This is a genomic window from Pseudarthrobacter sp. R1 (genome assembly GCF_024494415.1).
GTDB lineage: Bacteria > Actinomycetota > Actinomycetes > Actinomycetales > Micrococcaceae > Arthrobacter.
On record NZ_JAMKFI010000002.1, the window covers coordinates 118,132 to 174,385 of the forward strand.

Annotated in this window: 53 protein-coding genes and 7 pseudogenes (1 of these 60 cut by a window edge); 26 read left to right on the forward strand and 34 right to left on the reverse strand. The window is 63.4% G+C overall.

Going from position 1 to position 56,254, the window contains the following annotated elements; translation table 11 throughout:
* The 5 genes and pseudogenes from M8J71_RS02450 to M8J71_RS02470 all read left to right on the forward strand — a co-directional run.
* A pseudogene (locus tag M8J71_RS02450) lies at positions 1-234 on the forward strand (hypothetical protein); the annotation flags it as partial.
* 572 nt (positions 235-806) lie between these two features.
* A complete protein-coding gene (locus M8J71_RS02455; RefSeq protein ID WP_256246432.1) occupies positions 807-3,584 on the forward strand; it encodes a heavy metal translocating P-type ATPase in 2,778 nt (925 codons plus the stop codon).
* 64 nt (positions 3,585-3,648) lie between these two features.
* Entirely contained in the window at positions 3,649-3,918 is a 270-nt protein-coding gene (locus tag M8J71_RS02460) for a hypothetical protein (protein ID WP_256246433.1), read from the forward strand.
* 217 nt (positions 3,919-4,135) lie between these two features.
* On the forward strand, positions 4,136-4,303 hold the full coding sequence (locus M8J71_RS02465; protein ID WP_256246434.1) for a YHS domain-containing protein: 168 nt from the start codon (positions 4,136-4,138) through the stop codon (positions 4,301-4,303).
* Positions 4,304-4,582: 279 nt separating this feature from the next.
* Positions 4,583-5,905, forward strand: a complete 1,323-nt coding sequence (locus M8J71_RS02470; RefSeq protein ID WP_256246435.1) for an APC family permease — start codon at positions 4,583-4,585, stop codon at positions 5,903-5,905.
* A 113-nt stretch (positions 5,906-6,018) separates the two neighbouring features.
* Here M8J71_RS02470 and M8J71_RS02475 read toward each other — a convergent pair whose 3' ends face one another.
* Positions 6,019-6,408, reverse strand: coding sequence for a heavy metal-responsive transcriptional regulator (locus tag M8J71_RS02475; RefSeq protein ID WP_256246547.1), 390 nt, complete (start codon positions 6,406-6,408; stop codon positions 6,019-6,021).
* Between the two features lie 192 nt (positions 6,409-6,600).
* On the opposite strand from M8J71_RS02475, the gene merA reads away from it, so the two are divergent.
* Entirely contained in the window at positions 6,601-8,046 is a 1,446-nt protein-coding gene (merA, locus tag M8J71_RS02480; RefSeq protein ID WP_256246436.1) for a mercury(II) reductase, read from the forward strand.
* Between the two features lie 69 nt (positions 8,047-8,115).
* Positions 8,116-8,637 (forward strand): DinB family protein, encoded by a 522-nt coding sequence (locus M8J71_RS02485; protein WP_256246437.1) that lies wholly within the window; start codon positions 8,116-8,118, stop codon positions 8,635-8,637.
* Between the two features lie 230 nt (positions 8,638-8,867).
* Here the strand turns inward: M8J71_RS02485 and M8J71_RS02490 are convergent, their stop codons facing one another.
* Both M8J71_RS02490 and M8J71_RS02495 read right to left on the reverse strand, forming a co-directional pair.
* Complete coding sequence (locus M8J71_RS02490; RefSeq protein WP_256246438.1) at positions 8,868-9,416, reverse strand: DUF2269 domain-containing protein; 549 nt, start codon at positions 9,414-9,416, stop codon at positions 8,868-8,870.
* Positions 9,413-9,580: a hypothetical protein gene (locus M8J71_RS02495; RefSeq protein WP_256246439.1), complete on the reverse strand. Its 168-nt coding sequence runs from the start codon at positions 9,578-9,580 to the stop codon at positions 9,413-9,415. Before M8J71_RS02495 ends, M8J71_RS02490 begins: the two co-directional genes overlap by 4 nt.
* Before the next feature lie 84 nt (positions 9,581-9,664).
* Between M8J71_RS02495 and M8J71_RS02500 the strand changes: the two genes are divergently transcribed.
* On the forward strand, positions 9,665-10,243 hold the full coding sequence (locus tag M8J71_RS02500) for a TetR/AcrR family transcriptional regulator (RefSeq protein WP_256246440.1): 579 nt from the start codon (positions 9,665-9,667) through the stop codon (positions 10,241-10,243).
* Positions 10,244-10,311: 68 nt separating this feature from the next.
* Here M8J71_RS02500 and M8J71_RS02505 read toward each other — a convergent pair whose 3' ends face one another.
* The 5 genes from M8J71_RS02505 to M8J71_RS02525 all read right to left on the reverse strand — a co-directional run bounded on the left by M8J71_RS02505 (position 10,312) and on the right by M8J71_RS02525 (position 13,831).
* Positions 10,312-10,719, reverse strand: a complete 408-nt coding sequence (locus tag M8J71_RS02505; RefSeq protein ID WP_256246441.1) for a four-helix bundle copper-binding protein — start codon at positions 10,717-10,719, stop codon at positions 10,312-10,314.
* A gap of 100 nt (positions 10,720-10,819) precedes the next feature.
* Positions 10,820-11,692 carry a F510_1955 family glycosylhydrolase gene (locus M8J71_RS02510; RefSeq protein ID WP_256246442.1) on the reverse strand — a complete coding sequence of 291 codons (873 nt, stop codon included), beginning with the start codon at positions 11,690-11,692 and terminating at the stop codon, positions 10,820-10,822.
* 117 nt (positions 11,693-11,809) lie between these two features.
* Complete coding sequence (locus tag M8J71_RS02515) at positions 11,810-12,451, reverse strand: DUF305 domain-containing protein (RefSeq protein ID WP_256246548.1); 642 nt, start codon at positions 12,449-12,451, stop codon at positions 11,810-11,812.
* 144 nt (positions 12,452-12,595) lie between these two features.
* Positions 12,596-13,078 (reverse strand): hypothetical protein, encoded by a 483-nt coding sequence (locus M8J71_RS02520; protein ID WP_256246443.1) that lies wholly within the window; start codon positions 13,076-13,078, stop codon positions 12,596-12,598.
* A gap of 435 nt (positions 13,079-13,513) precedes the next feature.
* Positions 13,514-13,831: a heavy-metal-associated domain-containing protein gene (locus M8J71_RS02525; RefSeq protein WP_256246444.1), complete on the reverse strand. Its 318-nt coding sequence runs from the start codon at positions 13,829-13,831 to the stop codon at positions 13,514-13,516.
* A gap of 385 nt (positions 13,832-14,216) precedes the next feature.
* Between M8J71_RS02525 and M8J71_RS02530 the strand changes: the two are divergent.
* Positions 14,217-15,012 (forward strand): annotated as a pseudogene (locus M8J71_RS02530) (NlpC/P60 family protein).
* A 574-nt stretch (positions 15,013-15,586) separates the two neighbouring features.
* Complete coding sequence (locus M8J71_RS02535) at positions 15,587-15,760, forward strand: hypothetical protein (RefSeq protein ID WP_256246445.1); 174 nt, start codon at positions 15,587-15,589, stop codon at positions 15,758-15,760.
* 157 nt (positions 15,761-15,917) lie between these two features.
* Here M8J71_RS02535 and M8J71_RS02540 read toward each other — a convergent pair whose 3' ends face one another.
* The 4 genes from M8J71_RS02540 to M8J71_RS02555 form a co-directional block, all read right to left on the reverse strand.
* Positions 15,918-16,433 carry a hypothetical protein gene (locus tag M8J71_RS02540; RefSeq protein WP_256246446.1) on the reverse strand — a complete coding sequence of 172 codons (516 nt, stop codon included), beginning with the start codon at positions 16,431-16,433 and terminating at the stop codon, positions 15,918-15,920.
* A 177-nt stretch (positions 16,434-16,610) separates the two neighbouring features.
* The gene (locus M8J71_RS02545; RefSeq protein ID WP_256246447.1) at positions 16,611-17,927 is read right to left on the reverse strand and encodes an MFS transporter; all 1,317 of its coding nucleotides are present in this window, start codon (positions 17,925-17,927) and stop codon (positions 16,611-16,613) included.
* 36 nt (positions 17,928-17,963) lie between these two features.
* Positions 17,964-18,224, reverse strand: a complete 261-nt coding sequence (locus tag M8J71_RS02550; RefSeq protein WP_256246448.1) for a hypothetical protein — start codon at positions 18,222-18,224, stop codon at positions 17,964-17,966.
* Between the two features lie 41 nt (positions 18,225-18,265).
* Positions 18,266-19,093, reverse strand: a complete 828-nt coding sequence (locus M8J71_RS02555; protein ID WP_256246449.1) for a hypothetical protein — start codon at positions 19,091-19,093, stop codon at positions 18,266-18,268.
* A 457-nt stretch (positions 19,094-19,550) separates the two neighbouring features.
* Between M8J71_RS02555 and M8J71_RS02560 the strand changes: the two genes are divergently transcribed.
* The 3 genes from M8J71_RS02560 to M8J71_RS23570 all read left to right on the forward strand — a co-directional run bounded on the left by M8J71_RS02560 (position 19,551) and on the right by M8J71_RS23570 (position 22,757).
* Positions 19,551-21,047 (forward strand): MFS transporter, encoded by a 1,497-nt coding sequence (locus M8J71_RS02560; protein ID WP_256246450.1) that lies wholly within the window; start codon positions 19,551-19,553, stop codon positions 21,045-21,047.
* Between the two features lie 328 nt (positions 21,048-21,375).
* Positions 21,376-21,888: a hypothetical protein gene (locus M8J71_RS02565; RefSeq protein WP_256246451.1), complete on the forward strand. Its 513-nt coding sequence runs from the start codon at positions 21,376-21,378 to the stop codon at positions 21,886-21,888.
* Positions 21,889-22,466: 578 nt separating this feature from the next.
* Positions 22,467-22,757: a ComEC/Rec2 family competence protein gene (locus M8J71_RS23570; protein WP_374114799.1), complete on the forward strand. Its 291-nt coding sequence runs from the start codon at positions 22,467-22,469 to the stop codon at positions 22,755-22,757.
* A 188-nt stretch (positions 22,758-22,945) separates the two neighbouring features.
* On the opposite strand, the gene M8J71_RS02570 is transcribed toward M8J71_RS23570, so the two are convergent.
* The 6 genes and pseudogenes from M8J71_RS02570 to M8J71_RS02595 all read right to left on the reverse strand — a co-directional run bounded on the left by M8J71_RS02570 (position 22,946) and on the right by M8J71_RS02595 (position 29,388).
* The gene (locus M8J71_RS02570; RefSeq protein WP_256246453.1) at positions 22,946-25,249 is read right to left on the reverse strand and encodes a SulP family inorganic anion transporter; all 2,304 of its coding nucleotides are present in this window, start codon (positions 25,247-25,249) and stop codon (positions 22,946-22,948) included.
* 165 nt (positions 25,250-25,414) lie between these two features.
* On the reverse strand, positions 25,415-25,738 hold the full coding sequence (locus tag M8J71_RS02575; protein ID WP_256246454.1) for a hypothetical protein: 324 nt from the start codon (positions 25,736-25,738) through the stop codon (positions 25,415-25,417).
* Positions 25,739-25,774: 36 nt separating this feature from the next.
* Positions 25,775-25,928: pseudogene (locus M8J71_RS02580) on the reverse strand (IS110 family transposase); the annotation flags it as partial.
* A 211-nt stretch (positions 25,929-26,139) separates the two neighbouring features.
* Positions 26,140-26,778, reverse strand: a complete 639-nt coding sequence (locus M8J71_RS02585; protein WP_256246455.1) for a hypothetical protein — start codon at positions 26,776-26,778, stop codon at positions 26,140-26,142.
* A 220-nt stretch (positions 26,779-26,998) separates the two neighbouring features.
* A complete protein-coding gene (locus M8J71_RS02590) occupies positions 26,999-28,255 on the reverse strand; it encodes a ZIP family metal transporter (protein ID WP_223883698.1) in 1,257 nt (418 codons plus the stop codon).
* Positions 28,252-29,388, reverse strand: a complete 1,137-nt coding sequence (locus M8J71_RS02595; RefSeq protein WP_256246456.1) for a multicopper oxidase domain-containing protein — start codon at positions 29,386-29,388, stop codon at positions 28,252-28,254. Before M8J71_RS02595 ends, M8J71_RS02590 begins: the two co-directional genes overlap by 4 nt.
* Before the next feature lie 75 nt (positions 29,389-29,463).
* On the opposite strand from M8J71_RS02595, the gene M8J71_RS02600 reads away from it, so the two are divergent.
* The 3 genes from M8J71_RS02600 to M8J71_RS02610 all read left to right on the forward strand — a co-directional run bounded on the left by M8J71_RS02600 (position 29,464) and on the right by M8J71_RS02610 (position 33,582).
* A complete protein-coding gene (locus tag M8J71_RS02600; RefSeq protein ID WP_256246457.1) occupies positions 29,464-30,141 on the forward strand; it encodes a metal-dependent transcriptional regulator in 678 nt (225 codons plus the stop codon).
* A 202-nt stretch (positions 30,142-30,343) separates the two neighbouring features.
* Entirely contained in the window at positions 30,344-31,804 is a 1,461-nt protein-coding gene (locus M8J71_RS02605) for a multicopper oxidase family protein (protein ID WP_256246458.1), read from the forward strand.
* Between the two features lie 1,103 nt (positions 31,805-32,907).
* A complete protein-coding gene (locus M8J71_RS02610; RefSeq protein ID WP_256246459.1) occupies positions 32,908-33,582 on the forward strand; it encodes a fasciclin domain-containing protein in 675 nt (224 codons plus the stop codon).
* A gap of 386 nt (positions 33,583-33,968) precedes the next feature.
* Here M8J71_RS02610 and M8J71_RS02615 read toward each other — a convergent pair.
* Positions 33,969-34,928: pseudogene (locus M8J71_RS02615) on the reverse strand (arsenic resistance protein).
* Positions 34,929-35,200: 272 nt separating this feature from the next.
* Here M8J71_RS02615 and M8J71_RS02620 point away from each other — a divergent pair.
* Positions 35,201-36,449: pseudogene (locus tag M8J71_RS02620) on the forward strand (Nramp family divalent metal transporter).
* A 68-nt stretch (positions 36,450-36,517) separates the two neighbouring features.
* Here M8J71_RS02620 and M8J71_RS02625 read toward each other — a convergent pair.
* The 3 genes from M8J71_RS02625 to M8J71_RS02635 all read right to left on the reverse strand — a co-directional run bounded on the left by M8J71_RS02625 (position 36,518) and on the right by M8J71_RS02635 (position 37,811).
* On the reverse strand, positions 36,518-36,778 hold the full coding sequence (locus tag M8J71_RS02625; protein ID WP_256246460.1) for a helix-turn-helix domain-containing protein: 261 nt from the start codon (positions 36,776-36,778) through the stop codon (positions 36,518-36,520).
* A gap of 245 nt (positions 36,779-37,023) precedes the next feature.
* Complete coding sequence (locus M8J71_RS02630; RefSeq protein WP_256246461.1) at positions 37,024-37,398, reverse strand: FeoA family protein; 375 nt, start codon at positions 37,396-37,398, stop codon at positions 37,024-37,026.
* 8 nt (positions 37,399-37,406) lie between these two features.
* On the reverse strand, positions 37,407-37,811 hold the full coding sequence (locus M8J71_RS02635) for a hypothetical protein (protein WP_256246462.1): 405 nt from the start codon (positions 37,809-37,811) through the stop codon (positions 37,407-37,409).
* Positions 37,812-38,100: 289 nt separating this feature from the next.
* Between M8J71_RS02635 and M8J71_RS02640 the strand changes: the two genes are divergently transcribed.
* Together M8J71_RS02640 and M8J71_RS02645 are read left to right on the forward strand one after the other, a co-directional pair.
* Positions 38,101-38,205 carry a hypothetical protein gene (locus M8J71_RS02640; protein WP_256246463.1) on the forward strand — a complete coding sequence of 35 codons (105 nt, stop codon included), beginning with the start codon at positions 38,101-38,103 and terminating at the stop codon, positions 38,203-38,205.
* 81 nt (positions 38,206-38,286) lie between these two features.
* On the forward strand, positions 38,287-39,060 hold the full coding sequence (locus M8J71_RS02645; protein WP_256246464.1) for a CPBP family intramembrane glutamic endopeptidase: 774 nt from the start codon (positions 38,287-38,289) through the stop codon (positions 39,058-39,060).
* Between the two features lie 216 nt (positions 39,061-39,276).
* On the opposite strand, the gene M8J71_RS02650 is transcribed toward M8J71_RS02645, so the two are convergent.
* Positions 39,277-39,501, reverse strand: coding sequence for a hypothetical protein (locus M8J71_RS02650; RefSeq protein ID WP_256246465.1), 225 nt, complete (start codon positions 39,499-39,501; stop codon positions 39,277-39,279).
* 288 nt (positions 39,502-39,789) lie between these two features.
* Complete coding sequence (locus M8J71_RS02655) at positions 39,790-39,930, reverse strand: hypothetical protein (RefSeq protein ID WP_256246466.1); 141 nt, start codon at positions 39,928-39,930, stop codon at positions 39,790-39,792.
* 773 nt (positions 39,931-40,703) lie between these two features.
* Between M8J71_RS02655 and M8J71_RS02660 the strand changes: the two genes are divergently transcribed.
* A complete protein-coding gene (locus tag M8J71_RS02660) occupies positions 40,704-40,925 on the forward strand; it encodes a DUF3188 domain-containing protein (RefSeq protein ID WP_256246467.1) in 222 nt (73 codons plus the stop codon).
* Between the two features lie 473 nt (positions 40,926-41,398).
* Positions 41,399-41,683, forward strand: coding sequence for a hypothetical protein (locus M8J71_RS02665; RefSeq protein WP_256246468.1), 285 nt, complete (start codon positions 41,399-41,401; stop codon positions 41,681-41,683).
* 76 nt (positions 41,684-41,759) lie between these two features.
* Here M8J71_RS02665 and M8J71_RS02670 read toward each other — a convergent pair whose 3' ends face one another.
* The 5 genes from M8J71_RS02670 to M8J71_RS02690 form a co-directional block, all read right to left on the reverse strand.
* The gene (locus tag M8J71_RS02670; protein ID WP_256246469.1) at positions 41,760-42,305 is read right to left on the reverse strand and encodes an AMIN-like domain-containing (lipo)protein; all 546 of its coding nucleotides are present in this window, start codon (positions 42,303-42,305) and stop codon (positions 41,760-41,762) included.
* Between the two features lie 572 nt (positions 42,306-42,877).
* Entirely contained in the window at positions 42,878-43,156 is a 279-nt protein-coding gene (locus tag M8J71_RS02675; RefSeq protein ID WP_256246470.1) for a hypothetical protein, read from the reverse strand.
* Positions 43,157-43,954: 798 nt separating this feature from the next.
* Positions 43,955-44,542 (reverse strand): RBBP9/YdeN family alpha/beta hydrolase, encoded by a 588-nt coding sequence (locus M8J71_RS02680; protein ID WP_256246471.1) that lies wholly within the window; start codon positions 44,540-44,542, stop codon positions 43,955-43,957.
* A 256-nt stretch (positions 44,543-44,798) separates the two neighbouring features.
* Entirely contained in the window at positions 44,799-45,842 is a 1,044-nt protein-coding gene (locus M8J71_RS02685) for a hypothetical protein (RefSeq protein ID WP_256246472.1), read from the reverse strand.
* Between the two features lie 222 nt (positions 45,843-46,064).
* Positions 46,065-47,702 (reverse strand): GMC family oxidoreductase, encoded by a 1,638-nt coding sequence (locus tag M8J71_RS02690; RefSeq protein WP_256246473.1) that lies wholly within the window; start codon positions 47,700-47,702, stop codon positions 46,065-46,067.
* Between the two features lie 211 nt (positions 47,703-47,913).
* Between M8J71_RS02690 and M8J71_RS02695 the strand changes: the two genes are divergently transcribed.
* Positions 47,914-49,101 (forward strand): integrase catalytic domain-containing protein, encoded by a 1,188-nt coding sequence (locus M8J71_RS02695; RefSeq protein ID WP_256246474.1) that lies wholly within the window; start codon positions 47,914-47,916, stop codon positions 49,099-49,101.
* A gap of 925 nt (positions 49,102-50,026) precedes the next feature.
* Here the strand turns inward: M8J71_RS02695 and M8J71_RS02700 are convergent.
* The 4 genes and pseudogenes from M8J71_RS02700 to M8J71_RS02715 all read right to left on the reverse strand — a co-directional run.
* Positions 50,027-50,986: a ferritin-like domain-containing protein gene (locus M8J71_RS02700; RefSeq protein WP_256246475.1), complete on the reverse strand. Its 960-nt coding sequence runs from the start codon at positions 50,984-50,986 to the stop codon at positions 50,027-50,029.
* 215 nt (positions 50,987-51,201) lie between these two features.
* Entirely contained in the window at positions 51,202-51,549 is a 348-nt protein-coding gene (locus tag M8J71_RS02705) for a hypothetical protein (RefSeq protein WP_256246476.1), read from the reverse strand.
* A 71-nt stretch (positions 51,550-51,620) separates the two neighbouring features.
* Positions 51,621-51,971, reverse strand: a complete 351-nt coding sequence (locus M8J71_RS02710) for a hypothetical protein (protein WP_256246477.1) — start codon at positions 51,969-51,971, stop codon at positions 51,621-51,623.
* A gap of 254 nt (positions 51,972-52,225) precedes the next feature.
* Positions 52,226-52,456 (reverse strand): annotated as a pseudogene (locus tag M8J71_RS02715) (IS1380 family transposase); the annotation flags it as partial.
* A 28-nt stretch (positions 52,457-52,484) separates the two neighbouring features.
* Between M8J71_RS02715 and M8J71_RS02720 the strand changes: the two are divergent.
* The 4 genes and pseudogenes from M8J71_RS02720 to M8J71_RS02735 form a co-directional block, all read left to right on the forward strand.
* Positions 52,485-53,192: pseudogene (locus tag M8J71_RS02720) on the forward strand (HNH endonuclease signature motif containing protein); the annotation flags it as partial.
* A 102-nt stretch (positions 53,193-53,294) separates the two neighbouring features.
* Positions 53,295-54,371 carry a dehydrogenase gene (locus M8J71_RS02725; RefSeq protein ID WP_256246478.1) on the forward strand — a complete coding sequence of 359 codons (1,077 nt, stop codon included), beginning with the start codon at positions 53,295-53,297 and terminating at the stop codon, positions 54,369-54,371.
* A 4-nt stretch (positions 54,372-54,375) separates the two neighbouring features.
* Positions 54,376-54,774 (forward strand): 6-pyruvoyl trahydropterin synthase family protein, encoded by a 399-nt coding sequence (locus tag M8J71_RS02730; RefSeq protein ID WP_256246479.1) that lies wholly within the window; start codon positions 54,376-54,378, stop codon positions 54,772-54,774.
* Between the two features lie 2 nt (positions 54,775-54,776).
* The gene (locus tag M8J71_RS02735; protein ID WP_256246480.1) at positions 54,777-55,853 is read left to right on the forward strand and encodes a glycosyltransferase family 4 protein; all 1,077 of its coding nucleotides are present in this window, start codon (positions 54,777-54,779) and stop codon (positions 55,851-55,853) included.
* Between the two features lie 33 nt (positions 55,854-55,886).
* Here the strand turns inward: M8J71_RS02735 and M8J71_RS02740 are convergent, their stop codons facing one another.
* A protein-coding gene (locus tag M8J71_RS02740) for a nucleoside deaminase (protein ID WP_256246481.1) crosses the window boundary here: on the reverse strand, positions 55,887-56,254 show its 3' portion. 139 nt of this gene lie beyond the right edge of the window; 368 of the gene's 507 nt are visible here — the last part of the coding sequence; its start codon lies beyond the right edge, outside the window; its stop codon occupies positions 55,887-55,889.

Here is a 56,254-nt window from a genome sequence, read left to right on the forward strand (position 1 = left end):
AAACTCGGCGGCATCCGGCAATGGATTGAATCCGTCTTCGACCCCCTCAAGGGCCAACTCGGCCTCGAAGAACACGGCGGGCGGACCATGGCTGGCGTCTACGCCCGGGTGGCAGCCAGACTCCTCGTCCTCGCCGCAGGCATCTGGCACAACTGGCGCATCAATGCGCCCCGCAAGCGCTCACTCATTGCCTACGACCAAAATCCAATAGGACTTAATCATCTAGGCGCATGAAATACTATGGATTATAGTAGCGAGTGTGGCTTTCGTGAGATACTCCCTGATCCGGTTTGCCCTGTTCGCGCCGCTGTTGGCGTTGCTTGTCATCCTGCAACTGGGATGGTTGCCGGGCGTTCTCTTTGCGGCGCTAATTTCCTTCGCCACCAGCTACCTGTTCTTGACGAAGCAGTGTGATGTGGCCTCGGCCGTTCTGCCGCAGGCTCGTTTCTCGAGCCGAGCCAGGCCTTTTCAGGCCGTGAGGGAAAGGGGGGAGATGATGTGGTCGAGGGCCGCCTGGTGGATTCCCCTCCGGACTTCAGCCAGCAACTTCATTCAAAATAGGGATTCAGGAGTTCTCCCGGTATGCGGTCATGAAACCCAGCCGCCTTGGATTCTTTCAGGGTGGTCTCCACCCTTCAATCAGCTACCTGATCGCAATGAATGCCGTTTGCCGGTAGCGGCGGCTTCTCATTCAAGGCGTTCAGGGTCGGCTCAATTTAGTCCGCTCTGGCATAGGCAATCTCAGGGCTGTGCGAGCACTTGGTATTTGATGTAGAGCAGAGCTACGAAAGCAGGGAAAGAGCGAGATGGACATTATCGACCTGGTAGTTATTTTCACCGGCGCTGCGCTCATCGGCCTTTTGGCCTGGTATTTTTTTGCCCCCCGCAGTGCGGTCTCCGCTCAATTACGCGAAGGCGTGCAGCAGGTGGACATAGAAGTCCGGGGCGGTTACTCCCCTGATCTTGTCCGTGTTAGCGCTGGAGTCCCGGTCCGTCTGCGTTTCAACAGGCAGGACAACAGCGACTGCACCAGCCGTGTGGTTTTCCCGGACCTGCGTAAAAGCGTGTCTCTCGCGGCCTTCGACACCACCGCCGTTGATCTCCTTGTTGAAGAGCCTGGGGAGTACCCGTGGGCCTGTGGGATGAACATGCTCCATGGGAGGCTGATTGTTGAGTCCGGTGAGGTCGGAGCTGCTGCCGGTACTGAAGAGGCCGGCCGCGGCGCCCCAGTGCCCGCTTCCGAGCCAGCCGTGCCGCGGGACCGGGGCGGGGAGACAGCGCGGGCGGTTGGCGTTGGGCCTATGGTGGAGCGGCAGGACGGTCCTGTACGCGCCGAATTCATGCTTCCCGGCGCCCTGAGCAGCCTGCCCCGGGACAGCGGGCACGCGGAGGCGGCACTGCGCGGGATAGCGGGGGTGGACAGTGCCAACGTCAATTTCGGTGCCGAACGCGCAGTCGTGCTGTACGACCCGACCCAGGCCGAGGTTACAGCCCTTGAACAAGCCTTAACCGAAGCCACGGGTTTCCCCGCCCGGCTGCGCGTCGACCCTGGCTCCTCTGGGACGGAAGACGCGGAAGCCGCGGCGCGTGAGGATGAACTGAAGGATCTGCGCTGGCGGGTCGGGCTGGGCACGGTCCTCACGCTGCCGGTGCTGTACGCGGTCATGGGAGAGCACTTCCTCGGAGACCAGTACGTGCCGGATATCCTGCAAAGCCCGTTAAACCAGCTGCTGCTGACACTGCCGGTCATGTTCGTCGTGGGCTGGCCCATCCACCGCATCGGCTGGCGGGCCCTGGCCAACCGCTCCGCGGAAATGAACAGCCTCATCACGCTGGGCACCACGGCTGCCTTCGGCTACAGCCTGGTGGTAACCTTCGCCCCGCAGCTTCTCCCGCCGGATGTGCGCGAGGTCTACTACGAGGTGGTGTCCTTCATTATCACAGTGATCCTGCTGGGCCGCCTGGTGGAGGCCTGGGCCCGGGCGGGTACAGGTAACGCCATCCGGGCGCTTGTAGCGCTCACCCCGGCAACCGCGAAGGTGCTCCGGGACGGACAGGAAATTGAGACGGCCGTCGAAGACGTCCAGCCCGGGGACGAGATCCGCGTCCGTCCAGGTGAAAAGATCCCGGTCGACGGTGAGGTGATCGATGGCCGCTCGGCAGTGGACGAGTCCATGGTCACCGGTGAGAGCGTGCCCGTAACCAAGCAGGCCGGGGACACCGTCATCGGCGCAACGGTCAACAGCACCGGTGTGTTCACGATGCGCGCCACCCGGGTCGGGGCCGACACAGCCCTGGCACAGATCATCAAGCTCGTCCAGGAAGCCCAAAGCTCCAAGGCTCCGATCCAACGGTTGGCCGACGCTGTGTCCGGATACTTCGTGCCCGCCGTCGTCTTCATCGCAATAGTTACGTTTGTCCTCTGGTTCACGGTGGGCGATTCCCTGTCCCTGGCCGTCGTTGCCGCCGTCAGCGTGCTGATCATCGCCTGCCCCTGCGCACTGGGGCTCGCCACTCCGCTGTCGATCATGGTCGCCAGCGGCAAGGGAGCCTCCCTCGGGGTCCTGGTGAAGAGCGCCGCCGCGCTGGAAACAGTACACAAGCTCCACACCGTCGTGCTGGACAAAACAGGGACGCTGACCCGAGGGAAGCCGGCCCTGACAGACACCGCCCCCGCCCAGGGCTTCGACACCGGCGAACTGATGCGCCTCGCCAGTGCAGCGGAAGCCGACAGCGAACATCCCCTTGCCGCGGCCATCGTCAGCGGTGCCCGCGAAAAAACCGGAAACCTTCCGCAGGCAACGGCGTTCGACTCCGTCACCGGCAAGGGCATCCGTGCCACAGTGGAAAACCGGGAGGTGTTGATCGGGAACTCCCGGCTGCTCTCCGATGCAGACATCGACATTTCCGGGCTGCAGCCTGACGCCGAACGTTTCGCACATGAGGGCAAAACCGCGATGTATGTCGCCGTGGATGGACAGCCAGCCGGTGTCCTCGCCGTCGCAGACACCCTTAAGCCCGACTCCGTCGAGGCCGTCGCGGAACTGCGCCGGCGCGGACTTGAGGTTGTCATGATCACCGGAGACAACCGGTCCACGGCTGAAGCGATCGCCCGGCAAACCGGCATCGAACGGGTCCTTGCCGACGTGCTGCCCGAGGACAAATCAGCTGAAATCCGTGCGCTTCAGGACGAGGGAAAGCTTGTGGCCATGGTCGGTGACGGCATTAATGACGCCCCCGCCCTGGCCCAAGCCGATGTCGGGATCGCCATCGGAACCGGAACCGACGTGGCCATCGAGGCCGCAGACGTGACGCTCATGTCCGGGGAGCTATCCGGGCTGGGCAAGACTGTCGCTCTGTCCCGGGCCACGATGCGCAACATCCGGCAGAACCTCGTACTCGCCTTCGGCTACAACACCGCAGCCATCCCTCTGGCGGCCGGGCTGCTCTACCCGTGGACCGGAGCGCTGCTCTCTCCGATGGTCGCTGGCGCCGCCATGGCCCTTTCCAGCATCAGCGTTGTGGTCAACTCCAGCCGCCTGAATGCCTTCAAGCCACCCGCGGCCGGGAAACAAAGTCCATGACAACGACGGGGAAGACTCGTCCACGCAACATGCAATCGTTTGTTACCGGAAAGGAGAGGCTGGCATGTTCGATTGTGGAGCCGTCGGCACGATGATGGGAATGATGGGCGGCGGCATGATGGCCTTCGGGATCCTGCTGACCTTGGCCCTGTTGGTCCTGGCTGTCCTTGGTATCTGGGCTCTCATCGTTTGGCTGCGGATCAATCGAACTGCCGGTAGGACGTTGGCCCGGGACGGTCGTGACCGTGCCCGGGAGATGCTGGACGAACGGTACGCCGGGGGAGAACTGAGCACTGAAGAATATCGGGAACGGCTTGAAGTTCTTAGCGAGTAGGCGCGGCCGGTCTCGGCCCCGCATATGAGGCCCCAGGTAGGCATAAGGGCCGCGATCCCGCAGCGAGGTGTAGAGCGGGCCCGAAGGTACACCTCGTGATGCTTCCGTAACTCTTCCACGTGGTCCTATGCTCGTGGCAACAAAAACTAGTCCCCTTACCGCCTGCCAGCAACCAATCCTGATGGCGGAAAGGGGCCGATAGAGAAGGAGCGAATACATGTCCAACACATCAGAGAAGGTAACCGATCCCGTCTGCGGAATGACCGTAGACCCCGCTACCGCAGCAGCCAGCGCCGAGCACGAAGGCCGGACTTACTACTTCTGCTCGCAGACCTGCGCGACCAGTTTCAAGGCCAACCCAGCACAGTACACCGCAGGAGTATGACCATCCGCGCCCCCAGCGAGGGCGCCTGGTCCTGCACAACTAGACATAACCGGTTAACGCGCATCGGAGCAGCATATGGGCGTGATTCGGGCTGCCCATGTGTTCACGGTCAGTGTCATCGCGAAAGACCACATCATTAGAAGGGCTGGCTTGAGTCCGGCAGACCCGATACGCCAGAAACAGAGCCGGTCGTCGGCGGCAATCCTGTCGCGTTGGCACCGTGAATGAATCTCTTCCCGCTCTTGTGACCCCGTCGAGTGATTGAACGAAAGGACCAGCGTGGGAGAAGAATCGACGCCGCAGGGCGGACAGAAACTGTCTTTGACAGGGTCGGTGGCATTAGGCACCGGGGTCATGATTGGAGCCGGAATTTTTGCCCTTGTGGGCCAGGTCGCCGAACTTGCCGGCGGCTGGATTCCTTGGGCGTTCTTTGCCGGCGCCGTAGTGGTGGCGTACAGCTCGTACTCCTACATCCGGTACTCCGCCACGAACCCATCCTCGGGCGGAATTGCCATGCTCCTCAAAGCCGCCTACGGTCCCGGTATCGTTGCCGGCTCATTTTCGCTGTTCATGTATGTGTCAATGATCCTGGCCGAGAGTCTGCTGGGCCGCACGTTCGCTACCTATCTATTGCGCCCATTCGGGATGCAGTCCTCGGCGCTGTGGGTTCCGGTTTTGGCCGTGGTTGCCATCGCTGCCGCAGCGCTGGTGAACCTGGTCGGCAACCGGTGGGTGGAGCGTTCCTCTACAGTCACAGCAGCAATCAAAATCCTCGGGATAGCAGTCCTTGCCATCGCGGGGATCCTGTCCGCCGGAGTCTCCTCCCTGGGCCGGCTGTTCACCACCGCAGACCGCACCCCGCCGGAAGCGGGGTGGCTGGGCTTCCTGGCGGGAGTCACCCTGTGCATTCTGGCGTACAAGGGATTCACCACCATCACCAACCAGGGCGCGGACCTGCGCGAGCCCAAGCGCAACATCGGCCGTGCCATTATGATCGCTATCAGCCTGTGCACCGCGCTCTACCTGCTGATCACCGTCGCAGTCACCGGCAGCCTCACCGTCCCGCAGATCCTTGAGGCCCGGGATTATGCCCTCGCCGAGGCGGCTGAACCGACCTTCGGGACCTGGGGTGTGAGGCTCACCGTGATGATCGCCGTGGTCGCCACGATCTCCGGGCTGGTGGCCAGCCTCTTCTCGGTTTCCAAGCTCTACGACATGCTCCGTGACATGGGCCAGGCCCCAGGCCTGCCCGGAGAAAAACGACACCAGTCGCTGTTCATCACCGCAGGACTGGCCATCATCATGGCCGCCTTCTTTGACCTGTCTCAAATAGCTTCCCTTGGTGCCATCTTTTACCTGGCCATGGATATTGCCGTCCACTGGGGCATCATCCGGCACCTGAAGGATGACGTTCAGGCCAAGACCTGGATCCCCTGGACTGCCATCATGCTCGACATCGTCGTCCTGGTGCCCTTCCTGATCCTTAGGGCGCAGTCGGCCCCATTCACCCTGGTCATTACGGCGGCGGTAGCCCTGATCATCCTGACGGCCCAATGGCTTGTGGTATGGCACCGAGACAGAGACAGCGCCCCCATGCAATAAGCAGCGTCAACACCTTATCCATACCTGCTTAAGAAATGCATTAGTTATCCCAGGCAACCCGGCCAGCACGTTCGGCTATCTCTACAATTGCAGCAGGGAGATACAGACGGCCGTCAGATGTAGCTGCAGATCTGTTCTGGATCGCAGTTTTCGGGGTCTGCTGCCTCGATCGTCCTGAAATGTTCGGCGACGGTGGCTCGTAGCGCAGTTAGTTCCGCGATTGTCTTGTCCAGATCGATGAGTTGCTGGCCGAGTACGTCTCGTACTCGGGTGCATGGGGTTGTGCCGCTATCCCGGATGTGGAGAATTCCTTGGATCTGCGCCAGCGTCAGTCCGGCGCTTTGGCAACGGCGGATGAATTCCAAGCGGCTGATCGTGTCGGGGCCATACTCGCGATAACCATTGGCGGAACGTTCAGCTGGCGGGAGCAGGCCTCGATCCTCATAGAATCTGATCGTCTTGCTTGTTAGGCCGGCAGCAGCAGCGGCCTCTCCTATTCGCATCTGGGTCCTTAATCTCACTCCCAAAACTTCTTTATCCTTCCACGCTACTGGAAGGCTGTGGCCGATCGGCAGGATCCAACTCACGAGCTGCGGCCCGGACTTGACCTTCCCGTGCAGGGGAAGGTGCAGACTGAGGACAGCACGCAAAATAGGACGATTTTGGGTGTTCACGCAAAAGTAGCTGGAGGACCAATGGCTGGTGCAGCACCGCAAGATTTTGATTTGGCCGTCATTGGTTCGGGCGGCGGAGCCTTTGCTGCCGCGATCCGTGCAACGAATCTTGGCAAGCGGGTCGTGATGATCGAGCGGTCAACAGTGGGCGGGACGTGCGTGAACACTGGCTGCGTGCCCTCAAAGGCCCTGCTGGCCGCCGCTGAAGCCCGGCACGTCGCGTTGGACGGTACTGGTCGGTTCCCCGGGATCAGCACCTTAGCCGGCCCTGTGGACATGGGCGCGCTCATGGAAAGCAAGAGGGCACTGGTTGAAGGTATGCGCTCGGATAAGTACGTGGATCTGGCCGCCGATTACGGGTGGGACCTGCGCCATGGCACTGCCGGGTTCGCCGGCACCCCGGAAGAACCGACCTTGGAAATCACCGGAGCTGACGGCGCCCGCGACTCCCTGACCGCTGCCCATTATCTCGTCGCAACCGGCTCGGCCCCATGGGCACCGCCGGTGCCGGGACTGGACAAGGTGGATTACCTGACCTCGACCACGGCCATGGAGCTAGACGAGGTCCCTGAGTCTCTGATCGTCTTTGGAGGCGGGTACGTGGCTTTGGAGCAGGCGCAGCTTTTTGCTCTCCTCGGATCAAAAGTGACCATATTGGCCCGCTCCCGGCTTGCCTCGCAGGAGGAACCGGAGGCTTCCCGCGCCCTGGTGAGTGTCTTCGCCGACGAGGGCATCCGGGTCGTCCGCCGCGCAGCAGTGACATCGGTCCGGGCGGACGCGGCCGGCTCCGAGGTCATTGTCACGGCCACAGTGGCCGGGGGCCAGGAGGAGTTCCGTGCCGCGAAGCTACTGGTGGCCACGGGACGCCGGGCCGTCACCGACGGGCTGAACCTTGACGCGGTGGGCGTCAAAACCGGTGACACCGGCCAGATCCTGGTCGAGAAAACCCTGGTCAGCTCCAACCCCAGGATCTGGGCTGCCGGGGACGTGACCGGGCACCGGGAATTCGTCTACGTTGCGTCCGCGCACGGGACGTTGATGGTGGAGAACGCCTTCGGAAACGCCGGCCGCGAGGTCGACTACCGGCACCTGCCCCGCGTCACGTTCACCAGCCCGGCCCTGGCAGCGGTCGGGATGACCGACAGGGAAGCCAACGAGGCGGGTCTCCGATGCGAGTGCCGGGTGCTGTCGTTAGAGTACGTGCCACGGGCACTGGTGAACCGGGATACCCGCGGCTTCATCAAAATCGTCGCTGACAGCAGCACCGGGCGCATCCTTGGAATCACAGCGGTCGGCAAGGAAGCCGGAGACCTCGCCGCCGCGGGGGTGTACATCCTCGAGGCCGGCATGACGGTAGACCAGGTAGCGAACCTTTGGTCTCCGTACCTGACCATGGCCGAAGGCATCAAAATCGCCGCGCAATCCTTCACGACCGACGTCTCCAAACTGTCCTGCTGCGCCTCGTAAGGCGCGGTACTCTTCCGTTCGGGTGCCGTGACCGGCAAGTAAACGAGCAAGGGGCGAACTGGAGGGAACATGGAACCGACCAAGGAAGACATCCTGACCGAATACCGGCGGGCACGAGCCGACCTTGATGCGTTGCTGTCGGGCGCCACTGCCGCCGAGCTTGGCCGCAAGAGCAACGGCACCAAGTGGACAAATGAGGAACTACTCTTCCACATGGTCTTCGGCTACATGGTCGTCCGCGCACTGCTCCGGCTAGTCCACCTCATCAGTCGACTGCCAAGTGGCGCCGGCGGTGCCTTCGCTTCACTCTTAAACGCGGGCACCCGCCCCCTTCACATCGTGAATTACTGGGGCTCCCGGGCTGCAGCCCTGTACTTCAACAACCGACGGATGTCCGCGAGACTGGACAAGACCATCCGCGCCATCACACGCAGGATGGACCGCGAGAGCCAGGAATCGCTCTCCAGGTCAATGCCGTTCCCAGATCGGTGGGACCCTTTTTTCACTCCCGCCATGACGCTCAGGGACGTCTACGCGTACCCCACAAAACACTTTGACTTTCACGCCAGGCAACTCAGCCTTAAGCGCTGAGGCACTCTGCCTCGTTTGCCTGCTCGAGAAGATCGCCCCGGTGCAGACCCGTAACCGGTGGGTAAGGCAAAATCACGGCAAAGAGTTTTCCGCTAGGTTCCGCTAGGTGGTGTCTGCAAGCCTTCGGTATCTGGCTGGGGAGTCAAGCCTCCGTTGACTCGCTCGGAGCGGTGCGCCGGCTGCGAAACGAACCTCATGGATGCCCAGCCCGCGGCCAGGTCTCCCCGCTCCTATGCGTTGGCGCCCTTGGCTGACCGGGTCTGAGCCTGTTGTTTGTCCAGGACTTTTTGTCCGTGCCGGGTCAGTCCGCGGGGTTTGTAGACGGACAGGATGCTTGTGACGAGCAGTGCCAGTATCGCCGCTCCGGCGTCGGCGACGAGTTGGATCCTCATCCCGTTCATGTCCGAGGGCCCGAGCTCTGCCGCCACGGCCATTTCGGCCATTGCGGTGACCGGTTGGAGATGTACGAGCAACAGGGCCGTGGCCAGGGCGGTGATGATGAGTTTAATCAGGACCCAGTAGTGCCGGAACAGGCCCCACACACTGCCAAGGCCCTGGACGATGCCGGAGATCAGGGAGGCCAAGCTGAGCGGGAAGATCATCATCCAGCCGATGAGGTTCATGCCCACGTAGGCCGCGCGGACCAGCTGCGGGTCCGTCGACGTCAGGCCTGAGATGGCCAGCACCAGGAACGCGGCGATGGCGCCGAGCCAGCCCACGGAGGAGAGGATGTGGACGGTCAGGGCTGCCTTGCGCACCCCGGGGGGCATGATTTTCATGGCGTGTGGTTCATGACCGTTCCGCCACTGAAGTGCATGACCGCAATGGCGACCACCAGCACGGCAGCAGCGACCAGAAATCCCTTCACCCACAGCGGCGTCTTGTGCCGGGGGGTTTCTCTGCTCTTAGTGCCTGGATGGGGGTTGGGCCCGGGGTTTGTCATGATGATCCTCCGATAGATTTTATAAAACAGTATGTATCGCAACCGCCACTATGTCTATTCTGTGTCAGACTGTAGCATTCGGGTATGCCCAAGCTCTGGAACGAAACCATCGAAAGTCACCGGGATGCTGTCCGGCGGGCAGTACTTGATGCCGCCGCGCAGCTGGTGGCGGGGCAGGGCGTGGGGGCCGTTACGATGTCGGCGATTGCGCAGAGCGCCGGTATTGGCCGGGCGACCTTGTACAAGTACTTCCCGGACGTTGAGTCCATCGTGCGGGCCTGGCACGAGCGCCAGATCGAGGCCCACCTGGCAGAGTTGGTCCGGGTCAGGGACAGCACCGAAGGAGCCCGGCGGCAGCTTGAGGCGGTGCTGCACGCGTACGCTTTCCTCTCACACTCCGGGCGGGGGGATGCCGGGGCGGCATGGCTGCACCAGGGCGGCCACGGCAGCCATGCCCGGCACAACCTCCAAGCGTTCCTGGCAGGGCTCATTGAACAGGGCGCAGATACGGGCCAGTTCCGCACGGACGTGGCCCCGGAGGAACTGGCTGCCTTTTGCCTGCACGCCCTTGAAGCCTCGGCGGGGCTGGCTACACCTGAGGCCGTGCTCCGGCTGGTGAATGTCACCCTGGACGCCTTGAACCCGGCTCCGGACGGCCGGTGAATACAAGCCTTGTACCCGGCTCCGGCCCGCCGGTGAATTAAAAGCAGGACAGCAACCGCGGTGACTCGTTAGCCTGCAGCGAGCAGGACACCGCACGCGGCTTCGCAGCGCCGGCAGGCTTCGGCGCAGATCCGGCAGTGCTCGTGCATCTCCGCGTGCTTTTCGCATTCTTCAGCGCAGGCGGCGCACGCTGCCCGGCAGGCTTCCAGCACTGCCGGGGTGATGGGGGACTGCCCGCCGGTCTGCCGGGTCAGGATGTTCCCTGTGGCGGCGCAGATGTCGGCGCAGTCAAGATCTGTCCGGATGCAGGTGGTGAGTCCGGCGACCATGTCTTCGCCCAGACACGCGTCGGCGCAGGCCGCGCAGGTTTGGGCGCATTCGAAGCAGGCCGCGATACAGTCGGCCAGGCTGTCCCGGTTCGGGGCCGTGTTTGCCTTGGGGTGGGCGTTGAGCATGGCGCTGACGTGGTGGCTCATGGGGTGGCTCCTGTCGCTGGGAGAGGGGCGGCCGGGCCGTTCCCGGCCGTCCCCTTCACCCTAGACCCGCGCCGGTACGCCCGACAGGTCCGGAATCGGGCTATTGGGCGTTTGCTGGCCGGAACGTCATTCCTCCGTCCGTGGAGGAAACAACCCCGCCCGGGGTGGCAGCCCAAATCCCCAGGCTGCCGTCGTCGCCCTTGACGGCGGCGATGGCCAACACTTGGGCTTCGACGCGGCCCTTCTTCGTCCAGGTCTCCCCGGCGTCGGTGGAGTAGTGCACCGTGCCGTTGGGCTCAACCCCGACGGCTTCGGTCGGGTTCGCGAAGGCGGCGAACTGGATCACAGGGCCGTCGGCCAATGGTTTCCAGGTGGTGCCGGCGTCGGTGGAGCGTTGGATTCCCTCCTGGGTGGTGGCCAGAACGGTATCGCTGCCGGGGTGCCCGGCCAGGACTGCAGGTTTCCATCCGGCTGACACGGTTTTCCAGGTCCTGCCATCCGGGCTGGTGCGCAGTGTCCCATCAAACGCGACGATTCCGGATTTGACGGTGGTCATGGCGTGGAAGTCGGATTCACCCTGCCGGGAGAGCTGTTCCCAGGTTTTGCCGCCGTCGGAGGACTTCAGCAGGCCCATGGGCTCGGGCAGGTCCGATCCGGGGCCAGGGTGGCCGGAGGCATAAAACGGGCCCTGGGCGCCCCCGGTGGTGAAGCCCATCAGGTCGTTGGTGGCACCGATTTTGGTGGCCGGGGACTTGGTGACATCGAAGAGGCCGTCGTGGGTGGCCATCAGCACCTGGCCGGTCTGGCCGTTCGCACTCAGGCCGTGGACGTGGGAGCTGGGAAGACCCGAGGCGGGCGTGGACTGGGCGGTGCTGCTACCCGGTGTGGCGGTTGTTGAGCCCGGGGCGCAGGCAGTCAGGGTAAGCAGGAGCGCGGCTGCGGCGATGGCCGCCGCGGGCCGGACACGGGTCATAAGGTGGGGACGGGTTAAAGAGTGCAGGTGCACGGGAAACTCCAAAGGGGTGGGCCGGGAAATGTTTGTGGGAGGGCGCCGGCCCCCCAGAGGGGGCCGGCGCCGGTGGCGTGCAGGCTACAGGGCGGCCAGGAGGTTTTTCATTTCCTGGATTTCGGCTTCCTGGGCACTGACGATGTCTTTGCTGAGCTGGACCGCGTCAGCGTTCTTGCCGTCGGTGGTTTCGGTTTTGGCCATCATGACGGCCCCTTCATGGTGGGCGATCATTTGGGTGAGGAACATTTTGGCCGCCTCGGTGCCTTGCGCGGATTCAAGTTTGGCCATGTCGTCCTCGCCCATCATCCCGGACATGTTGTGGGTCGAAGGCATGTTGGTGGGCATCATCGTGGGCTGGCCCCAGCTCGCCAGCCAGCCGGTCATCTTCTCGATCTCCGGCCCCTGGGCGGCCTTGATCCTGGTGGCCAGGTCCGTCACGGCCGCGGGAATGCCTTCCTTCTTGAGGATGACCTCGCTCATGGCCACGGCCTGGGTGTGGTGGGGGATCATCATCTGCGCGAACATGGTGTCCGCGTCATTGAAGTCCGCCGAGGCTGCCGGTGTCGTTGCGGGGGCTGAGGCCGATGGCATCGCCGAGCTGCCGTGGTTCATGCCGGGTGTGCTGCTGTTCGCCGGACTTCCTGCTTCAGTGCCGGCGGCGCATCCGGCGAGGGCTATTGCCGCGGCGATCGCGGCAGCGGAAATGGTCAGGGTTTTTTTCATCATGGAAATCAGGGTCCTCAAAAGTATCAGCGGCGCTTCGGGGCGCTTTGGACGTTGCGTGCAGTAGCGGCCCGGCCGGGAGCCGGGCTGTCCTGCTGCTGGCTGGACGGTGCGCCGGCAGGGCCAGGGCGCAAAAGTGCCGGTTTACGTCCGGCTGATACAGAGCTCGCCGGGGGAGGGACTGTCCGGTGAGTAGGAATAGCGGGTCCCGGCCACTGCACGGCCCGCCGCATCAGGCAGAGCGGATGGTGCCGTTCCCGGCACCGGGGCTGTCAGGGGTGGGTTTCCCGGGGACAGCACACAGGCATTGTCCATGGCGGACATCTCGGGGCAGGACCCCGCAGGCGAACAGGAGGAGGAAGACGAACCGGCTGCCGCGTCGGTGACTGCTGCCCCGTCCGGTACCCGTCCTGGGCCATCGCCGGCGTTGCCGCCGGTCGGGGTGTCGTGCATCTGCGCCATGGCCGGGCCGGCAGCTGCTGCGGGCATGCCGGGCATCGCGGTCATGCTGTGCGTGTCGGTCATGATGTGCATGCCGAAAATTCCGGCGATGATGGCCAGGGCCACCATCAGGAAGCCTGCACGAAGGAGAAAAACGGTGACGCGGCCACGCGATACAGCCCTCACGACGTTCCTCCCTGCAATGCCGGTTCGATGGTCTTAAGCCTACCGGCAGAAAGTTTTGCTGCCAGTCATGGCCCTTCGGTTCAACCTGCCTGGGAGGGATTGAGTTTCACCCTCCGCAGCAGCTGGGCGTTCAGTGCCACCACGATGGTGGAAACGGACCTCAGCACCGCGCCTGCTGCCGGGGACAGCACGACTCCGGCGAAGGTAAGGACGTTATTGCCGGCCAGGACAACCCCTGGTGGTGGCTGTGGCTGCGCTCGGTAACCGTGACGGTGGTGGCCTATGCGGGGGAGCGTTGCGTTCAGTGGCGGGCGCGTGCCCGTCGTTGTGCCCTGCGTGGCCGCCGCCGTGGGGCGGGGTGTGGCCTTCCATGGTTTCCTACTTGAGAGGAGACTCCGCTTCCTCCGGCAGGTTCGCTGCCAGGGGAGGTCGGAGTCAGTTGCTGATGAGTGTGTAGCCGGCGGAGGTAACAGCCTCACGCACAGCGGAATCGTCGGCTTTGCCGCCGACAATCAGTCGGGAACGGCCGCCCGGAACGAGGTCAACAGAGGCGGACTCCACACCCTCAAGGGCGGAGACGGCCTTTTCAACGGTCTGGACGCAGTGCCCGCAGGTCAGACCCTCCAGTGCGAATACGGCGTCACTGGTCCCAGCGGCCGTGGAGGGTGCAGACGAGGCTTCGGTTGAGCAGCAGCCGCAACCTGTAGCGGCAGAGACGAGTGGTAGTTCGGTACGGTTTTCAGTTCCACACATGTCAGTTTTCATTCCTTGAAGATGAAGGATCGATGGGTGCTGGGGTTGAACGGCTGTGAAGCCGGTGCGGGACACCGGCCGGGACATACCACTTCACTGACAACACCTTGAATATACCCCTAGGGGGTATATTCTGCAAGCCTCAAACGGGAACGTCAGCTGCCGAGTTACGCAAATGACCATTGTTGCTGTTGTGACGTAAGGTCTGAAGCCGTGCCGGTTTCTCAAATGCGGCACTCCTGGGAAGACTTTGCCTCAGCTCTGCCGCTGCCCGGGGATCCGTTCGCAGTATTTGTCTGGCAGAGATTCGTGCATCACCACGGCCGGGCGTGTCTCCCATCCGAATCCGACAGCCAGCCTCGCAGGCAGTGGGAGAGGCCCTTTCATGCCTATTCGCCGTGCTCACGGCCGCCGCCGCGCGGTCCCTGTCCAGACCAATGCCCTTGCGGTCCTGTCCAAATCCGTTGCTGAGAACGCCAGTGGTGTGGGCCGCCAGGCCGCCGTCATTGCAGCAGCCTCCGGCCTCGTTCTGACCAGCGGCATCGCCGCGCAGGCAGCGGACGCCCCAACCCAGCGAGACGCGGAGCCGACCTCGACCCTGGAGCTCGCCAGCCAGGTCCAGACCCCGCTCAGCGCAGACGCCACCGTTCAGATCGCCTTCGAGCGTCCTGCCGTGAAGACGACGCCGGCGCCGGTCGTGGAAGCACCCAAGCCGGTCGCCGTCGAGACCCCCAAGGCCGCCGTTACCGCGGCGCCTGTGGTTGCGAAGGCAGCTGCTGCCGCCCCGGCCAAGGCACAGGGCACCGTCACCCCGGCTGCTGCCGCACCCGCTGCGCCGGTGGCCGCCCCGGCAGTCGGCGGAATCAACGCCACCATGGTGTCCTCCGCCTACGCCCAGATCGGCATGATTCAGGACTGCACGAGACTGGTCGAAAATGCCCTGAATGCTGCAGGGATCCCGGTCGGTGACCTTGGCCCGATGCAAGTTCATGAACTATGGCACTGTCGTCTCCGATCCCGAGCCCGGTGACATGGTCATGCAGCCCGGCCACGTGGGTATTTACGTCGGTAACGGCCAGGTCCTCAGCTCCGGCCTGAACGGCAAGAACGAAACCGCCGTCCACCCCCTGTCCTGGATGACCTCAAAGGGCGCCGTCACCTTCGTCCGCGCAGGCAAATAGAAACTACTGAAGGCCGGTGATTCAATGCCTTGGGGGCAATGAATCACCGGTCTTCGGCATGTCCCGATGCCGGTCAAAACGTTGCCGGCGGCTACGCACATAAGGAAGCAGGACCAGAAGCGCCGCAGTGATGAACACCAGCTGCTTGAGCGTCCGGGGCAGCAGCGCTGTTGCGGGTTCACCACTGAGCGTGAGCCCAGCCAAAGCTGCGTAGACGTTGGCAGGGAAAATCGCCAGCTGGGTGCGGCGCGGTCTTCGGCCATCGCTGGCCAGGGCATCGCGTACCCCGTCGAAGGGAGCGGGAAATCGGTGTACGGACGGGATTCGCCGATGCGGGCCAAGGTAAGGCCCGCGCGTCCCGGCGCAGGGTGAACGTGATCCGGGAACTGTATCCAGAAAAACTGCTGCGCGCCTTCTCCCGATACCCCCTGGGGGTATATAGTGAAGGCGTTGATATGTTCAGCTGCCCTTGGTTGAGCTTCGAAGCCCGAGGGCAGCATTGGGGTGAATCCCTAGTCCGGCCCCTAACTAATCAAGCTCTTACTGGCGATTCCTCGTTACGGAAGGACTGCTCATGGCACCCCTGATCACTCTCGTTGCAGTAACGCTGCTGCTGCGGCTGGCAGGTGCCGCCGGAATGTCTGGACTGCGGTCCTGGCATATGAGCCTGCGCGGCGGCCTGGCCGCGATGTTCTTCCTGACTGGGGCCTCCCATTCACGTCAATGCGCGCGGACTTTATTGCCATAATTCCGCCGGCTCTTCCGTATCCGGATCTACTGGTCACGGTGAGCGGGGCGCTGGAACTGCTCGGAGCTGCGGGTTTGCTGTACCGCCGCACGGCGCCGTGGGCTGCAGCGGGCCTGGCCCTGCTTCTGGTTCGGGACTGCACGCTCTCGGCGCATGGTCAGCCCTGGCAACGGTCCACGCCGATCCGCAGCGAGGGCTGCATGTGAAGGCGCGGGCATGACCTGACCTTGGCAGGCGCGCCGCATGGAGTCAGGAAGTATGGGAACTCGGTTGCGTTAGGGATAGACACAAGGGCTTGGATCGTCTGGGGGATGACCTTCTCTGCCGCCGCCTCATTGAGCCGGCCCTCCCGAATTTCCGTTTCCGCACCGTGGAGGATTGCGAAGAAGCAGGCAACGAGCCATTCGGCTGGCTGGTCTGAACGGAACCGGGCTTCGGCCTGCCCGCGTTCAATGAGCCGGCGCACCCGGAGCATCAGCTCATCGTGATGTTGCCGGATGCGGTCAGCGCCCAGCCCCTCTTCGGCAGCGCCGAGGAGCCCACGGAAATTGTGGATAAGACCGAACGCCGACGTACCGCCGGAGTTGGCTGCCCATCGCCAGGAACTGTGCCGCAGCGCCTTAACGCCGAGGAACGACTTCATGTTGACGATATGGTTCCGGCCGGAAGCCATAGATCAGACCGATTCCGTTTCCGGCCAAGCCGATGATGCTGAACCAGAGCATGTGGAGCCGGCGATGTGCGGGAACCGAAGAGCCGGCGGATTCCCTCGATGATAAGGAAACCGCTCACGCCAGCAGCAGGGCAGCCTGGAATACGGCGGCAGGGATGTTATGGTGTCCGCACGAGGTCACGCCGTGCGTGTGGAGGCGCACTGGCATGCGGCAAGGGTTCCTTGGGCGGCCTCTGCCTCTGCGAGGTCCCGCGGTTCGGGAGTCACACGGCCGGGGCGTGCCGGAGCTTCGATTTCGCCGGTGTCGGTGCGTGGCCAGAGTGCCACGGCAGTGACGGCACCCAGTACGGCGAGCACTGCCAGGATGATCCAGGTGGTCGTGAAGCCCAGGCTCGTACCTATCGAGCCCGCGATGGGATATGTCAGGAGCCACGCGAGGTGGGAGAGCGAGAACTGGGCGGCGAAGACTTCGGGTATGCGGTTCGGTTCGACCGAAGCGCGCAGGACCCTGCCCGTAGGTGTGACGATCAAGGCCATGCCGCCGCCGATCACTGCCCAGACCAACGCTGTGCCCAGATACGTCGTGGCACCGGTGGCCGTGAGAATCACGGCTCCTGCCGTCCCGGCAACGAGCACTAATGCGCCGGTAATCATGACAGTACGTTCGGAGACGCGATTCAGGACGCGCGGAAGGATGAGCGCCGTCAACAGCGTCCCGCCGCCCGAGGCGGCCAGCATCCAGCTGACGTCCGTTTGCGAGCCGCCGAGTTCGTCGCGCACATAGTTGACGGTGTTAACGATCACGATGGATCCTGCCGCGGCCACGACCAGGTTCAGTGCCATGATGCCGCGTAGCCTTGGCGTCCGGATGAAGGTCCTAATTCCTGCGCCGGCCCGGTCCCACGCTTTGGTGTGGGCGCTCAGACGTGCGTTGGGGATGCGGGTGGAGAGCACCAGCACAGCCGAGACGATGAACCCGGCTGAGGTCCCGGCGAACAGCCAGTTGAAGGTCATGAAGCTTAAGGCGACCGCTGCGAGCACCGGGCTCAGTAGGCTTTCCATGGTGTAGGCAACCTGGGAGGCCGAGAGGGCGCGCGTATACGCGTCCTTATCGGTCACGATGTCAGGAATCACGGCCTGGAACGTCGGGGTGAAAGCGGCGGATGCTGCCTGGAGCAAGGCGATGAGGACGTAAATCTGCCAGATTTCGGTGACGAACGGCAGTCCCAGGACCACACCTGCTCGCAGGACGTCCAGGGTCACCAGAAACGCCCGACGCGGAATCCTGTCTACGTACGCCGCTGCGAGTGGGGCAATAATCACGTAGAGGACCATCTTGATGGTCAGTGCGGTGCCGAGAACGGCGCCGGCCTTGGGGCCGGCGAGATCGTAGGCGAGCAATGCGAGGGCGACGGTCGCCAGGCCGGTCCCGAAGAGGGCGATCACTTGGGCGCTGAAGAGATGGCGATAGTCGCGGATGGCGAACAAGCGCATAGTCCTGTTCCTTTCCATGTGCGGTTCGGCTGGTATTCACAGCAAAACCGGGGGTAAGGGCCTGCGGCCGGAGGAGGGGCGGTGCGGGGTCAGGCCGGCAGCGAGGTTGAACGCTTTCGTGTGGATGTTCAATGACACGACGCCGACGACGTCGGTGATCCCGCGTTCGCTGTAGCCGCGATCGTACAGCGCGCGGATCTGCCCGTCGGTGGTGGATGTCGGCTCCGGGTGAACCTGGAGCTCTGGGATGACCCTCGCTGCGACACCAAGGTCCGGTGGACGCCTGTCGGGGCGCACCGGTTCTCTAGGTCCTGCGGCGCTTGTCGGATCGTGCTGCATCAGGAAGCAGCGGCCGCAGTCGCACGGACGGTGAACTGCGCTGTCCGAACGGAGTCCTCGTGTTGGAAGTCCAGGTGGAGGCGGTAGGTACCGGCCGACGGGGCGACAGCGGAGAACGAGACCTTCGGTCCCGGCTCCGTCTGTCCGTCGCCCGGGCCGCCTTCCGGGTGTACGTGGAGGTAGGCGAGATCGCCTCCCCGCAGTGCCACCAAATGACCGAAAGCTCCCAAATAGGGCTGGAGGTCGGTTACGGGTTGGCCGTTCCTGCTGACTGTGAACGTCAGTTCGGTGGCCTCATTCGCCACGAGGTCACCCTCAAGCGTCACGGTGTAGGTGTCCAGCTGCACCGTCCGGTCCGCGGCCGGCAGCTGATGCGGCTCATACGTGCCGCCGACGAAGGCATCGATACCCAGGGTCATCGGCTGACCGTTCCCGGCAGGGTGGAAGTCGGCGAAAATCCGCCAGACACCGGGGTTCAGGTTCAGGTCGATGGTCCAGGTTCCGGAAACGTCCCGCACCGGATGTACGTGCTGGAAGTGGGCCATGTCGCGACGAACGGCGATCAGGTGCAGTTCCTTCTCATGCACGTTCTGGTACTCCGTGACGGGCTGCCCATCGGGCCCGATGATCCTAAAGCTCACGGTCTGCAGTCCGCTGCCCAGGATTGGGGCGTCCAGCTCGAGAGTGTAGCCATGCTCGGACACAAGCACTCCGCCAGGCTGGGTACTGCCATGACCGGCATGGGGGCCGACATCGTGCCCGGGATTGTGTCCCTCGGAGCTGTTGCCCCCGTGGCTTTGGTTTGTGTGATCGAGTTCGTTCGTCATGTCATTCCCACCTGTTTGTTGTCAACTCTGACTCGAAGGAGCAGTCCGCCAGGATGTAGGCGGCGAGTGCTTGTTTGTTCCTTGGTTGAGCGCCCCTGGAGTGCCTGTCAATACGAGAACGCTATACCCCCTAGGGTATTCCGTTACTCTTGCGGAACGTACTCCTTTCAAGGCCATAGCGGCTCCGCGGTGGTTCTCACGTGCCGGAGATCGTCGTCGCTTGCCTGCCGGCCTGCCAAGGGTTGCTGGGCGGGTCAACCCTCAGGATAAACCCGCTCGTGCATGCCTCTGCCGCCGCGGCGCGCTACTGCGGCGGCGGCCCGAAGCTGCCTCCGCACAATAGTTCGTCGAGTCGGGAATACCCCCGGGGGGTATCAGGGTTCTGGTGTGTATGGCGCGACGAGCCGATACAGGTCGACCCGGGCACCACGAACCGCAACGGAAAGGAGCTGCAGAAATGAAAACGTTGCCACTCGCGATCTGGGCGATGGTCATCGGCGCATTCGCAATGGGAGCTGATGAGTTCATCGTCGCCGGAGTCGTCAGAGAGATCGCCGAAGGCCTCAACGTTACTTACGGGCAGGTTGGCGCACTCGAAAGCGTCTACGCGCTCGGCGTCGCAATCGGCGCCCCAGTCTTCACAGCGATCGGTACCAAGTTCGGGCGCCGGTCCATGCTGCTACTGACAACGGCAGTATTCCTCCTTGGCAACGTGGTGTCGGCGCTGGGACCCAGCTACGAGCTGATCATGGCCGGACGCGTCATCTCAGCCACAGCACACGGCGCATTCCTCGGCATCGCAGCCGTCTTTGCCGCGGAACTTGTCGACGTTACGAGGAAGGGACGGGCTGTAGCGATCGTCTTCTCCGGGCTCACGGCGTCCACGGTGCTGGGTGCCCCGCTCGGCGCCGCGGTTGGTCAGACTTTCGGATGGCGGTTCACCTTCTGGACGCTGGTCGTCTTCGGGGGAATCGCGCTTCTGGGACTGCTCATCTCACTGCCGCGAACCGCCAAGCAGGGGGTGCAGGCGTCCGATGCGCACCACGCCCACGACTCCGCAGGTGTGCACGCACATACCCATGAACCGACGGCAGGGCAGAGTCTCGTCGAGCGCGTCGACACCTCGGCTGCGTCACACGCGCACGGCCACGGCCACGCCTCTCCAGCACCTGGCAGCGAATTTGAGGGGCTCGATGCCCACGCTCTCGCCCACCTCGGCGGCGCCGGAAACGGGCCAACTCTGCGAGAGCAACTCAGGGCACTCACCCGGCCCGCCGTGTGGGGAGCCTTGCTCACCACACTCTTCGGTTACGGCGGTGTGTTCACCAGCTTCGTCTACCTCGCACCGCAGTACACCGAGGTCACCGGGTTCGACCCGGCCTGGATCACCCCGCTCCTGCTGCTGTTCGGCGCCGGCCTCTTCGTCGGGAATGCGCTCGGAGGAAAGCTCGCCGACAAGGCACTCATGCCCACCGTGCTTGGCGCACTCGCAACCCTGGCAGTGGTGCTCTTCGGGATGACCTTCGCCATCCAAAATCCGATTTCCGCAGTGATCATGACCTTCGTGTTCGGTATGACCGCGTTCGCGGTCGTCGCACCCCTGCAACTACGCGTCATGAACACTGCCGGCCACGCCCCCGACGTGGCGTCCGCGGCGAACATCTCCGCGTTCACCCTCGGCAGCGCCATCGGCATCAGCCTCGGCGGCGCAGCCATCGACGGCGGACTCGGGCTGGCGTCGGTGAACTGGATCGGCGGTCTCATCACTGCAACCGGGCTCATCATCGCGGTGGTGACCTGGGCGCTGCTCGACAGGCGCGCCAACGTCACGACGCATCATCGCGCCCACGAGCACGAGCACGGCTCAGCCGGCGAAGGGCATGACCACAGCGTCACGATGGCGCCAGCCGAACCGGCCACCGGCGGACAGGGTCACGCAGCACACCACCACTGAGCAGCAGCCCGCTGCACCATCGGGCCGTCCCGTCGAACGCACGCGGGACGGCCCCTTGGTTAACCAGGCCGCCGACCGGGCGCCCGAGGCCGGGCGCTTCGCGAGGACGTCACGGGCACTGACCTAATCTTGCTCCAGCTCACCGTCACCGACATCTGCCTGGGCATGGTCCTCATCTCCGTAAGGATGATCAGGCAGGCGGGCCGGCGATCGCTGGAAAACCGGCGTGTAGCAGTTTGGCAACAAAACTTTGCTGTCGCTGTAGAGCGGCGCACCCTCAAGGAATGAACGTCCATCATTTTCCGGGCAAGTGAACAAGGAGCCTGCTATGTCATCACCTGCAACGTCCAAGCCCGACCCGAACAAAATGTCGGGAGCCACGGGGGAGGAGCTGTCCCTGCTGCGTGTGTACCTGTTGCGTGCCGGCTACCTGTTTATGGCAATGGGCCTGGTGCTCACCCGGTGGCCCTTGCTGATCGGGCACGATGCGTCCTGGCCGTTGATGGACGGGGTGGTGGTGTGCATGCTCGTCGCGCAGTCCCTGCTGTTCTTCCTCGGCGTCCGCTACCCGGTGAAGATGATCCCGATCCTGCTGTTCGAGATGACATGGAAATTGATCTGGCTGAGCACTGTGGCGCTGCCGCTGTGGCTCGCCGGTGAGCTCAACGGCGCCACGGCCACTGTCGCTATCAACTGCTCCCTCGTCGTGATCGTCCTGATCATCCTTCCTTGGCCGTACCTGGTCCGCCAGTACACGATCGGACGCGGCGACCGCTGGCTGCCCCAGACCCGTTGGCATCCACACCCTCATCAGGAGAAATATCATCGTGACCACCACTGACGCGGCCGGAACTGGTGGCGACACTGATCCGTCCACGGCTGGGGTCAATTCGGACTATCCACGGCTGGGAATTGGGAGCCGTCCGAGTAGCTCCCCGGCAGGAGTAGCGGTGGATAACCTATGAGAATTTTCCCCAGTTGCTGGCCGCGGCAGCCTCATTGTCCGCCCTGGTTCTGGCAGCCTTATCGCCGTCGGGTTGGGTTGTGCCCCGGCTGGAAAAGCTCTTGGCCCCATGTGCGACAGGTTCTCCGCGCTGTCCGAGTCCCGGTCCGGCTGCTCACGAAGTTGTGTTCGACGTCGCCCAACTTTGAGCGGTCCTGCAGAAAGTACGGATAGTTGAAGTCGGTCCTAGCTACCGTCCACGAATCAGCCAGAATTTCGATGTCAGCAGGGCGCGCACACATGGTCTTTACGCTTTCCTGCACCTCCGGGGGTACGCCCTTAACCATGTATGCGTGAAGGGCATACCGCGGTGCTGACTTGCCGTCAAACATGCGCGTGACATTCATCGCGCGGAAGCAGCGCCTGCCCGAGCCCGGCCGAGCGGCTGCCCGGGCTCACCGTGCGACGTGCGAGCGGTGAGCGCGGACCTCGACACGGCGATGAAGGCCAGTGGGCTAAGCCATCTCACCGCGGTCTCCGGTGTCCGCCTAGTTCTTTCGGTCGGTTCCGCGAGTGTGGTGGCGATGCTCCGGCGAGCAGCGCTGGGTACAGAAGCGTTCCCAATGCGCCAGAGCGGTGAGCAGCTTGCCTCAGAGCCCTTCGCTCAGCTTGTCGCCATTCCCGTCCTCGTCTTCAAGGGATTCAGATCAGCTTGGGTGCCTGGTTTGACCGCGGCTGGATGCTTTGGCTCTCCGCCGTGCTGCTGACCTCATCGCAGTGGCACGACTAAGCAATCCGCACCTCAGCTACCTCCCGTGGCCTCAAGCCCATCCAGCGGCAGCATGCGGCTGGGCTTGTCCCCACGGCCTTCTGTGAAAGCCCGCTCACCCCTACACGCCGTGAAAGCCGGAGTGTCGGGGCCATGGCCGCGTCGAGGGTCGTGAAGGGACGCCGCCTAGCGAAGCGCCATGCTCGGAGCCAGCTGCTCGAGGCCCTGCGGGGTCACCAGGACCACGCGGGCCGTAGAGATGTCGTAGAACAGACCAGTGGCCTGTACCTGTCCGGAAGCCAAGGCGGGACCGGTGACCGGGTGTTCTTCGAGCTTTCTGAGTTGGACGGCGACGTTGACCATGCTGAGCTGGTCGAGGGGGCTGTACCCTGCGGCTTCAGCGGCCAACGCCACGGGGTGACCGGCCACGAGTTCGCGGTAGCTTGGCCGGGCGTGTTCCAACCAGGCATCGAAGCCCGCTCCCAGTGCGGCATTCGAAGCACCCTGGGCATCAGCCAGCACGGCCTTCATCGCGCCGCAGTTGGAGTGGCCGCAGACCGCGATCGAGTCCACGGACAGTCCCTTGACCGCGAAGGACAGCGCCGAATCGATCGAGGCATCGCGGCCGTCGCTGCACACGACGTTGCCGATGTTCCGGAGAGTCAGGAGGTCACCGGGGCCGCTGCTGGTGATGAGGTTCGGGTTGACCCGGGAGTCGACGCAGGCGACGAACAGTGTGTCCGGATTCTGTCCCTCGGTGAGATCCTGTACCAGCGGCCGAACCTTGTCCGCGTAGCGCCGGTGGTATTTGTCGATGCCCAGGAGAATTGACCGCAGCGGCAGCCGCCCGCCGTCGGCGTCCTCTGCTTGGTGGGCGCTGTCCAGAGGTGACGGCTGCCAGGATGTGCGGGGCGGCAGCGGGAATTCGCGGGGGTCCTGGCGCTGGGGTGTGTTGTCCGCGGCATCGCGGAACGCCGTGGTGCCGTGCTCCTCGAGAGTCACGGTCCCGCCCGTGTCCCGGTGCTGCCGCTGCCAGGCGAGCAAAGCCTCGCGGAAAGCATGATCGAGGTAGTCGGCGTTGAGTTCGACTACAGTGTCCTGGCCCTCGGGCACGGAATGGAGGACGCCATTGAGCCGCGGCAGGGCGAAGAAGCTGCAGGAACCGGCGATCGTAACGCGCCACGGAAGTCGTTGTGCGGACGGTGCGTGCGCGTGGATTTGCGCCCGGAGCACGCGCCACAAAACGCACAGGGCAGCGAGTGCGAGGCCAATGATCACGCCTTCGAGCAGGTTGAGGAACACGACGCAGACCAGGGTGACCACGTAGACGAGGAGGTCCCCGGTGCGCAGGCTCGTCCTGATGTCGGCGACTTTGATGAGCTTTGCACCGATGACCAACAGCAGCCCCGCCAGAACGGCCAGCGGAATCAATTGGATGAGGCCGGCGAACAGGGCGGAGAACACAAGGACCCAGACGCCGTGGAGGATGGCGGACGCGCGGCTTGCGGCGCCGGCTTCCACGTTGGTGGCGCTGCGGACGATCACACCCGTCACCGGTAAACCGCCGAGCATGCCGGAGAGAATGTTCGCCGAGCCTTGGCCGAAGAGCTCGCGGTTGAGACGTGAGCGCGGGCCGGTGTGCATCTTATCCACGGCCACTGCGCACAGCAGCGACTCAATGCTCGCGATCAACGCGACCGTGATGACGGCTGTTGCAGCGCCGCGCCAGTTGCCGTCCGGCAGATTCGGCAGGGCGATGGCGTCGAACAGGGAACCGTTGAAGCTGATGCGCTCCACGTTAGGGGCTACCGCCACGGACAACGCAGTGACAGCGACGACGGCGACGAGCGGGCCGGGGATTTTCCGCACCGCGGCCGGGAGGTACTTCCAGGCAAGAAGAATGGCTACGACGGTGAGGCCGAGCAGGGCTGAATGCAGCTCCACGTTGGTGATCGCCGCAGGAACGGCGGCGAGGTTTTCGACGGCGGAACCGGCCGCGTTGCCGCCGAGCAGAACGTGCAACTGCTGCAGGATGATCGTGATGCCAATGCCGGCCAGCATGGCCTTGACCACCACCGGCGACACGGCCAGCGCGGCGCGCCCTGCGCGGCTGACCCCCAGTAGGAGCTGCATGACGCCGGCAGCAGCGGTGATCGCGCATGTCACTTGCCAGCCGAACTCGTCCACCAGGCCGGCAACGACGACGGTCAGGCCGGCCGCCGGGCCGCTCACCTGCAAAGGGGAGCCGCCCAGAGTGCCCGCGACAATTCCTCCGACGGCCGCCGCGATAAGGCCGGCCATGACTGGTGCTCCCGAGGCTGCGGCGATGCCCAGTGAGAGCGGGAGGGCGACAAGGAAGACGACGAGTGATGCGGGAAGGTCGGCGCCGAGGGAGCTGAGGAAACTTGGCTTCTTGATTCTCTGGGGTCTTCGGCCCGGCGGGGTGTGGGCGTCATTGGGGACGGTGGCGGAACCTGATGAATGCGGCATGGAGTTTCCTTTGCTCGGGAACGCTGAACCCCTTTAGCGTAGGAAGGCTGTCATGTGCAGTGACAAGTTGATGTGACAAGCGTGACCAAGTTGTCGAGTATGGGCCGTCATGTGGGGACCAACGGGAACTTTTGCGGGGGCACTGCGCGTTAGGGAGACCTTGCGCTACAACTCGACGGCGGTCAGCCGGTGGCACTTCCGGCATTCAGTGAAGACGACTTCGGTGACCCCGTAGTGTCCTGAGGACCTGCCGATGGAGTGGCTAAGCTCGGGCAACGAGGTGGTACGCGTAAAGCAGAGGCGCATCCACGCTGGATGCGGTGATTTCCACAGGGCCCGATTCCGGAATGAGGATTCTAATACTTTCGCGCGCACCGTTGAAAAGACCGCACCAAAGTCAATCAACTCGCGTTCTTCCACCCGTGCCGTAAGGAAGGCTTTGCCGCCGCCTTCGCACACGAACGTGAGGGTGTAGTTGCCCTCCGGCACGTTCACGATGCTGGCAACGTGTCCCTATGCTTTTGGTCAAGCGGCCTGGGGAACTTTTTCCTGGTAGAGGGTTCCGTTTTTGAGCATGGCGCAGATGACTCGCAGCGGCGCCGGGCGAGGCAGATGATGGCAGCGTTGTGTTTCTTCCCTTCGTGCGTTTCCGCTCGTAGTAGGTCAATGGATAAGGATCGGAACGCCATCCTTTCAATAACCCGCTATCGGCTTCTACCCTTGATGCCAGCTGCTGTGTTGACCCAACGGGCGCGCTTGCGGAGAAGATCACACCTTCGCTGGCGCCGTAAGGGCACTGCGAGCCAATCCAATTCGGACCGGAAATACCGACGTTACCCGCAACGAATTCAGGTGCATCAGTTCCGCTGCCCACTGTCCGGGCAGGCTGGTCAGGGCCGACCGGCGCCCCGCCGGACTTCCCGGCGGCCCAGAAGCACCGCCGCTCCTCCCACAGCCAGGCTCAGCAGGAGAAGCACCCAGCCCGAAACAGCGAGGGTGGACGCCAAAACCACCGAGCCTGCGTCGGGCGTTGGCGTGGCCAGGGCCGCATCAATAGCCACATTGCCCCAAAGCCGGATAACAACAAACAGCAGGGGTCCAGCCCACATCGCCCAGCGTAAGGCTTTTCTGGGCACGTTCGTGCCGATCAGCAGGAGCCAGCTGAAGCCGAAAATGAGCGGAAACAGTGTGCCGGCGGTCTTGTGGACGTAGTTCAGCTGCCCGCGGGCTTCGTCATCCATGGCTGCGCGGAGCTGCTGAAGGTATTCGGTGGAGAAGCCGCCCACGAGAGAGTCCGGCATGGCGAGGCCGCCGGTCAGCTGGGTCATCTGGTTCAGTGTGAGCAGGTGCAGGTACCAGAACAGGCACAGGCTGGCTACGACGCCGGCAATGACGATCGGGTTGCCGTTGGACTGCGCCTTCTGCGGCGACCGGGTGGTGGTGGGGTTGATCACCGGAGGCAGCTGGTGTTCGGGTAGCACGGCCTTGTTGCCGTGCTTTTTGATGCGCTGGGCGGGAGTCTTGGCCATGGCCCCACTATCCCGCGGCGGCTGGATCCATTAGGACAATACCTGATTGAACAGCCGGGGACTGGCGAGAAGTCCCACCGGCAAGAACGCGTCGCATGATGCTGGCTGCTGGCAGGACGGCGCGAGGCACCCCTGGTCCCGTGCCACAGCACTGCATGGACCCCGCCGTCGGTACTGTCATGGCGCGGCAGCGGGGTCCTGTGCCCATTCCGTGGCGGTTTCAGGCGACGACGAGCAGTCCGGTTGCGAACATGACGGCGATGCCGGCCAGGATGCCGCCGGCGGTCAGTGGCGTGAGTGTCTTTCCGTCGTGGTCTTTGAGGAGCGGCAGGAGCTTGACGGCGACCTGCCCGACGGCTCCGGCGCCCACGCCGAGCAGGAAGGCGCCTAGCGTGGGCTGGTAGACGGTGGCTCCGATGAGTGCCCCGAGCACGGCTGGTGCCCCGGCGATCAGTCCCAGGGCCGCGAGCCGGCCCAGGGAGGGACGGGTGCGGGCCAGGGGTGTGACGATGGCCAGACCCTCGGTGGTGTTGTGGATGGCGAAACCGACAATCAGGGACGCGCCGAGGGCCAATGATCCGATTGCGTAGGCGGAGCCGATGGCAAGACCCTCGCCCAGGTTGTGCAGCCCGATGCCGACGGCGATCAGCAGGGCCAGGCGCCCGGGCGGGAGTGCGGCAGGCTGCGCGGCCGCGTGCAGCTCCTGGCGGCGTCGCATCCAGGCATCGGTGGCTTCCAGAACCAGGTAGGAGAGCAGGGCTCCGAGGATCACGACCAGTGGTCCGCCGAAGGAGCTGTTGCCGGCGACAAGGTCGAAGGCCTCGAAGGTGGCGTCGAAGGTCAGGAAGGCCAGCAGCCCGACGGTGACGCCAAGAAGTCCGCGCACCCACGCCGCCGAGGAGCGCCGGACGAAGGGCATCCAGAGCATGCCCAGGGCCACCGGAATGATTCCGACGTATACGCCGAGCAGGGCCATGAGGCCCAGAAAGGAGCCGTCACGTTCTGGGCTCAGGGCGGCGGCGTCGATCGCCGCGGTGATTTTGCCTCCGATGGAGGTCACCAGGGCAATCTCGTAGGGGTCACCGTCCACCCAGTGGTAGCTGACGGTGATGGTGGTGGACTGCAGCGGGGCCATGACCTCCGCGGTCTGGCTGAAGGGCGCGTAGTAGTCCGAGACATTGACCTGGGCGATGGAGACCGGGTCAGGGCCCTGGTTGCGGACCGTGAGAATGATCTGACCCGGGGTCAGCCGGATGTCTTCGACAGCCACGTCTTCCTTGGGTGGAACCCCCTCGCCGAGCCGGGACAGCCCGGGTCCATTCAGGAGCGAAAACAGGCCCAGCAGGACCGCGATCAGCACCAGGGGCCCGAGGCCGAGCAGCCAGCGCGGTTTCGGCGGCCGCGGCGCTGCGCCTCCTGCCGTTTGTGTGGTGCTCGTAGTGTCTGTCGTCGTGGTTGTGGTGTCTGTGCGGGTCATGACGGGCTCACTTCGAAGAAGCCCATCCAGCCGAGTTCGGCGAATTCGGTTTTGTGGGCGTGGAACATGTATTTGCCCGCGTACGGGAACCGGAGCTCCAGGATCCCCCGTTGGCCCTGCATCTGGGAGATGGTGTCCGTGTATTCGCTGGGGGTCAGCATGGTCCCGGTCGGGTAGTAGTGGAAGAAGTTCCCGTGCACGTGGAAGGAATTGATCGGGTCGTATTCCAGGACGTTGATCAGGTGGATCCGCACCAGTTCGTTCTGCTTGACCTGGACCGGGTAGTCCATGAAGTGGAACGGCAGCCCGTTGACGGAGTAGAACTCGTTGTCGTCACCGCCGTCCGTGTTGTAACCGTTCATGACCATGACCATCTCGTTGTCGGCCTTGGGCCGGCCTTCTTTGGGTTCGATGATGAAGCCGCCGTAGAGTCCCTTGGCGATGTGGGGGGCCAGCGGTGACTGGTGGCAGTGGTACAAGTGGGTGCCGAACGGTGTGGCATCGAATTCGTAGGTGAAGCTCTGCCCGGGGGCGATGGACCCGGCGCCGATCCCGGGCGTGCCGTCCATCTCGGCCGTGTGGATTCCGTGGAAGTGGATGGTGTGGGGGTGGGCTCCGGCGTTGGTGAAGTGGATCTTCAGTGCATCCCCTTCCTTCGCCCAGAGGGTCGGTCCGGGAATCCGGCCGTTGTAGCTCCAGCCCGGGAACGTCACCCCCGGCGCGATCTCAAAATCCTTATCGACCGTGACGATGTCCCATTCGCGCAGGGTCCTGCCGTCGGGCAGGGTGCTGGTCTTGCCGCGGTCGAAGTCGTGCAGGATCGCAGTGGGGTCGATGCCGGCGCGGTCAACGGGTACTGATCCGCCACGGAAGCCGGCGTGGCCGCCCTGTGTCATAGTCATCGGCTGTGACGGTGCGGAGATGTTTGCGCCCGTGCCTGAGGCCGGAGGCTGGGCCGTGCCGCCATGATCCATGCCCGCCATGCCTGACGGCGCCGCGGGTTCGCCGGGCTCCTTGGAGATGGCGGCCAGGGCCGGTACCGAGGCGAACGCGGCGGCCCCGGACAGCGCCGCGCCGGAGAGCATCGCCCGTCTGCTGGGCATCTTGGGCATCGCCGGTTTCAGGGCATCCACAGGAAAATCCTCCAACTTTCAAACATCAATGTTTGCTTAGTCTAACGTTGATGTTTTGCTGATAATATGGGTGGTATGCCTGTTTCTGACCTGACCCATTCCGCGCAGGACTACCTCAAGCTCATCTGGACCGCCACCGAGTGGTCCGCCACGCCGATTACTGTCAGCGTCATGGCCGAACGCGTGGGGGTGACGCCGCCCACCGTCTCGGACGGAATCCGGAAGCTGGCAAAGCAGGGTCTCGTGACGCACGCCCCCTACGGCAGCATCGAACTGACGGACCTCGGGCGGAAGCATGCCCTCACCATGGTCCGCAGGCACCGGCTGCTGGAGACATTCCTTGTGGACGTGCTCGGCTACGGCTGGGACGAAGTCCATGACGAGGCCGAAGTGCTCGAGCACGCAGTGTCGGACCGTCTGGTGGAGAGAATCGATGCGCACCTCGGGAATCCAGCGCATGACCCGCACGGCGATCCGATCCCCTCGGCCGACGGCCGGGCCCATCTTCCACCGGCCGCCGGCCAGCTCAGCGCGGTGGCGCCCGTCCGGGAGGTCACCATCGCCCGGATCTCGGACGCGAATCCGGAGATGCTCCGGTACTTCTCCGAGCTGGGGCTCAGGCCCAACACGCGACTGACCGTCCTGGGGCAGCGTCCCTATGCCGACGTCACCAGCATCCGCGTGGCAGGGAACGGCCACGAGCTCGACCTCGGATCAGCGGCCGCCGATTCAATCTGGGTCGTAGCCGCCTGAAAGCGCCGCTAAGCGTTTACCTGCACCACCGTTCCGGTCCGGCCGGAACGATGGTGCCTGACTCCTGGCGACAGAAACACCTGCATTGTGTGAATCCCGGCGAACGCTGGGACCTGCGGGAAGTCATGAGCCTGGGTTCAACGAACCATACCCCTCGTTTAGCGTGCCGCGGCCTATCCTGCTTTCGCGTTAGGCTGGGGAGGTGAATCCCCCTGTTTCCCGGCGCGTGTTCCTGCTCGGAGCGGCAGGCGCCGCAGCCCTGACCGTGACCGGTTGCGGGAACGGCGACACACGCGGGGCTTTCTCCACCGTCGGGACCTTGGACTTCGCCAAGCCTCTGGGCATTCCGCCGCTGGCTGCTTCGATGACCGCAGCGGACGGAACCCGGGTCTTCCAGTTGACCGCGGAGGCCGGAAGCAGCCGTTTCCTGCCGGACAGGACCACCCCTACCTGGGGGTATAACGGGGCGTTTCTGGGTCCCACCCTCAGGGCACGCCGCGGTGAGAAGGTCCGCGTCACCGTCGTGAACGCACTGGAGGAGTCAACGACCGTGCACTGGCACGGCATGAACCTGCCCGCCGTTTTCGACGGCGGGCCCCACCAGGTCATCAATCCCGGCGCTGTCTGGACCCCCGAATGGACCGTGGACCAGCCCGCGGCCACCCTTTGGTATCATCCGCACCCCCATGGGCAGACCGAAGCGCAGATGACCCGAGGCCTGGCCGGGATGTTCATCCTTGACGGCGACGAGCCGGTTCAGGGGCTGCCCTTCGAGTACGGGGTGGATGATGTTCCCATCATCGTCCAGGACCGCACCTTTGGTGATGATGGATCCTTCCGGCCGGGCCCGGCCGCCCAGACCGGGCTGCTGGGCGACACGGTCCTTGTCAACGGTACCTGCAACCCGCACCTGGCCGTCACCACGGAGGCTGTGCGGCTGCGGCTCCTCAACGCTGCGACCGCACGCATCTTCAACGTCGGTTTCGCCGATAACCGGCAGTTTCAGGTGGTGGGCAGCGACGGCGGCCTGCTGCCGGCACCCGTTGCTGTTGGGAGGCTGCTGCTCTCACCGGGGGAGCGGGCCGAAATCGTGGTCCGGTTCGAGCCCGGGGAACGGCCTGTGCTCCGGTCCTTTCCCCACGAACTGGGCATGAGCAGGGCATTCAACGACGGCGCCGGCGGCAACGACGTGCTGGACCTGCTGCAGTTCAGGGCCGCCGATAAGCTGGCCGGTTCACCGCAACTGCCCGAACGCCTGGCCGACCTCGAGCCTGTAGCCCCGGAAATGTCGGCGGCAACGCGCAGCTTCATTCTTAAAGGCATGTACATCAACGGGCGCATGATGGACATGTCCCGGATCGATGCGACCGTCGGGGCCGGCACCGTGGAAATATGGATGGTCAGCAACACCGATAACCAGCCGCACAGCTTCCACGTCCACGGGGTGCAGTTCCGGATCCTGGAACTCAACGGCGCCGATCCCGGCCCGGAATTCTCCGGGTGGAAGGACACCGTGTTCCTGCCGGTGGGGACCTCGGCGCGGATTGCCTTGAAGTTCGGCCGCCATACCGACCCGGAGACGGCCTACATGTACCACTGCCATCTGGTACGGCACGCCGACCAGGGCATGATGGGCCAGTTCACCGTCGTCCAACCCCAGTAAAGCCAGGAAACATAGGCCTTTATTGTGCTCTAAAAAGACTGACGGCCGCCATCAGGGTTGCGAACAGTACATCGCTTCGGGGACGTTCTGACGCTGGTGCCAGCACAACAGTAAATGGCGAAACTCCCGTAAAACAGCGACTAGCTGCGGGAATACCCGCGCTCAGGCTGATTTCCGCCCTTCCTGAACACCCACTGAAACTGGCATGCAAAGCTTCATCCAAGGGCCGGAAGCAGTGCCGCCAGTAGTGCCGCGCCGCTGGTCCGCATGCCCCCGGGCACAAGAAACGGCGAACCCCATGCGCTGTTGCACGTTAGCGGCATCGCCCCCCGTATCAGTAGCGAAACCTTGGAACGGGCGGATGCCGCTTCTTCCCAGAGCGCCTACCAGCCTTACAACTCAACTGCGAATTGCCCCGGAATCCGTAGACTGACGCATTGAATTGGAAAGTCACCTCTGGATTGAGAACGGACAGGAAGTTCTTGCAGCTACTCCCGAGCTTTTTGAGCCGATAATGGATATTCCGTCAATCTGCCTCGGCCGGGCAAACCCGTCCCTGCTAATCACGCGATTCGGGTTTATCGGACAGTCCCGGGACTTTGGGCGACTCTGATCCGTCCATGGCTGGGGTCAATTCAGGTTATCCACGGCTGGAAGTAGGAGCCGTTGAGGGAGCTCCCTGGCAGCAGTAGTGGTGAATAGCCTATGAGAATTGTCCCCGGCTGTGGGCGGGCGGACCTGACTTCTCGTTCAAACGTCGATCAATTCTGGTTGTTCTGAGGACCAAGCAATGAGCCGTGTGTCAGTTTTGGGTGTTCCCTAACTGGACGTACACTCGGCACGTCGACCAGATTTCGGGCTTGATGACTTTGGCCGCCCACGAGGTGCCATTGCTTTGATCGGACTTGGTCCTACAGCGTGGGCGGAGCACTCACTTGACTGTCCGCGATCTGCGCGTTCCCAGAAGCGAAGGATCCCACGAAAAACTCCTTGATATTGACCCATCCATTTTTCTGCGTCGGCCGAATAGTCATTGCGACACCAGCCTGGGGCAGGTGAACATCGGTCCGGGCCAAGCCCGTCACAATACAAGGAGTACTGGAATGCAGACAATCAAGCCCACAACTTTGACGGTCGCAGGCGTTGCAGCCGCAGCTCTGCTGAGCCTCACGGCCTGCGGTGGCTCGGCCGGCACCTCAAGTTCGTCCGCCCCGGCCGCCGAGCCCTCCGCTTCCAGCATGGCTCCTTCACCGTCAGCAAGCTCGTCCGCCGGCACCATGGACCCGGCCGCAAACCTGGTTGGCCCCGGCTGTGCAGGCTACGCCGAGCAGGTCCCCACCGGCGCGGGCTCAGTAGAAGGCATGGCACTTGATCCTGTGGCTGTCGCAGCATCGAACAACCCGATCCTTACGACCCTGACCGCCGCGGTTTCCGGCAAGCTAAACCCGAAGGTGGACCTGGTGGACACCCTCAACGGCGGAGAGTTCACGGTCTTCGCACCGGTGGATGATGCCTTTGCAAAGATTGACGCCGCAACTATTGAGACGCTGAAGACCGATGATGCCCTGCTGAGTAAGATCCTGACCTATCACGTTGTTCCGGGCCAGATCCCTCCCGACAAGATCGCTGGCACCCACGCCACCGTCCAGGGCGGTTCCGTTACGGTTACCGGCAGCGGCGACGCCCTCAAGGTAGATGACGCCAGTGTGATCTGCGGCGGCGTCCAGACAAAGAACGCAACCGTTTACCTCATCGACTCGGTGCTGATGCCCAAGTAAATCGCTGCTGACCTGGCGCCAATAGGACTGCTCCCTGGAAGTTGGAACTGGATTTCTCAGTCCAAACTTCGAGGGAGCAGTTTCTTGTACAGTCACACCCCTCTTTGGCCCCAATAACAAGTACCGAGGTCTCATATTGGACGCCTAAGTCCGTGGGGCAGGAATGCCATAGTGAGCTGGAAGTCTTGAGAGTGAAGCTCCCATTTCCGTCATCTCCGCCGGCTCGCCGTGCAGAGCCAGCAATCTCCCGCAGCCGCTTGGCCCAAAAACTGATCCGCCGCGCGAGCCCTATCCTTTTTCAATGACTGCTGTACAAACTCAAATCATTTTCTCGTTTGAGTTTGAGGAGTGTTCCATAGCCTGCGGTGCGGGGGAGTGGGGCGGCGTTAGCTGGACTGGAGGGTCCGGTCCGTCCTGATGATCCGGGGGACGATCTTGACGTAGGCCACCATCCCGATGAGCTCCACTAATGTCTGGGTGACGACGACGAGGGATACCAAGGCGACCGGCTCGGGAAGGGCCAGGGCAAGGGGAAGTACGACCAATGAGTTGCGTGTTGCGCCGCTGAAGATCACGGCCTTGGTACTGGCGGCGTCCAATCTACCTGCCCGCGCCGCTGCCATGCCCAGAGGGACCATCACCACCAGGAATGCCGCGTAGACCGGGATGACCGACAGCAGGGATCCGATCTTGCTGCCCACGCCGGCGATCTGTGACCCAATGACGACAGCGAGGGTCAGCATCATCAAGGGAACCATCAGCCCTTCCATCAACGTCATCACGGCACGGCCTGCGGCTGCCCGTCTGGCCCATGCCTGGGTGAGCGCCGCCAGAACAAGTGGGATGACGATCAGGAAGACGAGCGCCTCGATGAAGGGCCCTGGCTCTATCTCGGAGACCAGGCCGGGGCCCAGAAAGAACAGCAGGTACAGGGGCAACATCAGCATCTGCACGAGCATTAGCAGCGGCGCGGCCGCAAGAAGCCGGTCGCTTGATCCGCCGGCCAGGCCCGAGAACACGATCACGTAGTCGATGCAGGGGGCCAGCAGCACCATCATCACCCCGATCAGAAGGGCCTGATCATGTGCGACGAGCCGGGACAGGGTAAAGACAACGCCCGGGACGATAGGAAGTTCAAGACCAGAACGGTCGCCATGAACCGGACATCACGTACCGCATCGCCCGATCCAGGCAAACGGGATGCCCAGGAACGTCGCAAACAGCAGCAACCCAAGGACGGGGTAGATGGCCTGTTCCAAGGGCACAGACACGGCAGGAACCAGCCAGCCGAGCGCCGCTCCAACGACAATGGCCAGCACATAAAGGCTGATCTGCCGACGTTCCATGACACTGATCAATCGGGCTACTCGCAGTCATCAAGCGTAGGCGGCTGCCGGCGGGGCGCCGGAAGGTGACGAAGTAGGCCAGCCGGCCCCGGGAACAAGCACGAGCGGCATCAGCTGAGGAAAACCCGCCCGCCGTCCTCAGGAACATCTTCTGGGCAGAGTCAGTCGCAGGCCCAAGACTGCACAAGGTAAATCGAAACTTAGTTTTTCGGTACGCCTAACTTTGCGTTATTCTCGGTGGTATCACCACGCCCGCGATGACGAGGACCATGATGGCTATTCCGACGCTTCAGGCACGCCCGGCCGCGGGACGCGGCGGTCCCGTCTACTACTGATGGGTCCGGCCTTTGTGGCCGCGATCGCATATGTGGATCCTAGAAATGTGGCCGCGAACCTTACTGCGGGTGCGAACTACGGGTACTTGCTGGTCTGGGTTTTGGTGGCAGCGAACGCATGGCTGTGCTGGTGCAGTATCAGTCGGCCAAACTCGGGCTGGCCACGGGCCTGAGCCTTCCCGAGATTCTGGGCAAGCGTCTTGGCAACGGCAAACGGCGGATGTACTGGCTCCAGGCCGAGGTGGTCGCCGGTGCAACCGACATGGCAGAAGTTATCGGCGGCGCCGTGGCGCTGAACCTGCTGTTCGGCCTTCCGCTGCTGGCCGGCGGCGTCATCATTGGCGTGGCGTCAATGCTGCTTCTGGCGTTGCAGAACGCGCGGGGCCAGAAGTCGTTCGAGTACGCGATCATGATCCTGCTGGGCGTCATCGCCGTTGGATTCATGTCCGGGCTGTTCGTCAACCCGCCGGATGGGGGCAGCGCCATTAGCGGCCTGATCCCCAGGTTCGAAGGGACCGACACCGTCCTGCTCGCTGCCAGCATGTTGGGAGCCACGGTCATGCCGCACGCTATATATCTGCATTCGGCGCTGGCAAGGGACCGGCACGGCTTCTCTACGGATCCTGCTGTCCGGACACGGTTGATTCGCGCCACCCGTTTCGACGTGGCCGGCGCCCTGATGCTCGCCGGGGTGGTTAACATTGCGATGCTTTTGTTGGCTGCGTCCAGCCTGCGCGGCATCGAAGGCACGGACACCATTGCCGGCTCTCACGCCGCCGTCACGTCGGCTCTTGGTCCAGTCATCGGCGTTGTGTTCGCGATTGGGCTGCTGGCTTCGGGTCTGGCTTCGACATCGGTCGGCTGTTACGCCGGCGCCACGATCATGGGCGGGCTGTTGAAGCCTCGCGTACCGCTGTTGACCCGCCGGGTGATTACCTTAATCCCTGCCCTGCTGATCCTCGGTGTCGGGATCGAGCCGACCCTGGCCCTGGTCTTGAGCCAGGTCCTGCTCAGCTTCGGCATCCCGTTCGCCTTGATCCCGCGGATCCGGCTCACCGGAAGGCGCGACGTGATGGGCATCCACACCGACTCCACGCCGCTGAAGATCGCAGGCTGGACCAGCGCGACGCTGATCGTGGGACTGAACTGCGTCCTCATCGCGCTAACCATCACCGGCCAGGCTTAATCGGATATCTTGGGCTTACCCGGTCGCGGAGTCATCACCCCAGGCCGGGACCACTCACACCGTGTCATTCACTCTTGGTTCCCAGGGTGGCGTCCTGGCCGCTGCTGGTCATGCGGACGGTTGTTCCACCAGTGCAGGGCGAACTCGTCAAGGGCTCTGCCATCGACGAGCCAAGGAGTCGGCGGCATGAGCCGGAGACCGCGGAGCTCACCACTCTCCAGCATTTTCATGACTTCTGCTTCACTGATGCCCAGCACCCGGGAAGTCGTTTCGACCGTGTAAAAGTGGCGCATCCGCCCCGCCTGTTTGTGGGCGTCAGAGGGGGACATGCCAGAGCTCCTTTTCGGATCGTTGAAGCGTTGGCCCCATGATGGCAGGTGCCGTCTTTTTCCACGGCCGAGCATTCCGTCCGTTACCGCAATCTAAAGGCTTCAGTTCCATCTTGTCTACTACCGGATTTGGAGACAGTGCTGCCCACCTATGTGTTTGGGGGCCGGTGACGGAGAGTCCAGGGCCACGGGCAGCCGCTGGACCGACGCGGCATTGATTGTGGGCGTGACCTGCGTCCTCACCATCACCGGCAGCCTGATCGGCGAGCCGGGCTTACCCGGACACGGAATCCGCGCTGCTGGCCGGGAACCACACACACCGCGTCCGCCGCTTCGGTCCCGAGCGTGATGTCCTGCCCGCTGCGGGTCACATGGAAGGTTGTCCCTGCCGTGAAGGGTTTCCGTTCCCGGATAGTGAGCTTGGTACCGGGCGTGAGGCCAAGGCCGGAAAAATTGCGCAGCAACTTTGGATCCGTGTCCGATACCCGGTAAATAACCATGTTTTGTCCCGGCTGCGCGGCAGTGAGCCGGCTGGCTTCGGGGCCGTTGACCTGTCCGTCGGCTGTGGGGATGGGATCGCCGTGGGGGTCAGCGGACGGGTGTGCCAGGAGTTCATCCATTCCGGCGATCAGATGTGCGGAGGCCGCGTGTTCGAGCTTTCGGCCTCGTCGTGGACTTCATCCAGGTGTATCCGAGTGTCTGCACCAGGAAGTTTTCCAGGACCGAACGGCGAGGAGATGGATATGCTGGCCAGCGGCGCACGGAGAGTGGGATCGACGGCAACGGCCGCAGGAGGTGCAGCCGCGGCAGCGGGAGGAACTGCGGCGGGGGTAGTGGACCCCGTTGCGGCAGGCGCTGGTGCCGCCGGTTGATCAGCCGGCCGGGTGCTGACGTCACTGCGTGGATACGTGATGACTGCCTCTGCCTGCGCTGCAACGGCCGTGGCAGCCTCAACGGTGGTCGGCTGGGCGGCGGTGACGGGTCCGCCGGCAATAAGGCCTGCCTGCGCGGCGGGTATGCCCGCTGCGAGCATGACGACAGCAGCAAAAGCGGAGGCCCCGGGAAGCCAGGCAGTGCCCGGGGACGGGACGTGGGGACGGGCCCAACGCCCCGAAAGGCAGCAAGCTGCCGTTAGTGGGTCCTCCGCCCCCGCCTCTAAGTTCGTGGACTGGCACCGCCGGCGGGTTACCGACGCGTCCCCGGCCGGGCAGATGAGCCACGTCCTGTCCCGCGACTGCCGGACCCGACTACTCCGCAGACGCGTGCCAGGACACAGAGATCACAAGCAAACCGTTACCTTCCGGTGATACTCGGGCGCCGACGTGCCCGTTTACGCCTACGGCCCAGGTTCGGAACAGCTGCAGGGCAGCGTGGACAACACCGACCTGTTCGACATCGTAGGTAACGCCCTGCGCGTCCTGCGCTGACCCTTGCGGCAAATCAGAACTGCAAAACTGCCACGCCGCGGTGCAGGCAGAGCTTTGACAACCGCAGGTAAGAATAGGACCATGCTGGTTCCTTCCCGCCGCCGTCTGCGGATCGAAGTCTTGATAGTACTGGGATTGTCGTTAGGACAGTCCGCCATCTACTCTGTGGTGCAGCTTTTGGACAAGATAACCAGCGCGCCGCTGGCTCAGGGCACCTCCACTCTCAACAACTCCCAAAGCACCCGTGAATATTTTGATCTGACATATCAGCTGCTGGAGATCTTCTTCGCGCTGGTACCTGTCGTTCTGGTGTTCTACTTCCTGACCGAGCAGCACAGAACAAACACCGGCAACGGCAGTGTTTCGGCCTTCACAAAAATCGGTTTTAATTTTGCCCGCCCCGGAATGGACATGCTGCAGGGTTTCGGGCTTGCCGTCCTGATAGGCATCCCCTCGCTGGGCCTCTATGCGGCCGGGCGTGCCCTGGGTATCACGACATCGATCATTCCCAGCGCCCTGGATCCTTACTGGTGGACTGTTCCCGTGCTGGTTCTGTCTGCGGTGCGGCATGCGATCGTCGAGGAAGTCATCGTGGTGGGTTATCTGCTGGACCGCTTTGGGAAGTTTAGCTGGTCAGTGCCCGTGGCCATTCTTGCCAGTTCCCTGCTGAGGGGCAGTTACCACCTGTACCAGGGTTTCGGGCCGTTTATTGGCAATGCGGTGATGGGGGTGGTCTTTGCATGGATCTACACCAAGAGCCGCCGTGTGATGCCGCTTGTCGTCGCCCACGCACTCATCAACATTGTGGCGTTCGTCGGTTTCAGCCTGTTTGGAAGGGCGGTCGGGCTCGGCTGATTGCCTCAGCCCTCGGTACTGGGCCTCCGCGCAAAGATTCCAGCTGGTGCCGCTCTCATCACCCTGGGGTGAACGCACTGCCAGTCTCATTGACCGCTGTAGGCGTGCTGATCGGCTGAGGTAAGGATCCGGGAATCATGGGCCCCTTCAATTGAGGCGCTTCTACGGTGTCCGTTCAGCCCCGCAAGCTGGCCCTGATCACCTGCTTTGCCGTGGCTATGGTCGAGGAACGAGCTGGTATGCGTAAAGCAGCGGCGCGTCCACGCTTGATGCTGTGAATTCCACGGGGCCCGATTGCGGAATAAGGACCTTGATGCTCTCGCGCACACCGTTGCAGGCAGCACCAAAGTCGATCAGCTCACGTTCTTCCATGCGTGCAGTCAGGAAGGCTTTGCCGCCGCCGTCACACGCCAGCACAAGGGAGTAGTTGCCTTCGGGCACGGTCGCGATGTTGCTGACGGGCTACGCATCCAGGATTTTGCCGGCATCTTCGGCCACTGCTGTGCCCGTGGTCGGGAGCGCGGTGGCCTCCCACGATGGGATATCAGCGTTCTCGACCGAAAGCTGCTGCGTGCAGCCCGAAAGTGCGACCGCCACTGCAGCGGCAGCGACACCCGGAGGGCGCGCGTAACGGACAAGAATTGGAAGGGCATGCCTCCAACCTACCCGGAAATCAGGCGGGGGCGGTGGCACCTGCAGCGCTACCGGCCCACGATACATCCTGATTGCTTACGAGCTTTTCCCCTTAGATGCCGCCACTGCGACCGCGCCGATGAGTCCCGTCAGGGCGAACAGAATTCCTACGATTTGGTCTGTGCCGTGGACGCCCGCGGCGATAAATGTCACCCCCAGCACACCCAGAAGTGCCATTGCCGCCAGACTGAGATGCCGCATTGATAACTTCCGGACGCAGGACAGGGATGTGTGGGGGGAGCAGCCGACTAATACTGCACGAAGCAGCACCAGCTCTGGTGCCGCTCAGTTGGCGAAGCTCCGGTCAAATAGCGGTTGACCGGAGCTTCGGTCCATTATGCCTACCTGAACCTTGCGGTTTGCTGGAAAGGCAGCACCAGGGCCAGGATTATCCACAAGATAATCGCCTGACTCCCCAGGCCTGGCGGATTACGCAGCTGCGCTGGGGTCGGTCCGGCCCTGTATCCAATCCTGCAATTGTTGGGGAAGGTACCCCGGTGCCTGTGGTCAAGGGCGGGTCCACGCTGGCCGGTCACAGACAGCGAAGTAGTTTGAGCTGACGCGCCAGCTGCTGGACATCATTTCGCTTTCGTGCCGGTTCTGTTGTTGTCTGCACCGTCAGGGTCAGACGAATTTGGGAGGCGGCTATGACCGTACAGCTCATTTTCCGGCGCCTGGCCTTGGCGCAGGGTCTCGGAATTGCCCTGATCTTTGTTGCCTCGCCGGGCCTGTGCGCAGTTTGGGCTTTAGGCAGCCGGAAAGTGCCGCGGCGGCCGGTGGTAGAAGCGGCGCCTGTGACACGACGGATCGCCGGGGCAAACATTGAGGAAAGGGCAGCAAAAGCGGGGGAGGGGCCCGCAAGCCCTGAGACAAACGCGCCGGCTCGTTCGGTGGGCCGTACTTTGCCTGACCGGTCCGGGGTCCTGCCCGCTGAGCGGTAGACTCCTTTCGTGCTGAATGAGTTTTGGAATGTTGCCTCTCAGTTTTACAAAGCCTTGGTGTTTGGTGCCGTGGGGCTCATCGCCGCTGGCCTCGTTATCAGCGTCCTGGGCAATGTCATGCAGAATCAGGGGCTGGCTTTCGCTTCTTTGCCGGTCATCGGAACTGGTTTGGTTCTATATGCGGCAGGAGTGGCGGTACGAGGGCACCAGGTCCGCAAGATGATCAGGTAACGGGTACCGCCGTCGGCTCAGCACTGGCACGGGAGGTCCCGGCTGAATTGTGGCACCACGGCATGGTCCCAAAACCTTCACGGCCCCTCCGCCCCTGCTGTCGTAAAAGTTTTCATGAGCCGGACGCTCTGCTCGGACGTCTCCGGAGAGTTGAAAGCCCACCGGTACTTTCCTCGTGGTCCACGACTTCCAGGAAGCACCGCGCCTGAGGGTCATAGGACTTGGCGGCCAGGCCGATACTTGACCACGTTCTGTCAGGACTGATGTCGATGCACCGTCGAAGCCGGCGGGGTGGAGGTTTGAACTGATCGCGATGGGACGGTTGGCGAGCGTGGAGGACCTGCCCAGGCACAGCAAGGGGGGCAACAGTGAGTGGGGACGCTGCATCGGGCTGCGAGTCTTGATAGCAACAGCCCCCTAGACACGCCCCCAGGCTCCACAAGACTGTCAGTACCCGGGAGCACCATGGAGCTATGACGGCTCCAACTGTTGAGGCGGCGATCCATGAACTGATGGATCTTGCCTGGAATCTTGTCTATGACCTGCTCCAGGAGCGGGGCCTGCTCGGTGACGGGTTGTTCGTCGAGGAGTACACCGGGATCCATTCCTGGGTGGAAGACCTCACCCGATACACCGTCGTTCACTCCCGGGAGGTTGCGGTTCTGTTCGTGGACACCCGGCCCATGGACGCCATTGCCTTCCACCGTAACCTCCTGGGCGCCGAAGACCCGAAGAGCTTCTTCAGCCTTCCTGGGTAGTCTCTGGCTGGGAGGCCGGGGCGCACAAAAAGGTGCCGTGCCCCGGTTCAGCGGCGTGCGGCAGCTTTTGGATCCGTCACCACGAGTGGGCGACGTCCACGATCAGCCGGGAGCCTGACCCTGGTCCCTCGAGGGTGAAGGCCCTGAAGGGCAGTCGGGCACGGACGCCCAGGCCGATGCTGGTGGAACCTTCGAAGCTGTTCGCATAGACGACTTGCCTGAAGGTCTGGTAGCTGGCCACGTTGGACAGCTCGGCCTTCGCGGCCGGGTTGTAGGTGACGTTGCCGTTCTGGTCAGAGGAGGGTGCGTTCACGACGATCTGCAGGCGTGCGTTGCCGTAGACCGGGATCGTGAAGCCGGTTCCGTCCTGGATGATCTCGGGGACGTACCGGACTGTGTAGCCCTTGGTGGGGCCGTTGAGGTCGACCACCATCCGGTCGAAGCAGGGTTGCTGCCCTGTCCGGACGTTGGTGACGGATGCTGAGCTCATCTCGGGCGCGGTCTTGTCCTGAGATCCCCATGCGAGCCCGCAATAGGAGGCTGCCGAGGCGGGCCCCGGAGCCACGATGCCCAGCCCAACGGCCGCCAGAAGCGCCGTGAGCCAGAGTAGGAGTTTTTTCATTGGGGTGCCATTCAGAGAGGTGGAGCGGGTGAATAGCTCAAGACTAGGGAGTGCCAGACCCCGGAAACGAGGGCTGTTGCCGCTTCGGGGTACAACCGTAAGGAACGCTGCAGCCGGGTCACGCGCCAGTAAATTCCGGGGCTATTTGTCGGCCGTCTTAACCGTTTCGGTGCCGTTTTCTGTACCCGGCCGTAATGCTGGTAACGACGCCGGGACAGGACAAAACCCCGAATAAGCGTGATTCCGGGGCCTGAAGGGTAACTCGTTCGTACTCGCGGTTGAGCAGTCAGTGCAACCGCGGCGCAGGTGCTCCTTCGCCTTGTGGACGCGGAGCTAATCCGACGCTCTGCGTCCCCTGGCGGCATCATTCCTCCCGCGCCACACCCCAGCAGTGAGGAACCCTGTCCGGAAGCCGGCTAGAACCACCTGCTGCCCCAAGGACGTGGCAGCAGGTGCTGTCGGCCCCGAGCAGGGAGGGCCGCCGCCGTGGGCCGGTTCCAGTGGTTGGGGGGGGCCGGCCCATGGTCGTCACTGTGAGGACACGCTCCCTGTAGCTCCGGACGGATACCTCATCACAGCGGCGCCGCAGTGTGCGGCCTGGGCAGCAAGATTTGGTCACTGGGCTGCCTGTCCGGCCGGTCCAGGATCCATGAACTGTCCTGGGTTGGCCGCGGCTTGGTTCGCCGCAGCTTCCGTACCAGGAGGGCGAAAGGCAGCAACAGCAGCTGCAGGATCCCGGCCGCTATCAGTAGCAGCACAAAGAGGACGAGGTACGGCAGGTAGATGACGAAGATGCCGACTAGGACGGCAAGGTATCCCATGCTGAATCCGAAGATCGTTTCGGCGTTCAACGGTTGCTCCCAAGAGTTATCCGGAGTGGTGGGTGGTGCCGCTGCCTCGTGCCGGGGGGCGCAGCCTTCGAGGGCGTCCAGCAGCGCGGTTTCGGTGACTACGGGCCCGCCATGGCCTCACATGGTGGCTCATCCCTCCCGTGGCCGAGGCGACCAGCGTTGACCCGTTGCGTCTGCGGCGAAGATGGAGGACGGCAATGGCGGTCAGGCCGATCCAGGCAAATGCCGCACCGAGGACAAGGAGCACTGCTGGAAGCGTGTCCACTGCGACACTTCTCCTAGGAAGGGTTCGGCTGTTGGCCCGGTCGGCACGGGTCATTGATGGTGCGGGCATTTGCCCAGGCTGAACCGCGGAGTTCAGAGGTGCGCAGGGGAGGCGCGCGTCTGCTCCTGAAGGGCAGACGTGTCCTGGAGTTGGGGTATTTGGGGGCTGTCACAGCGGTCTCCGGATGAGCTGATTCCGGGCCTGCCGCCGGACTTAGTTGAGGTATAGCGCGGGGTCCGGCCGTAGTCAATAGCGGCGGTCCCTGCCTCTGCGCCGGCTCACGGAAACCAGCCCAAGCATCGTCACCGTCTACATCATGGCACCACCTAAGGAACTGTCCAGAATCTTTTTGGGCGTCAGGGCGGCGGGAGGTTGATCAAATTCTCGAAAAATACCGGCTTGATGAACCCGCGGGCACGGAATTGGCCAGACGGTCCGGCCAATTCATATCCGGCTGCCGACCGGGCAGATCCGCCGCATCAACACCCCATAATGACCACCAGTGCAGTCTAGGGGCTTCTTCCCGGAAGCCCCTACGTGGACCGAATCAGGTCAAGCAGAGCCGGCAGCCTTGTGACGCCATCTTCTGCCATGAAGTGTCCTGCTCCCGGGTAGACCTGCAGACGTGCCCTTAGACGTCTGGCCAGGTCATCGGATGCTTCCGGCGGCACGAAAGGATCCGTGTCGGAGCGAAGTACTGTTCGTTCCCGAATGCTCGTAGCCACCCGCTCAACGGCAACGTCAGTTGCGAGGAAACCATTGAGTTCCGGCAATGCTTCCAATGGTTCAGTGAACCCGGCGACCAACACGAGACCACCCAGCTCCCAGGGTTCCGGCAGTGTCTCAAGTACCCGTAGGACGGTGACCACGCCGAGGGAATGTGCCACAACCACTGTTGTCGCATCCGGCACTCCTAGTGCCGTGCTGACCGCGTCCTCCCAGGCTGCTTTGCCAGGATCGTCCGGGTCGGGGAGAGGAACGACTGTGACTCCTATGTCTTCAGCTTCGAGGGCGCTTTGAAGCCAGGGGAACCAGTTTGCATCCGGAGACGATTGATATCCGTGGACGATGACGACGCGCTGGACGGGTCGAACCGGGACATTACTGGCGGGGTCGTTCATAGGCAAAGACTATAGAGGGTTCAGCTGGCATCCCGGTCATACGAGGGAGAATAGCGCCACCGTACGCCCGCGTCGCATGGGCGCCCCGGGTTTAGATTGCGCTGTTTTCCATTCGGACGCTGACGGTACACGACCTAACGCCTTAAGTCGTGACCGTAATGCCATTGGCGTGGTCACGGAATGCATCTGCTGACAGGGCGAAGGATCCCAGTCCTCGTCTTTAGTGCCCGACCCGGCGGTGATCGGAACCGAGGAATTAGCCTTGGTTTCGAGACCCGCTGTCAGTCTGCATTGCACCAGAAACGGGACGGAACTCCCATGTGTACGACCCGTCAGCTTTCAGGCTCATGCGCAGGTTGCCCCATGTGTCGCTGAACTTCTTCTGTACAAAGGCCGGGTTCGACACGAACGGCCGGGTACCGATCCCGCCAGTGGACACCTGGAACTGCTGCATCCCGTCCTCGACACACTGGTCCGCGTTGTTCACCGGGCAGGTCCGCTCGTAGTTGTGTGAGCCGCCCGAGAGTATGACCTTGACCCGGTTGGCCCAATACATGTCAATCCATGGCTTCAGGAAGGTGGGCCGGGGTTTGGACGTGTCACTGGTGAAATACGGATCGTGGGCCACGACCGCCAGGTTCTTACCGGCTGCCTTGGCCGCCTTCAGACCGGCGTCCATTTCAGCGGTCATCGCCTGCGCCCGCGAGGAGTTGTACTTCCACGTGGCCGTAGGCGCGACGAGGAAGTACCAGTTTCCCTTCTCGAATGAGTACCATTCAAGGGCATCCTGGAACCGTCCCAGATCAGTGCTCGTCGCGCTCTTGGTCGTGGACACGCACTGGCCGTCCATGTACTTGTCCAGGTCGTCAGTCACTCCGGGCTGAACGTCGTGGGTAGGCCCGGCGCTCCAGTATGTTTTGGCCTTGGCCGGACCCCACAACTTGTCATAGGCCGTGAGGGCCGCACAGGTGCCAAGGTCGTACTGGTAATCGCCCAGGCCGAGGAAGTTGTCCAGCGAACCGTCGTTGAGACCGGCGATGATGCTGGCCGCGTTCTTACCACTATGCGACGAGGTTGAGGTGTTCCCCGAGGGATTTATGTCACCCAGGGCGGCGAACTCAAACGAGTCACCGGCTGGCGGTGGTGGGGGAGGCGGAGTAGCACCGGGTGCCGTAGTAGGCGTGGCTGATGCTGATGTGGCTGCCGGCGCCGCCGTCGTTACTGTCGGTTGAGGTGAAGGGGCCGAGCAGCCGGCCAGGAAGATTGCCGCCACCCCAAGGTCGAGCAACTGTTTACGCATAAGTCACATGATAAGGACATCGCGCGGCGATGCCTATGCGACCTCTCCCAGAGACGTTGTGCGCGCAGCTCGTTTGCTGGCGCGTAGGGAAGCGAATGAGTTCTCCGCGCGCCATGGCGTGCCCGGTCAGGGTCGAGGGAGTGCCCTGAGACCTTCTAACGCCAGCCACGGTGTCCGGAACAGAACCTTTGGACTGTGGAGTCCGGGCTTCGCGTCCTTGTATCAGCCGGCCACCACCCTTGATGTCGTATCATGTGCGTCCTCGAGGATCATTTCGGCGGCCTTTTCCGCGATCATTATCGTGGGAGCCTGCGTGTTCGAACTGACGAGACGCGGCATGATCGAGGAGTCAACGACGCGTAATCCCTCAAGCCCATGGACCTTCAACCGCGGCGAGACGACCGAATCCTCTTTGGTTCCCATGGCGCAGGTGCCGACCGGATGGTACGAAGTGCGTCCGTAGGAGCGTACGAAATTCACGTATTCGTCGCGGGTTTTAACCGGGGTACCGTCGCCCATGCGCTCCGCTCGAATGAACGGAGCCATCGACGACTGCTCCATAATCTGTCGGCTCTGCTGCACGCCGGCGATGGCCATCTCGACGTCGTAGTCATCGGCCAGGTAGTTCGGATCGATGAGCGGTGCTTTTGCCGGGTCAGAGGACGCGACACGGACTGTCCCCCGGCTCCGGGGCCGTACAAAGTACGAGTTCAACGTTGCACCGAATCCGGGCCGCAGGGTTGGGCAGCCTACCTCCGCCCGCGCCGCCGGCAGGAAGTGGAACTGCAGGTCCGGCGTCTTCTCGTTCTTGTTCCCATAACTGAATCCGCCTGCCTCGACGACGGTTGAGGCGAACGGTCCGGAATGGAGGGTGAGGTACTCGAGACCGGCCATAATCGCTGCCGGGCTCACCCGGTTGAGCCGGTCCAGGCTGTGGTAGTCGGTGAGTTCGAAAATGACGTCGACAGCGCAGTGGTCCTGCAGGTTCTTACCGACACCTGGCAGGGGATGTATGGTGTCGATGCCGGCGGCGGCGAGGTCCGGCGAGTTACCGATACCCGAAAGCTGCAGCAGTTTGGGCGAACCGAAGGCGCCGCTCGCGACGATCACTTCGCGCTTGGCGCTGTACGTTCGTGCGCTGCCGCCTTCGAGCGCCCGAACCCCGACAGCTCGGCCATTCTTGATGATTACTTTCGAGACGATCACGTTAGTGCGAACCGTGAGGTTACGCCGCTTGCGGGCGGGTTTCAGGTAAGCGACGGCCGCGCTGCACCGGCGGCCGTTCTTCGTGGTCGTCTGGTAGAAACCGACGCCGTACTGCTCGGCACCATTGAAGTCGCTGTTGTAGGGCAACCCGAACTCGTGGCCCGCTTGCACGAAGGCCGCCGAGAGCTTGTGCGGATGTACAAGGTCAGATACTCCGAGCGGCCCCTGGGTTCCGTGGTGGGGTGCCGAGAGCCGGCTGTTCGACTCTGAGCGTACGAAGTACTGGGACACCTCGTCGGCGGACCAACCTTCGCATCCGTAGTCCGTGACCCACCCGTCGTAGTCCTCGGCCACGCCGCGAGTAAAAACCTGGGAGTTGATAGATCCACCGCCGCCGAGCACATGGCCTTGGCGGAGCGGAATACGACGGCCATTGCCGTGCTTCTGCGGGATGCTGGCATAGCCCCACTGATGCGGCCCGGTACTAAGTTTCGGAAAGCCGGCGGGCATGTGGATGAACAAATTGCGGTCGGTTCCGCCCGCCTCTAGCAGGAGGACGCTAACCGTGGGGTCTTCACTGAGCCTGCCGGCCAAGACACAGCCGCCGGTGCCGCCCCCGGCAATTACGTAGTCATATGCGCCGTCGTAGAACATCGAACCCCTCGGCTCATCGCTAACTGCACCGTAGCTTGAAGCATTCAGTAGAGTCTCTGGTCCCGCGGGGGATGATGTCAACCCCACGCGTTGACTCATCAAAGATGCCCGCGTAGCGGTATTCGAGGAATCATCTGAGAATGCCCGCGTAGCGGCGTGTCCGCCGGGGGTGGCGTCCGCCGTTTCGGCAGTGTGAGCCATGGAGCTTTCGATGAGTGAACGCAGGGCTGTCACCAAGGCGATTGCCACCCGCTATGCCCGCTCGGATCGGGCTGCGAAGAAGCAGGTGCTGGACGAGTTGTGCGCGACGACGGGATGGCATCGGGACCATGCCCGGAAGGCGTTGCGGCTGGCGCTGGTGCTCAGGCCCGTCCGGCCGCCGGCGCCGCGGTCTCCGCTGTACGGGGAGGCGGTGATCGAGGCGTTGCGGTTCTGCTGGGCGGTGCAGGGGACCCCGTGCGGGCGATTGCTCGCGGCCGCCCTGCCGGACTTGGTGCCGCGCCTGCGCCGGTTCAAAGAGTTGCAGATCGACGATGCCACGGCGGCGCAGTTGCTGCGCATCGCACCGGCGACCATTGACCGCCGGCTCAAGGCGGACCGGGTAAAACTTGATCCCCGGGGCCGGTCCCACACCAAGCCGGGAACACTGCTGAAGGACTCCATTCCAATGCGGACCTGGGCCGAGTGGGACGACGCGGTGCCGGGGTTCGTGGAGATCGATCTGGTCGGCCACGAGGGCGGCAACAGCAGGGGCGAATTCTGCTTCACGCTGGACATCACCGACATTGCCACCGGCTGGACCGAGACCAGGTCGGTCAGGAACAAGGCGCAGAAATGGGTGTTTGCCGCCATCAAAGACGCGACCGCCGCGTTCCCGTTCCCGATCCTCGGCATCGATTCCGATAACGGCTCAGAGTTCATCAACTGGGAGCTGCTGACCTGGTGCAAGCAGGAGAACCTGACGTTCACCCGGTCCCGATCGGGGAACAAGAATGACGGGGCGCATGTGGAACAGAAAAACTGGCACATCGTCCGTCAGACCGTCGGCTACCACCGTTACGACACCGCCGGCCGAGCTGGACTTGCTGAACCAGATCTGGGCGCTTCAGCGGCTGCTGACGAATCATTTCGGGCCGCAGCAAAAGCTCCTGGCGAAGGTCCGGACCGGCGCGAAAATCAGCAAGACCTACGACCAACCCGCAACTCCGTTTCAACGCGTCCTGGCCGCTACCGGCACCGTCTCCCGGGACGTGCAGGCACGGCTGCGGCGGGAGAACAAACCCCTGAACCCTGCAGCCATCCAGCGTCAGATCCAGGCACTAAACGCCGGACTCCTGGCGCTGACCAGCGCGAAACAGGGCACCAAAGCCCAGCCCGCTATCCGGGCAAAACCAAATGATTTCCGCGAAATAACGAAGGCGGGCATCTTGACATGATTCCTCGGGCCCCCGGTTTTCTATCACAAAATTCGGACTGCAGGTGAAGGCGGTCCTCTTGTCCTCACTCGCGCGTATTCCTGTCTACCTTTTCCTTGGTCCTCAGTGCCGCCCCGTGCCCATCGCGATCGCCAAGAGGGCGCTGCGGCTACGCAGACCTGATGTGCGGGGGGAGTTCCACGGTGGCGGGGTCGAGTTCGGGCCTGGCGCGCAGGAACTTGAGAGGGTGCCGGAAGGCCTGACCGGACCACGCGACGTCGGCGGCGACTTCGGACGACGAAGGGTTCGACAAGCGTGAGTTTCACAGGGCCCCTATCTTTGCTGAACCTGTTCAGCGCCGTTTCGGTGATCTCCTCGGGCCACGGGTGGCCAGGCTCTGCCGGAAACAGATATGGGGCCAGTTCACGCGCAACGCGGGTGGAGAGCGGCATGGAGCGCCCAACGATGCGCAGCTTCCCCTCCACCGGCAGGCCGGCGACGATCGCCTGAGCTTGGGACAAGGACTCAATGACCGCCCCACAGACAACATCCGTATTGAACCACTGAGCAGACAAGCCCTGACCGCACGCTGGAACCCAGGCCGTTGAAGCCATGGCCAAACACCTCGAAGCACAGGACAACGGCTCAGAATAGGCCACTCACGGCACCCGACCCGCTGTGCCCCGGACAAAGCACGGGGATAGTAAAGCCGTGACCTGGAAACCCATCGCAGGAGCGATCTCCGGTGTCCGGCGCACGACTATAGCCGTACCGCGCCTCACTCGGAGCCGATGTCCTTTGGGTGCTGAGTACTTCTCTTCTTAGCTGGCTGTTCCGGGGGTTTCGTTATCCCCGGAACAGACAAAGCCAGCCACAGCGTGTGCGCTTACGGCGTTGGTATACGTGGTCTTAGTCGTTGTCGTTATCACCGCTGGTGTTGATGCTTCCGTTCACACCTGCCGGGAAGAAACCGCCCGAGGTGACCTCCTCCGAATCCAGGTAGGCGATGTTCAGCACTTGGGCCGCGGTCCGGCTGAAGGCCAGGCCGTTCGCGTCAGTGGGAACGAGGTTGGCCATAGCTGATGTGGCGATGCCCTGATCCAGATCCGTTGTCCCGTCCAGGCTGTCCCGGGCATCCGAAATCTTCTGCACCGTGGTGTAAATCGCAGGCGTCTCGACCCCCAGGGCGTAGAGGGTCGTACGGATGATCCCTGCGTGGTAGGCCTCCACAGCCAACAACCCGGCGGCGGCTTCAAGGTACGTCTTGTTCCTGATCAGCGGGGCCGCGCCCTTGTAGGCCGTCACGCCGACGTCTTCGAAGATGAACGCCCCGAAGAGGAAGTTCACTTCGTTGGCGTAGACATCGAACTTATCGTGGGCACCGATCAGCCCTGCAGCCCTGGCGGCGGCGGTGAAGCTGTCGTCGAGACTGATTTTCGGCCGTGACACCGCCGCAGCTCCCAGGGCGCTGCGCAGGAACGCGACGTGGGTTTTTTCGTCCGCGGCAATTTCCTCGGCATACTTTTTGATCAGGGGGCTCTTGAAGTGCACCGCGCGCCCACCGATGACCGGGCCGCGTTTCCCCGTGCCGGTGGTCATGCTGTCCGGCAAGCCCATGCCCGTGACAGCGCGGAGATAAAACTCGGCCTCCAGGTATTCCAGATTCAGGGCGAAGTTCAGGATCGCCCCGTCACTGGGCGCACCGGCCTCCTCCCCGGCAACGGCAGGCGACGCGGCCGCTGACGCGGCGACGAACGCCGCCCCGGCAGTCATACCGCTCAAGCCCGCGGCACGGAAAAACCGTCGACGGTCCACCGCGTTTTCGGCACTCCGGGAAATAGCATCAACAATGAAACGCTGTTCAAACATGAAAATTCTCCTGCCATTCACATGTAATGGCGGGGGCAGGACAAACTCCTATAGCGCACCCCAGCGCTGCGACGCCCTCGTCGCCACAGCCACAACGGCCATGATGACTGTCAGGGTACCCGCCCCGGCAACGATGCGGAAGAGAATCAACCCACCCCACCCGAAGAGGGTGGACCCTATTCCGGCATCCGCCCCGCCTCCCGGGGTAAACCGCCCTACGGCCGGTAGGGCGGGCATCGGGCGGCCCGTGCAGGGATTTTCACCGGTGAAGGCGCAGGGGGCAGCCCCGGGCCGGATGGTTTTTTCAGAAGAAAGCTCTTGAGGCTGCGGATGATTTCCTTCTTGGTGCGTCCCCTGGCCTGTTCGTTAGGCTTGTTGCCGGAGCTTCGCCGGCGGTGGCTTTCTTCAACACCGATTTCGTACCAGAGAATTGCTCTCGGATCTGGCGCGGGAGTATCGAGGTTTCGGTAGAGAGAATCCAGCAGCTGGGCCAGTTCTTCATCTGACAAGCTGGAGGTGACGCGTCCGGCCCCTTCGGGTCGCAAATCATCGCGAAGAGCCACGGGTCTGTCATCATCGCCCGATGCTTCTGCGGTGCGTCACGGTTGTCCTGCCGCCGTTCGAGCTCGCACTCCTACATCCGGCCGGCGGTAAGGTCAGCGTCGGAATTAGGATCGGCGCCGCTGTTGTCCTGCATGCTTAGCGGGGGTGCGGGTTCTTCCCGGGACGCTTGGATGGAGCGCCACACGGCTGCACCGGCTCCCGCCAGGGCCGCGAGGCCGCCGATCCACCACCATGCCTTCGACACGGAACGCCCGGCCCGGACAGGAATGGGGGCAGCGGCTTTCGGGCCAACATGCTTCAGCTGTTCCTGGACGCGGGGAGTAAGCGTCTCGACCCCGCCAGCAAGTTCCTCCGCCAACCGGCGCAATAGCGCTTGGACGCGCGGGGAGGCAGTTTCAATGCCTGTATCAAGCCCAGCCACCGCTCTTTGAACGGCGGCCTGAACTCCAGGGGTGGCCCATTCCCTGCCTTTGGCCAAATGACTCATGAGGTTTTCGGAGAGCCGATGAACGTGCCCGGGCTTAGCCTTGATCCACCGATCTGCTTGGGCGGCTGATCTGAAGTCGGTTTCGGGGGTCTTTCGGGCTGAGGGCATGGTGGGGTGTCGGGCCTCGCTGCCTTTCGTTGTTCCACTGTTGGTCCTGGTTGAGCCGTGGGGCTGGGTGGAGTGGGTGTTCAGGCGGTTTGAGGCGGCGGATAGATGTGGTTGAACAAGCTTTGCCACGGTATTTGCCAGGGCCAGGACACGGGTAGGTGGAGACGGACGCGCCGGGCGCTGGAAGCGATCCTGGCGGGGATGTGGATGAGTTTTCGGCGGATCGTGCCGGTCCTGGCCTTGCCGAGGGGTCCGGCGGCGAGGATCCCGGCGGTGCGGGTGAGGTTGTAGGCCATGACCGCGGCGACCAGCGAGGAAACCGGCCCCGGGCAGGGATCTTCGATCCGGGCACAGGTGCTGGTCACCGTGCCCGTGTTCTCCCTGCTGGGCCTGACCGACGAACCGGCGATGCTGGACGGGTCCGGACCTATCCCGGCGTCGATGGCACGGAACCTCGTCGGTGACGGGGCGGGCTCGTTTTACCGGGTGCTGGTGGATCCGCGGGACGGGGCTCCGCTGGAGATCGGCCGCACCAGCTACCGGCTGACCAAAGCGATGCGGAACTGGCTGCGGCTGCGGGACGGCAAGTGCCCGTTCCCCGGCTGCAACAACAACTCCCTGGACAACGAAGCAGACCACATCCTCGCCTGGCACAAAGGCGGCACCACCGGCATATCCAACCTCGGCCAACCCTGCCCGAAACACCACAAGCTCCGGCACATCAGCGGCTGGAAACCAACACCAACCACCACAACCGAACCACCCGGCTGGACCTCACCCACGGGCCGGCACTACAAAAGCGAACACCAGGACTGGGAACCACCACACTGGCCCGGAAGCATTGGAGAATCAGCCATGCCCAGCACTTATGGCTGCCCTGCTGAAGACGCTCTATTTCTGGAGCCCCCACTGGAGGAACCTCCGGGTGACAACTTCCTGGATCCGGACGATCTTCCGGCTGAGGACCCTCTTTGGGAAGACTTCTATGCCGCGCCGATCGTTTTGCCCCGAGACCCCTTCAGGGACTGGGAGTTGGCACTGACCTAGCAGAGCTTTTGGTGCAGCGTGCCCCGGGGCTAAGCGCAGCAACGCTGGATGAGGCCGTCAAACTTTCCCCGGCGCACGCAGGCAGCTAGATTCATCAGCAAGATGACTAATTCACGCGCGCCCATCAATGCAACGGCTTATTGGACCACAACCCGGGATCACGGCGAGCTCCGGTCGGAGGAGCTGGCGGCACCCGGTCCCGGCGAAGCGCTGGTCCGGGCCCTCTACTCCGGCATCAGCAAGGGCACCGAGATGGTGGTCCACCATGGCTTGGTCCCGCCGCGCGTCGCCAAGGAGATGCGGGCCCCGCATCAGGAGGGCCAGTTCCCGGGGCCAGTGAAGTTCGGCTACCTGTCGGTGGGAGTCGTGGAGAAGGGGCCGGCAGAGTGGATAGGCCAGCGGGTGTTCTGCCTGAATCCGCACCAGGACCGATACGTGCTGCCCCTTGATGCCCTCACCAAAATTCCCGACGGCGTCCCCTCGCAACGTGCTGTCCTCACCGGAACGGTGGAAACGGCAGTGAATGCCCTGTGGGAGGCCGGCCCGCGGCTGGGAGACAGAGTAGCCGTGGTGGGTGCCGGCCTGGTGGGCGGCATGGTTGCCACCCTGCTGAGGACATTCCCACTGCAGCGGCTTCAGCTCGTAGACGTGGACCCGGGGCGGAAGCAGCTGGCGGACGCCCTTGGCGTCGAATTCACCCACCCGGATGACGCCCTGGATGACTGCGACGTGGTGTTCCACTGCTCGGCATCCCAGGAAGGCCTAGAGCGCAGCCTCCAGCTCGCCGGCGATGAAGGCGACGTGATCGAAATGTCCTGGTACGCCAACCGGGAAGTCACACTGCCGCTGGGCGAGGACTTCCACGCCCGCCGGCTCTCAATCCGCGCGAGCCAGGTAGGAGTGGTGGCACGTGCCCGGCGCCACCGCAGGACCAATACCGACCGCCTGGACCTCGCCGTATCCCTGCTGACCGATCCGGTGTTCGACGCGTTTGTGACAGGTTCGTCGCCGTTCACCGAACTGCCCGACATTGTTCAGGGGCTCGCTGACGGCACGCTGGATGCGCTGTGCCATGTCATCGAATACCCCCAAGCCGAAAACCCGCAAGCCGAAGACCGGCAAGACCAGTACCCCGAAGATCAGCACGCCCAGGAACCTAACCGCGAAGAGCAGAGGTAGCCCATTGTTCAGCCTGACCGTCCGACGCCACTTCATGATCGCCCACAGCCTTCCGCGGGAGGCTTTCGGCCCCGCCCAGGCCCTGCACGGGGCCACCTTCGTCGCGGAGGTGGCCTTCCGCCGTCGGACGCTCAATGAAGACGCCATCGTGCTGGACATCGGCGCCGCCGGCACCATCATTGAGGAGGTGCTGGCGGGCTTGAACTACCGCAACCTGGACGAGCACCCTGACTTCCAGGGAAAGCTCAGCACCACCGAGGCGCTTGCTGAGTACGTCGCCCAGTCGGTTGCCAGCAAGATCAAGGACACAGACGACGGCCGCGAACTTGCGGGCATCGACGTCACCCTGCGCGAAAATCCGGACGCCTGGGCCACCTACTCGCTGGACCTCTCCGCCGCCTGACTATGCGCCCCATCCGGCTCCTCGTTCCTGCCAACATCCGGCACAACTCCGGCGGCAACGTGTACAACGCGCGCCTGGTGCAGGCCCTGCGGGCCCTGGGCGTGGACGTGGATGTGCTGGCAGTTGAAGGCTCCTGGCCGGAGTCCACTGCAAAAGAACAACGGCGGCTGGGCAGCTTGCTGGGCGCTTGGGAGCCGGAGGGGCACCACGGGTCCGTCGTGACCCTGGTGGACGGGCTGATTGCCATGGGTGCGCCGGACGAACTGGAGTTCGCGGCCAAAGCCCGGCAGGAGACCTGGGTGCTTGTGCACATGCCGGCCCCGTCGCGCCACGAGCTGGAGGCACGGGCCCTGCGGGCGGCATCGGGAGTGATCTGTACCAGCAGTTGGGCGTCCACCACCCTCGAAGCCCGCCACGGCCTTTCCGGGCTTCGGGTGGCCCTGCCCGGTACGGAGCCCGCACCCGTGGCCCAGGGATCCATTCCGCCGCACATCATCACCGTAGCCGCGCTCCTCCCGAACAAGGACCAGTTGCTGGCCGTAGAAGCACTGGCACGGATCCAGGAACTCGACTGGACAGCATCACTGGTGGGATCTGACCAGGCGGACCCGGAATACGCAGCCATCGTACGGGCCGCGGTCGCCGCACACGGCCTGGAAAACCGGGTGCGGCTAACGGGTGAGCTGAAAGGCCGGGCGCTCGAGGACGAATGGAACCGCGCAGACCTGAGCGTCCTGGCGTCCCAGGCTGAGGCTTTCGGCATGGTAGTCACGGAGTCGCTCGCCCACGGAATTCCCGTGGTTGTCCGCCAGGGAACAGGCGCCGTCGAAGCCCTGAGTTTTGCCGCGCCTGGAGCGGAGCCTGGAAAGCGGGCGGGCGTTCACCTTCCCGGAACTGCCGTAACTTTTCCGTCCGATACTGACCCTGGAAACCCTGCCCTGCTGGCTGAAATGCTGCGACGCTGGCTGCAGGACGGCGCAACCAGGGACACCTGGCGGGCAGCCGCGCTTGAGACGAGGAACCGCCTGCCGGGGTGGGAGCAGACGGCTGCGCACGTGCTTGACATCCTCGGCGGCTAAAGTTTCCACGCGAATCGGAACACGCACAAGCACCTACAGCCGCGTACGGTGCCCCACAAAAAAGTCACGCAGCAGCCCGCCGCATTCGGCTTCGCGTACGCCCGCGTAGACCTCAACCCAGTGATTCAGCCGGCGCTCGCGCAGCACGTCGAACACGGATCCTGCTGCACCGGCCTTCTCATCCCAGGCGCCGAAAACCACCCGGGGAATCCGTGCAAGGACAATGGCACCGGCACACATCGCGCAGGGCTCGAGGGTCACCACCAGCGTGCAGTCGGCCAGTCGCCAACCATCTCCGCTTCCGCCGTCGGCCAAGCGCAGGTCCCGCAAACGCGCCGCCGCCTCCCGGATCGCAACCACTTCGGCGTGCGCGGTGGGGTCTCCCAGCTCCTCCCGCTGGT

Excerpts from the sequence above, each read along its gene's own strand:
- M8J71_RS02570 (WP_256246453.1), bottom strand. The coding sequence starts at position 25,249 with ATGCCGCATTCATCAGGTTCCGCCACCGTCCCCAATGACGCCCACACC.
- M8J71_RS02505 (WP_256246441.1), bottom strand. The coding sequence starts at position 10,719 with ATGAGCCACCACGTCAGCGCCATGCTCAACGCCCACCCCAAGGCAAAC.
- M8J71_RS02600 (WP_256246457.1), top strand. The coding sequence starts at position 29,464 with ATGCCTGTTTCTGACCTGACCCATTCCGCGCAGGACTACCTCAAGCTC.
- M8J71_RS02590 (WP_223883698.1), bottom strand. The coding sequence starts at position 28,255 with ATGACCCGCACAGACACCACAACCACGACGACAGACACTACGAGCACC.
- M8J71_RS02510 (WP_256246442.1), bottom strand. The coding sequence starts at position 11,692 with ATGACCCGTGTCCGGCCCGCGGCGGCCATCGCCGCAGCCGCGCTCCTG.
- M8J71_RS02585 (WP_256246455.1), bottom strand. The coding sequence starts at position 26,778 with ATGGCCAAGACTCCCGCCCAGCGCATCAAAAAGCACGGCAACAAGGCC.
- M8J71_RS02685 (WP_256246472.1), bottom strand. The coding sequence starts at position 45,842 with ATGCGTAAACAGTTGCTCGACCTTGGGGTGGCGGCAATCTTCCTGGCC.
- M8J71_RS02630 (WP_256246461.1), bottom strand. The coding sequence starts at position 37,398 with ATGGATGAACTCCTGGCACACCCGTCCGCTGACCCCCACGGCGATCCC.
- M8J71_RS02535 (WP_256246445.1), top strand. The coding sequence starts at position 15,587 with ATGGCACCCCTGATCACTCTCGTTGCAGTAACGCTGCTGCTGCGGCTG.
- M8J71_RS02700 (WP_256246475.1), bottom strand. The coding sequence starts at position 50,986 with ATGTTTGAACAGCGTTTCATTGTTGATGCTATTTCCCGGAGTGCCGAA.
- merA (WP_256246436.1), top strand. The coding sequence starts at position 6,601 with ATGGCTGGTGCAGCACCGCAAGATTTTGATTTGGCCGTCATTGGTTCG.
- M8J71_RS02540 (WP_256246446.1), bottom strand. The coding sequence starts at position 16,433 with ATGGCTTCCGGCCGGAACCATATCGTCAACATGAAGTCGTTCCTCGGC.
- M8J71_RS02625 (WP_256246460.1), bottom strand. The coding sequence starts at position 36,778 with ATGTCCCCCTCTGACGCCCACAAACAGGCGGGGCGGATGCGCCACTTT.
- M8J71_RS02670 (WP_256246469.1), bottom strand. The coding sequence starts at position 42,305 with ATGAAAAAACTCCTACTCTGGCTCACGGCGCTTCTGGCGGCCGTTGGG.
- M8J71_RS02635 (WP_256246462.1), bottom strand. The coding sequence starts at position 37,811 with ATGCTCGCAGCGGGCATACCCGCCGCGCAGGCAGGCCTTATTGCCGGC.
- M8J71_RS02485 (WP_256246437.1), top strand. The coding sequence starts at position 8,116 with ATGGAACCGACCAAGGAAGACATCCTGACCGAATACCGGCGGGCACGA.
- M8J71_RS02565 (WP_256246451.1), top strand. The coding sequence starts at position 21,376 with ATGTCATCACCTGCAACGTCCAAGCCCGACCCGAACAAAATGTCGGGA.
- M8J71_RS02475 (WP_256246547.1), bottom strand. The coding sequence starts at position 6,408 with ATGCGAATAGGAGAGGCCGCTGCTGCTGCCGGCCTAACAAGCAAGACG.
- M8J71_RS02610 (WP_256246459.1), top strand. The coding sequence starts at position 32,908 with ATGCAGACAATCAAGCCCACAACTTTGACGGTCGCAGGCGTTGCAGCC.
- M8J71_RS02460 (WP_256246433.1), top strand. The coding sequence starts at position 3,649 with ATGTTCGATTGTGGAGCCGTCGGCACGATGATGGGAATGATGGGCGGC.
- M8J71_RS02495 (WP_256246439.1), bottom strand. The coding sequence starts at position 9,580 with ATGACAAACCCCGGGCCCAACCCCCATCCAGGCACTAAGAGCAGAGAA.
- M8J71_RS02555 (WP_256246449.1), bottom strand. The coding sequence starts at position 19,093 with ATGACGAACGAACTCGATCACACAAACCAAAGCCACGGGGGCAACAGC.
- M8J71_RS02500 (WP_256246440.1), top strand. The coding sequence starts at position 9,665 with ATGCCCAAGCTCTGGAACGAAACCATCGAAAGTCACCGGGATGCTGTC.
- M8J71_RS02545 (WP_256246447.1), bottom strand. The coding sequence starts at position 17,927 with ATGCGCTTGTTCGCCATCCGCGACTATCGCCATCTCTTCAGCGCCCAA.
- M8J71_RS02665 (WP_256246468.1), top strand. The coding sequence starts at position 41,399 with ATGACGGCTCCAACTGTTGAGGCGGCGATCCATGAACTGATGGATCTT.
- M8J71_RS02465 (WP_256246434.1), top strand. The coding sequence starts at position 4,136 with ATGTCCAACACATCAGAGAAGGTAACCGATCCCGTCTGCGGAATGACC.
- M8J71_RS02725 (WP_256246478.1), top strand. The coding sequence starts at position 53,295 with ATGACTAATTCACGCGCGCCCATCAATGCAACGGCTTATTGGACCACA.
- M8J71_RS02690 (WP_256246473.1), bottom strand. The coding sequence starts at position 47,702 with ATGTTCTACGACGGCGCATATGACTACGTAATTGCCGGGGGCGGCACC.
- M8J71_RS02560 (WP_256246450.1), top strand. The coding sequence starts at position 19,551 with ATGAAAACGTTGCCACTCGCGATCTGGGCGATGGTCATCGGCGCATTC.
- M8J71_RS02490 (WP_256246438.1), bottom strand. The coding sequence starts at position 9,416 with ATGAAAATCATGCCCCCCGGGGTGCGCAAGGCAGCCCTGACCGTCCAC.
- M8J71_RS02515 (WP_256246548.1), bottom strand. The coding sequence starts at position 12,451 with ATGAAAAAAACCCTGACCATTTCCGCTGCCGCGATCGCCGCGGCAATA.
- M8J71_RS02645 (WP_256246464.1), top strand. The coding sequence starts at position 38,287 with ATGCTGGTTCCTTCCCGCCGCCGTCTGCGGATCGAAGTCTTGATAGTA.
- M8J71_RS02735 (WP_256246480.1), top strand. The coding sequence starts at position 54,777 with ATGCGCCCCATCCGGCTCCTCGTTCCTGCCAACATCCGGCACAACTCC.
- M8J71_RS02655 (WP_256246466.1), bottom strand. The coding sequence starts at position 39,930 with ATGGCACTTCTGGGTGTGCTGGGGGTGACATTTATCGCCGCGGGCGTC.
- M8J71_RS02455 (WP_256246432.1), top strand. The coding sequence starts at position 807 with ATGGACATTATCGACCTGGTAGTTATTTTCACCGGCGCTGCGCTCATC.
- M8J71_RS02695 (WP_256246474.1), top strand. The coding sequence starts at position 47,914 with ATGAGTGAACGCAGGGCTGTCACCAAGGCGATTGCCACCCGCTATGCC.
- M8J71_RS02525 (WP_256246444.1), bottom strand. The coding sequence starts at position 13,831 with ATGTGTGGAACTGAAAACCGTACCGAACTACCACTCGTCTCTGCCGCT.
- M8J71_RS02680 (WP_256246471.1), bottom strand. The coding sequence starts at position 44,542 with ATGAACGACCCCGCCAGTAATGTCCCGGTTCGACCCGTCCAGCGCGTC.